The following is a 55,485-nucleotide window of genomic DNA, read 5'->3' as shown; positions in this document are numbered from 1 at the left end:
TTTACCGTGTTCGGCATCGCTTTGTCGCTGTTTCTCAGCTTTCGTAACAACGCGGCCTATGACCGCTGGTGGGAGGCCCGCAAGCTTTGGGGCGGCTTGCTTGCCGATCTGCGCAGCCTTGCACGCGAGGTTGAGATATTTCTGCCGGACCAAGGCCTGCGCCACCGTATCCTGCTGCAATCTCTGGCATTTTTGCACCTACATCGCCGCCAGCTGCGCAGGTTAAGCCATGATCTGGAAACCCAAACCCGTTCCCCAGAGCTGCTGGCAGACCCGCATCCGCCCTGCTCAGCGCTCAATCTGATCCATGCGGATTTGGCGCAAGCCTATGCCAAGGGCCAGATGGATGGCTTTGGTGCGCGCACCCTGACCGCCCGCTTTGGCAGCATCGCGCTGGCCCAAGCAGGGTGCGAGCGGATCGCAGCCACCCCGCTGCCCTTCGTTTATTCGCTGCTGATTTACCGCACCACTTACCTGTTTTGCCTGCTGCTGCCGATGGCTTTGGTCGGCACATCAGGCTGGCTGACGCCTTTGTTCGTCGGCATCGTGGCTTACGTTTTCCTTGGGCTGGCGGAAGTGACCGAGGAACTCAGTCACCCGTTCGGCAGCACATTGAATGCGCTGCCGCTGGATGCAATCTGTCGTGCCGCCGAGATCAGCCTCGCCCCGCATCTGGGCCAGCCTTCACCTCCGCCGCTGCAACCCGTTGATTTTCATCTCAGTTAAAGGTCGCCTTCACAGAGCGTGCAGCCAAGCCATCCGTTCCGCCAGATCGGGTGCGCCAAAGGCCAGCGAACCCATCACCACCGTCTCTGCCCCAGCCTCGCGCAACAGCGGCACCGTGGTGTCACGAATCCCGCCATCCGCCGCCAGGATCACCCGCTTGCCGCTGGCCGCAATCAGCGCACCCGCCTCGCCCAAACGTGCGCCCGCCGTCGGGTCCAGCCCCTGCCCTTTCACCCCAATCGCCGTGCCAAGCAGTGTCAGCATATCCAACTGCGCCACCCATTTGGCCGCTTTGTCGACCGGAGTTTCCACCCGCAGCACCATGCCCGCCTTCAGCCCATGCGCACCAATTCGCTGCAAGCCCTCGGCTGCATTGGCGTTTTCAACATGCACCGAAATCAGATCCGCGCCCGCTTCGGCAAATTGATCAATCTGCGCAATCAGCACCGCATCATCCACCATCAGATGCACATGGATCGGGATCGAGGTCAGCCCGCGCAGCCCCGCCACCAGATCGGGGAAAAACAACAAAGCAGGCGCAAAATGCCCATCCGCCACATCTATATGCAAAATATCGGCATGCGGCGAGATGCGCTCCAGATCATCGGCAAGCCGGATCAGATTGGCCGACCACATGGAATATTCGGCCAGCAAGCGGCTGCGCGGCAAGGCGTTGATCCAGTCAGACGGTGGACGGGGCATAGGTGATCTCCTTCAAAAACAATGTCATAGCTGCGGCGAGCGCCGCAAGATGCGCGACCTTATCCCGCGCTTTCGCGGGCAGTTCCACCAGCCGCGCATGCGGGATCAGCGCGGTCAAAGCCTGCGCATGCGCCATAGGATGCACCGCATCCTCGGCGCAGCCGCAGATCAGCGTGGGAACTTGCAACGACCGCAAATCCGCCGCCGTAATCCCCGGCCCATCGGCAGAAATCGTGGTCAACAACCGCGCGGTCTCCCGCTGCGGCGCACGGCTGAAAAAGCCCACAAGCGAGGCAAGATTATCAGGTGCCGCATCCCGCAGCCACCGCGCCGTCTCTCCGCCCGCAAAAATCGCTTGCGCCTGATCGGAGGGCAGCGTCGCAAGCAGCTCGCCGACTTCGGCATTGGGCGCCATGTTTTCGGGTGCCGCATCCACCACCCAAGCCGGGCGCACTAGGATCAGCGCCCGCACCAGATCGGGGCGCGTCACGGCAAGCCGCATCGCAATCGCCGCCCCCATTGAAATGCCTCCCAGCACAACGGGACCGCCCATCGCGTCGATCATCGCCGCCACGTCATCGGCAAATTTGGCTATGGAAACCGCATCCCCCAGCGGCGACGCACCATGGCCCCGGCACTCCAACCCTTGCCAGCGCTGACTGCCAAGCCCTTGCATCGCCTCGGCAATCTGCCCCGCCCCGCCGCAAAGCCCGTGCTGGAACACCAAGGCCGGGCCACTGTCACCCGCGCCATAAACCGCCAATTCCAAACCATCGCGCTGCAACCTGCCAATCCGCATCACAAATCGCCCAACACGCCCGACAGATAGCGCGCCACACCCGCCGCCTCATCTGCGGCCAAGCCATGCGTCACCAGATCGCCGTCAAACCCCGCCGCTTTCAAACGCCCCAGAAAATGCGGAAAATCCACCACACCCTTGCCCGCCGTGGCAAAACCTCCCGCGCCGTCGCGGTCTTTCGCATGCGCCATCGCAATCCGGTCGGCCAGCAGATCCACCGAGCGGGCCAGCAAATCGCGCTGTTCTTGCAGCGTCGCCACCTCAAAAAGGTTCGCCGGGTCCAGCACAATTGCCAGCGCGGAGCTTTGCAGCGTGTCGATCAACAGACGCGCGCGCGGCGCAGCATCGACAACATTGGCCAATTCTGGCTCGATCCCCAGTTTGATGCCATGGGCCTCGGCCAGCGCGCAAGCCTTGGCCATCTCATCCAGCAAATCGCGCCACGCCTCGGGCGATGCGTTGTCAGGATGATGCCGCCATTGATCCTCAGCATCGCGGGTGCCTGTGCACAACGTCACCATCCCCGTCCCCATCGCCCTCGCATGGGTCAGCAAAATCTCCAGCCGCGCCAATCCCTTGGCCCGCACCTTCGGATCGGGATGGATCATGTTATAGGTGCCGGACACTGCAGCAATCGCCACGCCCGTCGCAGCACTGGCCGCAGTAACTGCCGCCACATCGCCCGCGCTCAGGCTGTCCGGCATCGCGGCCAACCCCGAGCACGCCATATTATACTGCACGCAGGCAAACCCCGCCGCCTTTGACGCCGCCAAAACTGTTGCCGGATCACTGCCCGCGAATGTCTTGGCAAAAATCCCCAGCCGCATCACAACGCCCCCGACACATCCGCCAAGTTCACGGGCTGCCCCGTCCGCGCCGATTGCGCAATCGCCACCATCGCGCGCACTGACGCAATTCCGTCCTCGATATCCGCCCCAGATTGCGGCGTGCCGTTCAAGATCGTATCCGCGAACCCCTCCATTTGGCGGCGATAGAAATGCCCATCCGCGCCCAGAACCCGGTGCGTTGCGCCATCGGATTCCTTGAAGATATCGACTTCGGACGATTTGTAATACCACGGGTTATAGGTCTTGCCCAAGACCGAGCCTTGTTCGCCGTAAATCTGAAAGCCCTCGTGCCAATCCATCCGCACCGCCACCGTCAGATCAAGGTGCCCCAGCACCCCATTGGCAAATTCGACATCCACAAACCAGCAGCGGATGCCAGCGCGATTCAAAAGCCGCGCATCCACCGCCACGATTTCCCCCGCGAAATAGCGTGCCGTATCAACAAGATGGCTGCCATGCGCCAACATGTAATATCGGTCCAGATCGGCCTTTGGGTTCTCAGATGGCTTTCGCGCATTCTTTGATGTCACCATCAACGGCTGCACCGCATCGGTCATCGCATAGCGGTGCGTGTTGTCGCAATACCAAGCCTTCAGGGCCACCAATTGCCCCATTTCGCCGTCAATAAACGACTTCGCCGCCTGCAATCCGGCATCATAGCGCTTCATATGGCCAACCTGCAGGGTCAGCCCAGACCCCGCCACCACAGAACGCAATGACTCTGCTTCTTCAATGCTGACTGCCAGCGGTTTTTCGCACAACACATGCTTGCCCGCCTGCAACGCCATCAAAGCCGCTGGCACATGGAACGCGTCCGAGGTGGCGATCACCACTGCTTCCAAGTCAGGGTCGGCCAGCATCGCGGAATAATCATTGTAACTGCGGCGCGGCGCATGAGTGGCGGCCATACGGTCGCGCAGATCGTCCGCCACATCGCAAATCGCATATAGCTCGGCATTGCGCGCCTTGGTGCAGGACTCGAAATGCGCCGCCTGCGCAATCGGGCCGCAACCCAGCACGCCCACCCGCAGCAATCGGTTCTCTTTCGCGGGCATCACTTATCCTTTCAAAGCATCAATTTCAGCAAGGCCAGAGTTCCCCTCCATCGGCCCCAGTTTTTGCACCGCCAGCGCCCCCGCCGCATTGGCGCGCGCCAGTGCATCCGGCAAAGCCTGCCCGGCGGCAAGTAAAGTCACCAGAGTCGCACAAAAACAATCGCCCGCCCCGGTGGGGTCCAACACCGACACCCGGTGCGCAGCCAGATCGACAATGCCGCCTGCATCGCGCCCGATACAGCCCTGATCGCCGCGCTTCAAGACGACCACTTGCGCAGCCCCTGCCAGCAAACGCGCCGACCACGCGTCAAACGCCTGCTCCGGCCACAAAACATCCGCATCAGCATCGGACGGTAACACATAACCGGCCATCGCAATGATCCGCTGCAAAGCCCCGATATATCCCGCATCCGAGATCAACTCTGCCCGGATATTCGGATCAATCGAGATCGCAACCCCTTGATCCACCAGCCTTTCGCACAAAGCCAGCCCCGTCGCCCGCATCGCTACATCGCCCAGCATCGAGCCCGAGATATGCAGCACCGAAATCCCCGCCGCCAGAAACCCCGCTGCAATCTCGTCCAGCCCCGGCATCCGCGCCGCCGCCGAATGGCCGATGTTGAACACGAAATCCCGGCTGCCATCGTCGTTATAGCTGACGAAAGCCGACCCAGTCGGCACCCCCGGCACCACCCTGATCAGCCCCGGATCAACGCCATCCGCGACCAGCCGATCCAGCACCACCCGGCCAAAGGCATCATCGCCCACGGCGCCTGCAAACACCGCCCGACCGCCAAAACTGGCGGCAATCCGCGCCGCCTGATCAATGAAAATCCCCGGTGCACCTGACGGAAACGGCCCGATATAGGGTGCGGCCACCAGATTGCGCCCGCCCTTTTCGGCACAGACAAACTCCACCAGCAACTCGCCGATCGACCCGATCACCACGGGCGTTTCAGAAATCGGCGCCATGATTCAGCCGCCAACCATCAGCTTGACGACCTCATCATGCGTGGTCTCCGAAATCCGCCGCTCTCCGGCCTGCACGCCGCGCCGCAGCACCACGATGCGATCCGCCACTGCGAAAATATCCTGCAGGTTGTGGCTGATGAAAATCACCCCGCGCCCCTGCGCCTTCAACTGGTGGATCAACTGAATGACCTTGCGCTGCTCTGGCACACCCAAGGCCGCCGTCGGCTCATCCATGATCAGGATTTGCGCGTTCCAATACACTGCACGGCCAATCGCCACCGCCTGCCGCTGCCCGCCCGAGAAATTCGACACCGGCGCGTCCAGACGACTGACATGGAAATCCAGCAAAGCCATCGTCGATTTCGCGGCCTCGGCCATCTTGGCGCGGTCCAGCACTGGCAAAAAGCCAAACGCCTTCCGCATCGGTTCCCGCCCCAAAAAGATATTCGCGCCAATCGTCAGGTTATCGGCCAAGGCCAGATCCTGATAAATTGTCTCAATCCCGATGTCGCGCGCCTCTTGTGGCGAGTTGAAGCTAACCTTCTGACCTTTCAACAAAATCTCACCCGAGGATGGCTGATAAACCCCCGAAATCGCCTTGATCAGCGTGGTCTTGCCCGCGCCATTGTCGCCCGCAAGGGCCACAACTTCACCCGCCCGCACCATCATCGTCAGATCATTCAGCGCCTGCACCGGGCCGAAATTCTTCGACAGGTTGCGCACCTCCAACAGCGGCTCGCCGATCGGAGTTTGGCCGATTGGGGTCATATCACTCACTTTGCCGCCCTCCAGAAAACCGCCGTTGCGCTTGGTCAATCAGCACCGAAATGATGATCACCACGCCGACAGAGATAAACTGCCAGAACGGCTCGACATTGATAAACACCAGCCCGTATTGAATAACCGCAATCACGAAAGCGCCCGCAACCGTGCCCAGAATAGTGCCCGATCCGCCAAACAGGCTTGCGCCGCCGATCACCACCGCAGCCACCGCATCCAAAAGCAACGGCTCTCCGGCCTGCGCAGCACCAGCGCTGAACCGCGCCGCATACAAAACACCCGCCAGCCCTGCGCACATCCCCGACAAGATATACAGCCGCAAAAGGTGCCATTTCAGGTTGATCCCGGCCCGCCGTGCGGCTTGAGCATTGGCACCGATGGCATAGTTGTGTTGGCCGAACCGCGTCTGGCCCAGCAGGTAATGCATCAGCAGCACGAACACCGCTGTGACGATGATGATATAGGGCACGCCGTGAAACTTGCCGTTGCCCAGCGCCGCAAAAACCTCGTTCTTCACCGGAACCGTGGTGCCGCCCGCCAGCAGAAACGCCACGCCGCGCGCGACGCCAAACATGCCCAGCGTGCCGATGAACGGCGGCACTTTCAGAAAGGCCACCAGCAAACCATTGATAAATCCGGGAATTGCCGCCACCGCAACCGCGACCACCGCCCCCAGCAACACCGCAGGCAGGAACCCCATCCCCGGCGTCAGCCAGTTGATCACATGCGCGGCCACCACCGCCGCCAGCCCCATGATAAAGCCCAGCGACAGATCAATGCCGCCAGAGATGATCACGAATGTCTGCCCCGTCGCCAGCAGCAGTGGCGCCACCGCAAACACCGCAATCGACTGAATGTTGAACGGATTGAACAGGAAAGTGCCGCCAAAACTGATCCGCGACCAAACCTCGAACCCCAGGATCAGAAAGGCCAAAAACAACCAAGCCCGCAGATCGGCGACACGCTGCATAAAGGTGCGCGCCTTGTCGGCATGGTCGGCTTGTGGCGCCACATGGGGCGTGTAGGCCGGAGGGGCGGCAGGAGGCGATGTCATGTGAAATTCCTAAACTTGGGCAGGCGTAAACTGCCCGCGCAACAACTGGCGGCCCAACCAGAGGGGCCGTCGCAGATCGAGAGATGGTGGGGGATTGGGGGAGGGCGTCGCCCTCCCCCAAGATAAATCACTCAGCGTAGATGTATTTTGCGATTTCAGGATCGGCGATGTTCGACTTGTCCATGATGGTAAAGCCGGTGCCGATGCTGACCGGGATCGAGTTTCCAGTCAGATGAGCATAGGCCGACACCACGCCGTAATAGCCGATCTCTGCCGGGTGCTGCGCAATCGCCACGTCGACCAATCCGGTGCTGATGTTGTCCACGATCGAGCCCGGTGCATCAAACGCCACAACCTTGATATTGCCGGTCTGGCCCGCTTGCTGCACGCCCGTGCCCGCGCCCAAAGCCGAGAACAGGTTGGCCCCGAACACGCCTTTCAGATCGGCATCACGCGCGAAGACGCCCTGCAACTGTGACGCCGCCTTGTTGGCGTCATTGTCGTTGAACTGGGTTTCCAGCACGGTGACTTTCGGGAAATTCTCAGCCATTTCAGCCTTGAAGCCCGCTTCGCGCTGGTCGGTGGTGGAAATGCCGGGCTTGACGTTCGACACAAACACCTTGCCTTCGCCGCCGATCGCATTGGCCAAAGCCCGCGCTGCCATCCGGCCACCCAAGACGTTATCCGAAGCAATGTAAGCCAGCGGGAAATCCGCATCGCCAGCACCCGTTTGGTAAACGCCAGTGCCGATGAACGTATCGACAGTGATCACCGCGATGCCCGCATCATGCGCTTTGCGCAACGGCTCGATCAGCTGGGTGGTGTCGGTCGGCGCGATCAGGATGGCATCTGGCGCGCGTGCAATCACCGCGTCCAGCACCGGAACCTGCGTTACCGGGTTGAAATCGGGTGCGCCCTGGAACACCAGCTCGACGCCCAAAGCATCCGCCGCCGCCTGCGCGCCCTTTTGCATGGTGATGTAGAACGCATCCGTGGTCAGACCGGGGACCAGCGCGATGGTGTATTTCTTTTCCTGTGCAACCGCCGCAGTGGCGACCGAAAATGTCAGCGCCAATGCCGAAGCAGCGCCCAAAAAGCTACGACGTTTCATTCATATTCCTCCCTGAATACCCGCCGCACCACCTCCTCAAGTGGCAGGGCAGTTGGCTTGATCACCCGTCGCGGGTGCTGCCAGTAGAGGAATAACACGCCGCCGCGCGGCTCCCGTCAAGAGAAATATTTTGCTGCAAGTATTTTCTTTGGCTTGCAACAGCGCAAATTCAGCCGAATCGCCCGGCCATCTGCCGCGCCCTAACTCTGCCGCGCCAATTCATCCAGAACAGCCTCGGCGGTGCGCGTATCCGTCAGCAGGCCCGACACCAGCCCCGCCTTCGCAGCCCCGATGATCGACGGCACTTTCGCCTCGCCCACAGCAACGCCGATCACCAGCGGCGCGCGCCGCAACTGCGCCGCCGACACCGCGATCATCGCGCCCTCGCCGCGCCATTGCACGATCTGCCCCGCCGCATCGAAGTAATGCCGCACCACGTCGCCCGCAGCCTCGGCCAGATCCGGGTCCGCCGCCCCCATCGCCCCCTGCACCGGACGATCCAACCCATAGGGCAGCCCGATCCCCACCACCGCCAGATCAATCCGATCCCACAGCGCCACCGACTCCTGCACCGACGGCTCGGCGAGAAAGAAATCCAGCGCCTCGGGGGCGGGCAGATAGGGCGCGTGGATGAAATGCGGCACACCGCCCGTCACCTCGGCCGCCCGCCGCGAAAACTCGTTGCTTTGGAAATGCTGGGCGTGCTGGCTCATCCCGCCGGTCGAGGGCACCACATTCACCCCCGGCAAACTCGGCAAACCGCCGTCGATGATCGCCGAGACCGTCCGCCCCCAGCCGACCATCAGCACCGACCCCTGCCCCAGGCCCTGCGCCCCCACCATCCGCGAAAGCGGTGCTGCCAGCGCCTGCACCCCCGCCGCAACGGGCGCATCCACCGCCACCACCGCGCGCAATCCCAACCGTTCCGCCAACAATCCGCCCAACGCATCCGGCGCAAAAATATCCCGCACCTCGATTCGCACGATTCCCTCGGCCCGTGCCCGTTGCAACAGGCGCGAGATCGTGGCCGTCGACAGGCCCAACTGCTTGGCGATCTGCACCTGGCTCAGGTCAGATTCGTAATGCAGCTTGGCGACGGTGTGCAGCATGGCTCGGTTTTCACCGATGACGGCTCCGCTGGAAATTGACAGGTTGCAATTCCTTTCTGCAAGGTGTTACACGTTTCGCATAGCAAGCTTATCCCGCAATATCCGCGTTCAGGCAACTGGCATCTGAAACCGCCGCCCCGACGCGCCAATTTATCTGGAGATTTCCCATGGCTGCCTCGATGTCTAGCATGACAACCGCCGAACGCCGCGGCTACCAGCAAATCTGCGGCGATAACGGCGCGATGATGGTGATTGCCTGCGATCAGCGCGGCGGCATGCGCACGCTGCTGGCCAAAACCGCCGAGGAACAGGCCGCGATTTCCAACGCCACTTTGGGCGAAACCAAAATGGACATCACCGCCTATCTGGCCCGTGAAGCAGGTTGCGTGCTGGTCGATCCGCTCTGTGCTGTGCCTGCGATGGTCGATGAAGGCGCGATCCACCGCTCCACCGGGTTGCTGATCGGGCTGGATGCCTCGGGCTTTGATCTCACGCCCGAAGGCTACCGGATTTCCAATATGTGCGAAGGCATCACCGCCCGCCGGGTGCGCGAATTTGGCGGCACCGGGGCCAAGATCATGATCTACTTGCGCTCGGATACCCCCGCCGCGAATACCGTAAACATGGAAACCCTGCGCGCCTCCATCGCCGATTTCGCCGCCGAGGATCTGTTGCTGGTGGTCGAGTTTCTAACCTACGCCCTGCCCGGTGAGGCCCCCGAAGCTTATGCCGCCAAGATCCCCGAACTGATCGAAGGTGGCTCGAAACTCTGCCTTGATGCTGGCTCAAAAGTGCTGAAAATCCCCTATCCGGGCACGCCCGAGGCCTGCGCCAATATCACCGCGATGTGCGGCGATGTGCCTTGGGCGGTGCTGTCTGCAGGCGTTGATCATGCCACTTTCCTGGGTCAGGTTGAAACTTCGATGGCCAATGGCGCGTCCGGCGTCATCGCGGGCCGCTCGCTGTGGAAAGACTGTATCTCGCTTGATCGCAGCGTCACCAAGACCAAACTGCAAACCGTGGCCGTCCCGCGCCTGCGCGAAATTCAGGCGGTAATTTCCAAGTATTTCAAAGGCTAATCATGACAACGGGCACCGCCATTGGCATTGACATTGGCGGCACCCGCCTGCGCGCCGCCCGCATCACGGACGGCGTGATCGAGGCCCGCGCCTTTGCCCCAAGCGCCCGCGACCCTGCCGAAGTCACCGCCCGCGTGCTGGAACTGGTGGCACAGGTGCGCAACGCATCCGTGACCGCCCTTGGCATCGGTGTGCCCGGCCAAGTCCACGCCGCGACCCGGCAAGTGCTGTCGGGGGGCTATGTCAATTTGTCGGGTTTCGACTTTGCAGGTGCTATCGAATCCGCCACCGCTTTGCCCGTCACGCTGGAAAACGATGCCACGATGGCTCTGCTGGGCGAGGCCGCCTATGGTGCCGCGCAAGGCGAGAAAAACGTGGTGATGCTGACCATCGGCACCGGCATTGGCGGCGCAATCTTGGATCAGGGCCAAGTGCTGCGCGGGCGCGGTGCTGCGGGCCAATTGGGCCATGTCAGCATTGACCCAGCAGGCCGCAAATGCGTCTGCGGCAAGATCGGCTGCGTGGAAACCACCAGTTCCGGAACCGCCTTTGGCCTGCATCTGGCCGAGGCTGGCCTGCCCGCCGACACCCGCGCCGAAACCCTTCTTGCCAGTGCAGACCCCAATGCCCGCGCGGTGATCCACGCTTGGGCAAACCCGCTGCGGCTGGCAATCGACAGCTTGATTGCCACGCTCAACCCAGATTGCGTGCTGATCGGCGGCGGAGCCGGGGCCGCAGCCCATGCAGCGCTTGCGCAGTTCCCCGCCGCGCCTTCGTGGTTCACAGCCCCCGTCCTTGCCGCCACTTTGGGCGATGATGCGGGCGTGATCGGGGCCGCCAGCACGGCGCTGAAAAACCGTCCGCGCAAACGCGCGGTGTTCGTCAATGGCGTGCCCGCATCAGGCAAATCCGGCGTCGCGCGGGCGTTGTCAGACGCCACCGGCTGGCCGGTGCTGGCACTCGACACGGTGAAAAACCCGTTCCTCACCATCCTGCCGCCCGGTGACCGGCTGTTCAACCGCACCTTGGGCCGCGCCTCTTACGCCGCCATTTTCGATCTGATCGCAGCAGCACCCGCAGGCACCACCGTGATCATCGACGCTTGGTTCGGCTTTCAACCGATTGAGAGCTTGCAAGACCATCTGCAACGCGCCGGGCTGAGCGATCTTGCCGAAATCTGGTGCCACGCCCCGCCCGATGTTATCGGCGCGCGTTATGCCGCCCGGCTGGATCAACGCCCCGCAGGCCATCCCGGCGCGGATTACGTGCCAGAACTGATCCTGCTTGCCAAAACGGCCAAACCCACGGGCCTCGCGCCGCGCATGGATGTTGACACCACCACCCCGCTTGGGGTGCAAACCCTTACCGCTTGGCTGGACGAAATCTGGCGGTAAGTCCGTCTGAAACCGCTATCGCATTGCTCTTTTTGAAATACTCCCTGCGGAGCAGCCTTGATACGCCCGAAGCGCAAAGCTTAACAAATCCTAAATTTCAAAAATTAACCCACTGAAATATAACACTAAAAAATGGTCCCGAGTTGGGACCACTACAGATTCTCCCGGATGAAGATCTCAATCCTGATTTTCTCCTGCGAGGCCAGAATCTCGCGCCGATCACACCGCGCCCGCAAAATCCGCATCGCCGAGCGCACCAGATGCCCCGGATCCTGCGTGATCAAAGCATCAATCGCCCCCGCCTGAAGCGCGGCTTCAGTGAACGGCGTCCTCTCATGCGCGATGATCGTCGCGCCCGTCGCCAGCCCCGTCACGATCTCCAACGGCACCCGCGCCTCAGACCCCGGCACATAAACCCCGACAATCCCGCTGTGGCTGGCAAAACTGGCCCGAATAATCCGCGCGCTCCGCTCCGCATCGCCATAGGTTTCCAGCGACGGCAGCACCGTCAGATGCGGATAATCGGCGTGGATCACCTCATCAAACCCCAAGCGCCGCTCCAGACTGTCGCGGGCATGCATGGTCTCGGCAATCACCAGAATTTTGCCCGGTTGACGCGGTGCAAACCGCCCCATCAACCGCCCCGCCGTCGCCCCCGCCGCCCGGTTGTCGATGCCAACGAAATCATCAGAAGCGCTGCTGACCTGCCCCGAGATGAAACTGACGGTTGCAATCCCCCGCTCCGCCAACCGCGCCATCGCATCGCGCACCTGTGGAAACTCGGGCGCCATGATTGCCACTCCGTCCACAGTTTCAGGGTCCAGCCCCCCCAGCAGATTGGCAATCTGATGCGGGTCACTGTCATGGATATGGCGCACCTCGGCGCGCATCATCTCAGCCGCAAAGGCCAGATTGGCCTCATTGATTCGCGCCATCACTTCGGCCAGAAACTGATCGCCGCCGCGTGGCAGCAGAAACAAAAACCGATAGTCGCGGCCACGCGCCAGATTGGCCGCCACCATGTTTCGGATAAATCCCAGCTTTTCAATGGCTTGATTGACGCGATCCACAGTATCCTTGCGCACGCCCGTGCGGTCGTTCAGCACACGATCCACCGTGGCCAAACTGACCCCAGCGGCAATCGCCAGATCCTTTGTTGTCGGTCGCATCGCTAGATCTTCCTCCACCTTCCGTTTGTTTTCCCTGAAATCCCGTAGCTTGCAACCAATTTGAGGTACGCACCTCAAAAATCACTTGCCATGAGGTACGCACCTCAACTAGCCTTTCCACAGCAAAGAGTCGTGGCGAGGAGGCCGTGGCCTGCAACCGGGAGGATTAAAAATGAACGCAAGACTGATGGTAACGTCGGCAGCACTGGCGCTTGTGGCGGGGGCCGCGCAGGCCGAAGATCTCACGCTCTGCTGGGCCGCATGGGATCCGGCCAACGCCCTGATTGAATTGTCGAAAGAGTATGAAGCGCAATCCGGCAACACCATGCATTTTGAATTCGTGCCATGGACCAGCTTTGCCGACCGCATGCTGAACGAGTTGAACTCGGGGGGCAAACTGTGTGATCTGATGATCGGCGACAGCCAGTGGATCGGGGGCGCGGCTGAGAACGGTCAATATATCAAGCTGAACGATTTCTTCGACGCCAATGGCATCAAGATGGATGATTTCATCCCCGCCACCGTGACGGGCTATGCCGAATGGCCGAAAGGCACGCCAAACTACTGGGCTTTGCCCGCTTTCGGTGACGTGGTGGGCTGGACCTACCGCAAGGATTGGTTCGCGCGGCCTGAACTTCAGGCTGAATTCAAAGAGAAATACGCACGCGACCTCGCCCCGCCCGCGACCTTTGACGAGTTGAAGCAAATCGCCGAATTCTTCCAGAACCGCGACATCGACGGCAAAACCGTCTACGGTGCCTCAATCTATACCGAGCGTGGCTCGGAAGGCATCACCATGGGCGTGATGGACGTTTTGTATTCCTTCGGCTTCAAGTACGACAATCCCGAAAAACCCTATGATATGGAAGGCTTTGTGAATTCCGAAAGCGCCGTGAAGGGCCTTGAATTCTACAAATCGCTCTACGATTGTTGCGTACCGCCGGGGTCATCCAACGGCTACATGGGCGAAGGCGTCGACGCCTATAAATCCGGCCAAGTCGCCCTGCAAATGAACTTCGCCTTCACCTGGCCCGGCTTTAACACAGACGCCAATGTCGGCGGCGACAAGACCGGCTATTTCGCCAACCCGGCTGGCCCGAATGGCGATAAATTCGCCCAGCTTGGCGGCCAAGGCATCTCGGTGGTGGCAGCTTCCGACAAACAGGATGCGGCGCTGACCTATATCAAATGGTTCGCGCAGCCCGACGTGCAAGCGAAATGGTGGAAACTCGGCGGCTATTCTGCCCTGCGCGCCGTGGTCGAAGACCCCGGTTTCGCCACCAGCCAGCCCTATGCGCAGACCTTTCTCGATTCTATGGCAATCGTGAAGGATTTCTGGGCCGAACCCAGCTACGCCACCCTGATGCAGTCGTCGCAAAAGTGGTTCCACGATTACGTCGTGGCAGGCAATGGCACCGCGAAAGAAGCGCTGGATGGTCTGGTGGCCGACTGGCACGCGACCTTTGAGGAAGAAGGCAAATACTAAGCCAACCCCGCCGATAGGCGGCTCCGCGCGAGGCTCTTGAGGGCCAACAGAGCCTCGCGCATGATACCCAAATCGGCCCTCAGGAAAGCCAATCCCATGCCCGATCCCTTCCAGCGCGTCGCAGCCGCCACGCCGCCCAAACTTGCACACCAAATCCGCGGCCTGTCCGACCGCACCATCGCGTGGCTGTTCGTCGCCCCCACGATTTTCCTGCTGCTCGCCGTTAACATCTTCCCGCTGCTCTGGACGATCCGCCTGTCACTGACCAACTTCCGCACCAACCGCCCCAACAACGCAGTGGAATGGGTCGGCATCGAGAATTACCGCAAGATCCTGACCAACCCCGACACATGGGCGTCCTTGCAAGCCACCGCCCACTTCCTGATCTGGACCATCACCTTGCAGGTGCTGATCGGCTTTACCCTCGCTTACCTGATCAACAAAAAGTTCCGCAGCAATGATCTGTGGACGACCCTGATCGTGCTGCCGATGATGCTGTCGCCCGCCGTGGTCGGCAATTTCTGGACCTTCCTCTACCAGCCACAAATCGGATTGTTCAATTATTTCATCGCCTTCCTGACCGGCGCTGACCCTGCAAGCTTCAGCATGATCGGCGAAGTCGCCCTCGCCCCCTGGGCCATCATCATCGTCGACACCTGGATGTGGACGCCCTTCGTCATGCTGATCTGCCTCGCGGGCCTCCGCTCTATCCCGCCCTCAATCTACGAAGCTGCCGAATGTGACCGCGCCTCCAAATGGCGGCAATTCTGGACCATCACCCTGCCGATGGCCCTGCCCTTCCTGATGCTCGCCGTGCTGTTCCGGGGCATCGAAAACTTCAAAATGTTCGATCTTGTCGTGCAACTGACCGGCGGCGGCCCCGGTGCCACCACGCAACTGACCTCGATCGACCTCAAGCGCGAAGCCTTCGAGAAATGGCGCACCGGATACGCCAGCGCCTATGCGGTGATCCTGTTTGTCACCGTCTTCGGCCTCGCCTCGATCTACGTCAAAGCCCTGAACAAGGTGAAAGACAGATGAGCTATTCCATCACCGAACCCTCAAACCGTCAAAAATGGATAGCCGGTGGCTTAGTCATAGCCTACGCCATCCTCACCCTGCTGCCCCTCGCATGGATCATCGCAACCGGCTTCAAAACCCCCGCCGACGCCATCGCCTACCCGCCGAAAGTGCTGTTCACCCCGTCGCTCGAAGGCTACGTCAACCTGTTCACCAGCCGCTCTCGCGTCACGCCAGAAGACCTCGCCGCCCTCGGCCCACCCACCACTTGGTATGACGAAATCGTGCGCCAATATGGCATGGTGATCACCGGGGCCTCGCGTTATGGCGAGCGTTTCCTGAACTCAGTGATCATCGGTTTCGGGTCCACCTTCCTGTCAGTTTTCCTTGGCACCATCGCGGCTTACGCGTTTTCACGTTTCAAAGTGCCGCTAAAAGACGACCTGTTGTTCTTCATCCTCTCCACCCGGATGATGCCCCCCATTGCCGTCGCCATCCCGATTTTCCTGATGTATCGCCAACTTGGCCTGTCCGACACCCACCTCGGCATGATCCTGCTGTATACGGCGGTAAACCTGTCCCTATCCGTCTGGCTGCTGAAAGGCTTCATCGACGAAATCCCCATCGAATACGAAGAAGCCGCCCTGATCGACGGCTACACCCGCTTCCAGGCCTTCTACAAAGTTGTGTTGCCGCAAGCCGCCACCGGCATCGCCTCCACCGCGATCTTCTGCCTGATCTTCGCGTGGAACGAATACGCCTTCGCCGTCCTTCTCACCTCCGGCACCGCGCAAACCGCCCCGCCCTTCATCCCCACCATCATCGGCGCAGGCGGCAAAGACTGGCCCGCCGTCGCCGCAGGGGCCACGCTGTTCCTGCTGCCGATCATGGTCTTCACCATCCTTCTGCGCAAACACCTGCTGCGCGGCATCACCTTCGGAGCGGTGCGCAAATGACCCAGTTTATCAACGGCCTCCTCCGCTTCCGCCGTGGCCCGTGGGAGATGCTCGCCACCATCCTGATCGCCTTAGGCGTGTTCATGCTGATGCAACCCTTCGCCTTGATATTGTTCACCTATTCCTTCGTGGTGACGCTGATCGGCACGGTGATGTTCATCATCACCAGCCATTTCCCGGAGTAACCGATGGCCCAGATCGTCATCAAAAACCTGCGCAAAGAATTCGGTGCCTTTACCGCCGTGCAATCCTCCAGCTTCACCATTGAGGACGGTGAGTTTTTCATGCTGCTCGGCCCCTCTGGCTGCGGCAAAACCACCACCTTACGGATGATCGCAGGATTAGAACTGCCCACCGCTGGCGAAATCTATATCGACGGCGCCGAGGTCAGCCAAAAGCCCGCCAGCCAGCGCGATATTGCCTTCGTGTTCCAGATGTTCGCGCTTTACCCGCATATGAATGTTCGGAAAAACATTTCCTACCCGCTGGTCAGCCAAGGCATGAAGCGCGACCAAGTCCGCGCCAAGGTTAACGAGGTCGCCGAAATCCTTGGCATCACGTCGATCCTCGAAAAGCCCGTCGGCGGCCTCTCCGGCGGCGACCGTCAGCGTGTAGCCCTGGGCCGCGCCATCGTCCGCGACCCCGCCTGTTTCCTGATGGACGAACCTTTGGGCGCTTTAGATGCCGAATTCCGCGAGCATATGGCGCTTGAACTGCGCGCCCTGCACGACCGCATGCGCGCCACCACCGTCTATGTCACCCATGACCAGCTAGAGGCCATGCAAATGGGCGACAAAATTGTGGTGATGAACCACGGCGTGGTTGAGCAATTCGGTCGCCCGCAGGAAATCTACGACTGGCCCGCGACCACCTTCGTCGCCCGCTTCATCGGCTCGCCGGCAATGAACCTGCTGAATTTCGACGGCATGGTCGGAAACGGCAGCGCCGAAGTCACCCTTTCCGACGCCCCGATAAAAATCCCGCCGATGATCAGTGGCGCAAGCGGCCCCCTCACCCTCGGCGTGCGCCCCGAACACATCCGGCTGGACGACTCCGCCCCCCTGAAAGCCCGCATCAAAGCCGCCGAATACCTGGGCACGACCCAGATCATCACGCTCGACACCCCGCACGGCCCGGTCAAAGCCCGCATCGCTTCCGATCAGCCCGCAACCATCGGCGATACCACGGGTCTGGCCTTTGACGCGCGATCCATCACCCTGTTCGACTCCACAGGACACGCGTTGATCTCTGAGGCAAATCAAAAGGTTCTGTCCCATGGCTGAGGTGATCTTACACAACGTCACAAAATCCTACGGCCCGCAAACCGCCCTTTCGGGCGTCTCCATGACCATCGCAGACGGTGCGTTCGTGGTTCTGTTAGGCCCCACCGGAGCCGGCAAAACCACTACCCTGCGGATGGTGTCCGGCTTGGATACCCCCGACCAAGGCGATATCAGCATCAACGGCCAGTCCACAAAGGGCCTCACCCCCGCCCAGCGCAATGTCGCGATGGTGTTCCAGCAATACTCGCTGTACCCGCATCTCACCGTGCGCGAAAACATGGAATTCCCGCTGAAATCGCCGCTTCTGCGCACGCCGCGCGCTGAAATCACCCGCAAGGTCGCTGAAGTCGCGGAAATCCTGCAAATCTCGCACAAACTCGACAACAAGGCGACTGCCCTCTCCGGCGGCGAGATGCAGCGCGTCTCGATCGGTCGCGCGCTTGTCAGAAACCCCGCCGTTTATCTGATGGACGAACCTCTGTCGTCCCTAGACGCCAAGCTCCGCGCCGACCTGCGGGTCGAGCTGAAAAATATCCAGTCCAATCTCGGCGCCACCTTCCTCTATGTCACCCATGACCAGATCGAGGCGATGACCATGGCCACCCATGTCGGCGTGCTGGATCACGGCAAACTGGTACAATTCGGCACCCCGCGCGAGATCTATGAACAACCGGTCAGCATCTATGCCGCCGGTCGCCTTGGTCAGCCACATATCAACATCCTGCCCGCCGATCTGTTCGGCCCTGCCCCCAGCAACGCCACGCACATCGGCCTGCGCCCAGAACACATTCAGCAAGGCGAGGGTCAAGACGCGTTGGTGAAACGCATCGAACATCTCGGCGATCAAACTCGCCTGCATCTGTCGTTCAAAAACCACGACCTGACCACCGTGACAGATGCCCACACAGCCTTGCGCGCAGGCGATATTTTGAGAATCCAGCCGCAACGCCCGTTCTATTTCGACGCCAACGGCACCCGCATTTAAGGAACCCGCGATGACCCAATTCATGAACAAACGCGAAAACATCGTGACCGAGGCGATTGACGGATTGCTGATGGCCTCCGGCGGGCGGCTGATCCGGCTGGATGGCTACCCCCACATCCGCGTTGTGCTGCGCGCCGATTGGGACAAATCCCGTGTCGCCCTCGTCTCGGGCGGCGGCTCGGGGCACGAGCCTGCCCACGCCGGTTTCGTCGGCCCCGGCATGCTGACCGCTGCGGTCTGCGGCGATGTGTTCGCCAGCCCTTCCGTCGATGCCGTCCTCGCCGGGATCCTCGCCGTCACTGGCCCCGCAGGCTGCCTGTTGATCGTGAAAAACTACACCGGAGATCGCCTCAACTTCGGCCTCGCCGCCGAGCGCGCTCGCGCCTTTGGCCTGAAGGTCAGCATGGTGATCGTCGATGATGACATCGCTTTGCCCAACCTGCCGCAATCGCGCGGTCTGGCAGGCACCCTGTTCGTGCACAAGATCGCGGGCCATGTCGCTGAAAATGGCGGCGATCTGGCCGAAGTCACCCAAGCCGCCGAGCGTGTCATTGCGGGTGCGACCTCCATCGGGATGTCGCTGGATACCTGCACCGTCCCCGGTTCGGCCAAGGAAAGCCGCATCCGCCCCGGCATGGCCGAACTCGGCCTCGGTATCCACGGCGAACCCGGCGTCGAGCAAATCGCCTTCAGCGATGCAAGCCATGCCATAGCTGCCATGATCGACAAACTGAAACCCAGCGACGGCGCGTATGTTGCCTTGCTCAACAATCTTGGCGGCGCATCGGTGCTGGAAATGTCCGTTCTTGCGCATGACCTCTTGAATTCGGCTTTTGGAAAACAAATCAAATACATCATCGGCCCCAGCGCCATGATGACATCACTCGATATGCGCGGCGTTTCGATCTCACTTCTTCCGCTCACGCCAGCTGACGAGGCCGCGCTCACCGCAGCCGTCCCCCTCGCCGCTTGGCCCGGCTGCCAGCCCAATATTGCGATCAAAACCCAGACCCTCCCCGACGGGCTCAAGCCCATTCGCCCGCTGCCATCGCAACACAAAGCTACGAGAGATTTCCTAATCAACTGCTGCCAGATCATGATTTCTTTGGAATCCGATCTGAACGCGCTGGATGCCAAATCCGGAGATGGCGACACGGGCTCTACCCTCGCAGGTGCCGCCCATGCCCTGATTGACGCCATCGATCAGTTGCCGCTGTCAGATCACACCCAACTGTACCGCGCCATCGGGCTAGAGCTCAGTCAGACCATGGGCGGCTCGTCTGGGGTGCTGCTGGCGATCTTCTTCACTGCGGCGGGGGATGCCGCCTCCTCGGGGCTGACCATGCGCGATGCGCTCCGCCAAGGCCTTGAACGTATGCAACAGATAGGCGGGGCCAACCTCGGCGACCGCACGATGATTGATGCGTTGCAGCCAGCGCTCGACGCGCTGGATCACGGCCTCCCAGCTGCCGCCGCCGCCGCCCGCAAAGGCGCCAACCATACCGCAACCCTCAGCACCGCCAAGGCTGGGCGTGCGGCTTATGTCAGTGCAGATCATCTCACCGGCCATATTGATCCCGGTGCCGAAGCCGTCGCCCGCCTGTTTGAAGCCCTCTGCCCCACCGGCCAAACCCATTGAGATTTGCGCCAAGCCGATTTGCTCTTTTCCAAATACTCCCGCGCGAGGCGTTCCACCAACCAACCCCGCGCACCGCACTACCAACCGCGCGACCGCGCAGAACCTGCGATGGCAATGCCGCCGAGCGGGTGCTCGATGCACCCCGAGGCGGCGCCCTTCGCAGGCAAAAACCCGACAAGATGCCGCAGCTTGCGATGAATCAATGCCGCCGCGACCAAACTCTGCCAAACTGGGCCAAGATAAACCGCCAGCCCGGAAAGATTCCGCGATGAAACCGCTGCTTCTACTCGCCCTGCTCGCCCTCGCCACGCCCGCCCTCAGCACCTCTGCCCGCGCAGAAGGCGACGCCGCTAAGGGTGAAAAGCTGTTCAAACGCTGCCAAGCCTGCCATGCGATCATCGCGCCGGACGGCTCGGTTACACAAATGGGCGGCAAGACCGGCCCCAACCTTTATGGCGTCGTCGGTCGCCCGATCGGCAGCTACGCGGAGTTCAGCTATGGCAGCGGGCTCGCCGCCCTCAATGCCAAAGGCCAGATTTGGGATCAGGCGATGCTGGCCGATTACATCACCAACCCGACCGCTTGGGTGAAACAGCAAACCCAAGACCCCTCGGCTGCCGCAAAAATGAGCTTCAAAATGGCCAGCGGTGCGGCAGATATGGCCGCCTACCTTGCCACCATAAAGTAGACGCGCCACCAAAGCCGCAATCCCCAGCAATCATTGGCGCGACTCTTGCCGATCCGCCCTGATTGCGCGGCCTTATCGCTTGCAGAATCCCGCCATTCCGACTACAGACGCCAACGATTGCAAGGTCGGGCATAAACCCCGGCCCTGTCCTCATTGCCACAAGACCGGCGGAGCCAACCGCAAGGCCAGTGAAAAGACGTGAAAAGGACCAAACTTATATGAACTCGAAAGCTATGGACGAATTTGAAGCTCTTTTGAAAGAAAGCTTCGAAATTGACACCCCCGAAGAGGGAACGGTTGTCAAAGGCAAGGTTATCGCAATCGAAGCGGGCCAAGCCATCATCGACGTCGGCTACAAGATGGAAGGCCGCATCGATCTGAAAGAATTCGCGAACCCCGGCGAAGCCCCGAATATCAACGTCGGCGACACTGTTGAAGTGTATCTGGACCGCGTTGAGAATGCGCGTGGCGAAGCCCAGATCTCGCGCGAGAAAGCTCGCCGCGAAGAAGCATGGGATCGTCTGGAAAAAGCCTATGCGTCCGAAACCCGCGTCGATGGCGCGATCTTCGGCCGTGTCAAAGGCGGCTTCACCGTGGATCTGGGCGGCGCTGTTGCCTTCCTTCCCGGCAGCCAAGTCGATGTGCGCCCCGTGCGCGATGCCGGCCCGTTGATGGGCATGAAGCAGCCGTTCCAGATCCTGAAAATGGATCGCCGCCGTGGCAATATCGTGGTGTCGCGTCGCGCCATCCTCGAAGAGTCGCGTGCAGAACAGCGTGCTGAAGTCATCGGCAACCTGACCGAAGGTCAGACCATTGACGGCGTTGTGAAAAACATCACCGAATACGGTGCGTTCGTGGACTTGGGCGGCGTTGACGGCCTGCTGCACGTCACCGACATGGCGTGGCGTCGCGTCAACCACCCGTCCGAGATCCTCGCGATTGGTGAGACGATCAAGGTGCAAGTCATCAAGATCAACAAAGACACTCACCGCATTTCGCTGGGCATGAAGCAACTGCAATCCGATCCGTGGGATGCTGTTGAAAAACTCTACGCCTTGGGCACCGTGCACAAAGGCCGTGTCACCAACATCACCGATTACGGCGCATTTGTTGAGCTGGAAGCCGGTGTTGAAGGCCTCGTCCACGTCTCGGAAATGTCCTGGACCAAGAAAAACGTCCACCCCGGCAAAATCGTTTCGACGAGCCAGGAAGTGGAAGTCATGGTTCTGGAAATCGACAGCACCAAACGCCGCGTTTCTCTGGGCCTCAAGCAGACCCAGCGCAACCCGTGGGAAGTGTTTGCCGAAACCCATCCGATCGGCACCAACATCGAAGGCGAAGTCAAGAACATCACCGAATTCGGTCTGTTCGTTGGCCTCGACAACGACATCGACGGCATGGTTCACCTTTCTGACCTGTCGTGGGACCAGCGCGGCGAAGACGCGATTGCGAACTATCGCAAGGGCGACACCGTCACCGCTTCGGTTACCGAAGTTGACGTCGAGAAAGAGCGTATCTCGCTCTCGATCAAAGCCTTGGGCGAAGACACCTTCACCGATGCGGTTGATGGCGTGAAACGTGGCGGTATCATCACCGTCGTGGTGACCGCGATTGAAGAAGGCGGCGTTGAGGTTGAATACAACGGCGCGAAATCTTTCATCCGCCGTTCGGACCTCTCGCGTGAGCGGAACGATCAGCGCCCCGAGCGTTTCTCGGTTGGCGACAAGATCGACGTGCGCGTCACCAACATTGATCCGAAGACCCGCCGCATGGGTCTGTCGATCAAAGCGCGTGAGATCGCTGAAGAGAAAGAAGCTGTCGAGCAGTATGGTTCGTCCGATTCGGGCGCATCCTTGGGCGACATCCTCGGCGCCGCTCTGAAGGGCGACCGCAGCTAATCTTTGCGCAAGCGAATGACAAAAGGGGCCCCGCAGCAATGCGGGGCCCTTTGCTTTGGCACCTTTAGCTTGCAATTTTGTTTGTGCCTTTGGAAATTATGCCTATAGTCCAATGCGTAACAGGTTGGCACGGCCGAGAATCCCGTCAAGGGGCGCGGCACCACTAGGGGGATATCGCGGATGATCCGGTCTGAACTGATCCAAAAAATTGCGGATGAAAATTCGCATCTGACGCAGCGCCACGTTGAACGCATCGTCAACACCGTGTTTGAAGAAATCATCGAAGCCCTCGCCAAAGGCGATCGGGTCGAATTGCGTGGCTTCGGCGCCTTCTCGGTGAAATCGCGCGACGCGCGTGTGGGCCGCAACCCGCGCACTGGCGAAGCTGTCTCGGTTGAAGACAAGAAAGTTCCGTTCTTCAAAACCGGCAAACTGCTGCGCGACCGGCTCAACAGCAAATAAGCCGCATTGCGCATCGGCGCGTCTGGCCCAATATAGGGGCAGAACCTGCAAAAAGGCGGTCCGATGTTTCGTTACCTGCGCTATCTGATTTTGGCCGCTGTCGGCCTTGCCCTGCTGATCGTGGCCTTGGCCAACCGCACGCCGGTTCTGCTGAAAGCCATGCCCGACGATTTCGCGGCCTTCCTTGGCGTCTCATGGCAGATTGAACTGCCGGTGTTCGTGCTGTTGTTCAGCGGCATCGTGATCGGTGTGCTGGTGGGCTTTCTGTGGGAATGGGCGCGCGAGCATAAGCACCGCGCCACGGCCTCGACAAAAACCCGCGAAGTCAGCCGGCTGGAACGTGAACTTGCCACCATGCGCGATGCGACTTCCGTGCCGCAAGATGACGTCATCGCCCTGCTCGACCGCCCGAAGGCCAAGTAAAATGCCGAAACGCTTCCATGCCTGACATTCGCGTAAAAATCTGCGGCCTGCGCAGCCTTGATGACGTGGCGACCGTCGCCGCAACCAAAGCCGCCTATGCGGGCTTTGTGTTCTTCCCGAAATCGCCGCGCCATCTGACGATCCCGCAGGCCCGCGAGTTGACGCTGGCCGCCCCAGTTGGCCTTGCCAAAGTCGCCCTTGTGGTTGATGCCGATGATGCGCTGCTGGATGCCATAGTTGACGCGATGCCCTTGGATATGCTGCAACTTCACGGCCATGAGACGCCCGAGCGTGTCGCCGAAATCCGCGCCCGCTACGGGCTGCCGGTGATGAAAGCCATCGGCGTTGCAGATGAAGGCGATCTCGCGGCCCTGATGGAATATTCGCTTGTCGCCGATCAGATTCTGGTCGATGCCAAGCCGCCGAAAAACGCCGCCCTGCCCGGTGGCAATGGCCTCAGCTTTGATTGGCGTCTGGTCGCTCAACGCCGCTGGCTGAAGCCATGGATGCTTGCAGGCGGTCTGACCCCGCACAACGTCGCAGAAGCGATCCGGCTGACCAACGCGCGGCAAGTTGATGTCTCTTCCGGCGTCGAATCCAGTCATGGCGTCAAAGATCCGGCGAAAATCAAAGCCTTTGTCGAAGCCGCCACTCAGGACGGCCCGCCCATCCTGCGCTAAACACCTGCGCAGCACGTTCCGACCTCACTCCGCTCGCTGCCCTGCATCATTTCACACTGGCTCAAATATTCCCGCCGGAGGCTTCCGCAATGCCCGCCTACATCACGCTTGGCACCAATGACCCCGCCGCCGCCCATGCGTTCTACGACGCAGTGCTGAAAACCATCGGCTGGGCCGTGCAATCCGACTTTCCCGGCGGTTGGCGTGCCTATTCCGAAGCGGGGCGCAGTGATGGTTTCAAGTTCTGGGTCTGCCCGCCGTTCGATGGTGAAGCGGCGAGCACCGGTAACGGCATCATGCTTGGTCTGCCTGCCCGCAGCCGTGCCGAGGTCGATGCGTTCCATGCCACGGCCATGGCGATGGGGGCCACAGACGAAGGCGCGCCGGGGATCCGCGAAATCTACAGCCCGACGTGGTATGCGGCCTATCTGCGCGACCCCAGCGGCAACAAGATCGCGGTGTACTGCGAGGACGAGCAACAGGTTTGAAAGGGGCGCAATGGCCCCTTGCCCAGTCAACAGGTTTGGCGACAGGTTGGTATCAGAACGCCTTAAACGTCATCGTCGTCAAAGTCCGCACGATGCCCGGAATATCGAACAGCTTTTCCGACAAGTAATGCCCGACATCGGCATCATCGGGGATGTAGATTTTTCCCATCAGATCATATTCACCGCTGGTCGAGTACAGTTCAGACACCACCTCGCGGTCATAGATCGCGGTGGCGACCTCGTAAGTCTTGCCGGGGGTGCAGCGGAATTGAACGAAAACGCAGATCATGTGAGCCTCATCAAGTTTGCCTCACCCTAACCGACGCCCCGGCAGAGTCTAGTCGTCGCCCTGCACAGACAGCGTCAGTGGCACCGAAGCAGGCCGCAAATCCTCGACCGTCAGCCCCTCCAACGGCCGCGCCAGCCGGTTTCGCACCACCCACATCAAGCGTTTTTCAGCCCGCGTGATCGCCACATAAGCCAGCCGTTTCCAAAGCGGCACGCCCGCCTCAGATCGCCCCGCCGCCGCCGCCGCATAAAGATCCGGCGCAAAAACCTGCACCGTTTCCCATTGCGAGCCCTGCGCCTTGTGGATCGTCACCGCGGCCCCGTGCAGAAACGCCGCCCCCATCGTGGCCGCACTGGCAATAAACGGCTCATCCTCATCCGGGCGTTCAATCTTGATGATGGCGGCTGCGGAAACCTGCGGATCCTCGGCCCCCACCACATGAATCTTTGCAAACCCCGCGCGATTGCCGGGGCCAAGGTAGATCACCTGCGCGCCCTTGATCAGCCCGCGCGCCTCTAGATCAATGCGCTTTTTGCGGTGTTTCAAGGGCAACTCGATCCCGTCGCAAATCAAAGGCTCGCCCGGCAACAGTTGATCATCTGGCGCTCCATGCGCCGCCCTGAACGCGGTGATCAACCGGATCCGCGTCGCGTTGCGCCACACGAGCACCGGGCTGCGCGCCATCAGATCAGCATCGACCCGCTCGGCCCAGACCACGCGCTCATCTTTCTTGGACGCCGCCTCGACCATCCGCTCAAACTCGTCAAAGCCAAGGTCAGGATCGCCCAAAGCATGCGCAAGGTCCAAGATCGGATTGTCTTGCGCCTGACGGTGGATGCGCGACAGCACCAGCTTGCGACCCTCGCCCAAGCGGTCAAACACCATCTCGCCCGACAACCCCACCGGAGCCAACTGGGCAGGATCGCCGAACAGCACGAGGGTCGAGAAAATCTCGCGCAGATCGGTCAGCGCGCGTTCGTCCAACATCGAGGATTCGTCGACAAAGCCGATATCAAGCGGCTCTTCCCGCCGCTTCCAGCCCTTGATGAAATCACTGCCGCGCAACCCGGCCGCAGCCAAGGCACCGGGGATTGAGGCCACGGTTTGATAAAACGCATGCGCGCGGTCCAGCGCGAGATCGGTCAACCCTTCAACCACAGGGCGCGGGCCTTGGCCGGTCAGCCATTCGGCGATCTTTTCGTATTGCGGATCATAAACCGGAGTATACAGAATCCGGTGGATCGTCGTCGCGGGCACCCCGCGCATCCGCAGCACGGAAGCCGCCTTGTTGGTCGGGGCCAAAATCGCCAATGAGCGACGATCTTTGCGCTTTTTCGGTTCGTAATCGCCCGAGACCAGATCAACCCCTGCCGCCAGCAAAGCTTTGTAGAGGCTGGCGAGCAGCATGGTTTTGCCCGAACCGGCCTTGCCGACCACCGCCAGCACGCTTGACTTATCCTCGGGGCGTGGCTCTAGGCCGCCATTGTCCAGATCGACGCCCATGCTGAACAATTCCGCCGAAACGCGGTCGTAGGCTTCGGCCTGATCGTCGGAAAAGGTCAGTTTTACGGGGGCAAGTTCGGTCATGGCGCGACCATATCCAAGGTTGCCGCCAAGGGCCAGACCCGAAGCCCTGCGCGCAAACCAAGTGCCGTCGCGCGGGGCATCGAGCCCCTTGCAACGGCGCTGCCGGGGATCGGATTGGGCGCATGATATTGGTGGGTGGTTGGGGAGGGGGCCAGCCCCCCGCTGAGCGCCCCCCGGAGTATTTGAGCCAATGTGAATTGCTATAGGGCAGCATTATGCGCTGTGAGATTCTGTCCCAGCGGGGACAGACTTGTGGAAAATGACTAGAGATAGGGTCATTTTCCACAAGATATAGTGGTTTTTGTCACATCACGCCAAATCCGCTGCACTGAATCAGCGGTTCAGACTGGCATCCAGCGTGTCTTCAAAGGTGCGCAGGCCGGTGCGTGTGGCTTGCACCAGCACCGCCATATTGCCGGGTTTGTGCTTGTTGCTGCGCATCAGCATATGTGCGGCGGGGATTTCCGACCATGGGAAGACTTCGGACATGCAAGGATCAAGGCGGCGTTCGACCATCAGCTTGTTGGCAGCTGCCGCCTGTTTCAGATGCGCGAAATGGCTGCCTTGCAGGCGCTTTTGGTGCATCCACATGTAGCGCACGTCGAAGGTGCAGTTGAAGCCAGACGTGCCTGCACAAATCACCACCATGCCGCCTTTTTTGCACACCAGCGAGCTGACCGGGAAGGTCGCCTCGCCCGGATGTTCAAACACCATATCGACGCTGACGCCTTTGCCGGTGATGTCCCAGATTGCCTTGCCAAAACGGCGCGCTTCTTTCAGCCAGTCGTTGTATTCGGGCGTGTTCACGGTGGGCAACTGGCCCCAGCATTTGAAATCCTTGCGGTTGATCACGCCTTTGGCGCCAAGGCCCATCACGAAATCGCGCTTGTCTTCTTCGGAAATCACCCCGATCGCATTGGCGCCTGCGGTGTTGATCAACTGGATCGCGTAAGAGCCAAGCCCGCCCGAGGCGCCCCAGACCAGCACATTCTGCCCCGGTTTCAGATCATGCGGTTCGTGACCGAACAGCATGCGGTAGGCGGTGGCGAGCGTGAGGGTGTAGCAGGCGGATTCTTCCCAAGTGAGATGCTTGGGGCGTGGCATCAACTGCTGGGCCTGCACGCGGGTGAATTGCGAAAAGCTGCCGTCAGGAGTCTCGTAGCCCCAAATGCGCTGGCTGGGCGAGAACATTGGATCGCCGCCGTTACATTCTTCGTCGTCGCCGTCGTCTTGGTTGCAATGCACGACAACCTCGTCGCCGACCTTCCAGCGTTTGACCTTATCGCCCACCGCCCAGACGATGCCCGACGCATCCGAGCCTGCGATATGGAACGGCTGTTTATGGCCATCAAACGGGCTGATCGGCACGCCCAACGCCGCCCATACGCCATTGTAGTTCACGCCCGCCGCCATCACCAAGACCAGCACTTCATTGCTGTCGAGCGCCCAGGTATCGACCACCTCGACCTGCATCGCGGTATCGGGTTCGCCATGGCGTTCGCGCCGGATCGACCAGGCATACATTTTCGCCGGAACATGGCCGAGCGGGGGCATTTCGCCAATCTCATACAGCTCTTTTACCGGAGCCTCGTAAGGGGTGATCGCCAAGCTTGTATCCAAAGCCATACTTGCCTCCAACAAATGCCGCGCCGCAGAATCGATGCGGGTTTCGCTATTGATAGCGAGGCATTGCGCAACTTTGCAATAGTCTTGCCGCTAATTATTGTAATTTTATGTCTGCCGCATCGCAGCGACGTCGCCAGACGGTTCAAGTCGTTGCAGCACGGGGGCCGCGTAGAAAGCGATAAGCGCCGCAGAGCCCGCCGTGATCTGCAGGTTTTCATTCACCAAGCCGCGCTTTTGGAGCGGTTTCAGCCCTTCATCCAAAGTCACCTCTGCGCCCTGCGGCGGCAATTTCTGCACCGCACCTTGCGCCGACAACCGCGCTTGCAGCGCTTGCACTTCGGCATGCAGGGCCGCGCGATCTGCGGGATTTGTCATCAAGGCGGCGGCGATCAAAGGCACGGGCAGCACAGGCACAACCTTGGTGATTTCGGCCATCAGATGCGCGCCCAATTCCTCTGTCGGGGTTTCGGGAGCCTCTGCCAGAAAGCGACGCAGCGAAACCGGCGGGCCGAAACCCGCCGCAGTCGTGCCAAAGCCGGTGAAGCGACCGCGCAGCTTGCGCCACAGGTTGCGCAGTAGAAAAGCCATAATCGCCAAAGGTTTGCCGCGAAATCTTCGCGTGCCTTGTGCGGCCGCTTCGGTCAAGATCCGGTCTTCCAGCACCCGATCATAGGCCAGCCCCACCGGCACAAACACCACATCGCGCCCGCCGGGCTGATAGGCCGAAACGATGTAGGACAAAAGCCCCATCTTTGCTGGCCCGACACGGCCATCGAGGGAAAGCCCGCCCTCGGGGAAAATCGCCTGCGTCGTGCCCTCGGCCGTCGCCATTTGCACATAGCGCGCCAGCACCCGCCGATACAGCGTGTTGCGGCTGCCGCGCCGGATGAAATAGGCCCCCATCGAGCGGATCAGCGCACTCAGCGGCCAGATCCGCGCCCATTCCCCCACCGCATAAGAGATCGCCGAGCGGTTCGCCACAAGCCAGGTGATCAGCACGTAATCCATGTTAGAGCGATGATTCATCACGAAAATCACCGTGGCTTTCGGGTCGATATGCGCCAAGGCCGCATCAACTTTGCCGATACGCACCCGGTAGGCCAAACGCGACAGCCCGCGCGCCAGCCGGATCGCAAAGCCGAAATACAGCGTCGCCGAAAAGCCCGGCACAATCTCGCGGGCGTAGCGGCGGGCCTCTTCAAACGCCACCGAGCCGGGTATGCCGGTTTCCGCTGCGTGATCGGCCACTGCCTCTAACACGCGGGGATCGTAGGATAATCGCACGATCATATCCTGACGCCGTGCCAGTTTGAAAAATTCTATCGGGCGATCAAGACGGCGGTTCAGCCGCGCCAAAGCCTTTTCCGCACGTTTGCGGAAAAACCAGCGCACCGAGGGGAACAGGAAATGCGAGGCGAATGTGATCGCCGCAAAGGCCACGATCAACACCAATAACCAAAAGGGCACCGCGACGGGGTCTGTCATGCCACAATATTGGCAGCCCGTCGCGCCGTTTCAAAGCCTTGATTTGATCGAAATTCACCGGGGTCGTGGCAAAGTCATTCGGTGTAATAGTAATCGCCGGTTTCGCAGACATTGACATTTGCCTTTTGCAGCACGGTGCCATCGGCGAACACCGCCTTGAAATCAAACACACAATAGCCGTAAGCGTTGTCGAAATGCAGCTTCATCGCGCCACCGCTCGCCAACGTCGATGCCCCCATCACATCGCGGCCCCACCGGGATGCGCCTGAATTGGTGGATTGAAACTTTACCAACGTAAGACCGGTATCGTTGTGGATACGCACGGTGCGGTCATAGGCGGCGGCCTGCAAAGTGGTCGCAACCAAAGCGACGGCGGCAAGGCTCAGGCGCAGGGGAGAGTTCAGCATGTTATCCTCGTTTCATGGGTTGGCCGGGTTGGCATGGCCTGACATTCGCCGAACGGCGGCTGCAATTCCAATGACAAGGGCTGTCATGTTGGGTTGGGGCGAAATTCGCGCAAAATTTGCCGCAACGCAGCGAATTGACACTGGCGATAAATTACGATTACTTCGCGCCTGACGCAATAATATTGCCGACACGATTCAGGAGGCCGAGATGGCGACGAAAGAAACCCCGTGGTTGTTCCGCACCTATGCAGGCCATTCGACCGCTGCCGCCTCGAACGCGCTCTATCGCAGCAATCTCGCCAAAGGGCAGACCGGGCTGTCGGTCGCCTTCGATCTGCCCACGCAAACTGGCTATGATTCCGATCATGAACTGGCGCGGGGCGAGGTTGGCAAAGTCGGCGTTCCGGTCAACCATCTGGGCGACATGCGGGCGCTGTTCCGGGATATCCCCTTGGAACAAATGAATACTTCCATGACGATCAACGCCACGGCGCCTTGGCTGCTGGCGCTTTACATCGCCGTGGCCGAGGAACAGGGGGCCAAGGTCGCCGCCCTGCAAGGCACCGTGCAGAACGACATCATCAAGGAATATTTGTCGCGTGGCACCTATATCGCGCCACCTGCGCCCAGCCTGCGGATGATCACCGATGTCGCGGCCTACACCCAAAAACACCTGCCGAAATGGAACCCGATGAACGTCTGTTCCTATCATCTGCAAGAGGCGGGGGCGACGCCGGAGCAGGAACTCGCCTTTGCACTGGCCACCGCCTGCGCCGTGCTGGATGATCTAAAAGGTAAAGTTTCAGCGGCTGATTTCCCGAATATGGTCGGCAGAATATCGTTTTTTGTCAACGCCGGCATCCGCTTTGTAACCGAGCTGTGCAAGATGCGCGCCTTTGTCGATCTGTGGGATGAGCTGTGCGAGACCCGCTATGGCATCACCGAGGCCAAATATCGCCGCTTTCGCTACGGCGTTCAGGTCAACTCTTTGGGCCTGACCGAGCAGCAGCCCGAAAACAACGTCTACCGCATCCTGATCGAGATGCTGGCTGTGACCTTGTCGAAAAAGGCCCGCGCCCGTGCCGTGCAACTGCCCGCCTGGAATGAGGCTTTGGGCCTGCCGCGACCTTGGGATCAGCAATGGTCTTTGCGCATGCAGCAAATCCTCGCCTACGAAACCGACCTCTTGGAATATGACGATCTGTTCGACGGAAATCCTGCGATTGATCGAAAGGTGGCGGCGCTTAAAGACGGCGCGCGGGCCGAGCTTGCGCAAATCGACGCGATGGGCGGTGCTGTCGCGGCCATCGACTACATGAAGGGCCGTCTGGTTGAGGCCAATGCCGAGCGGATTGCCAAAATTGAAAGCAAAGAAACCACCGTCGTCGGCGTCAACGCTTGGGTTGAAACCACGCAAAGCCCGCTGACTTCGGGCGATGGCGCGATCATGACCTCGGACCCGCATGCCGAGGCTGATCAGATTGACCGTCTGACCACATGGCGCGCCGCCCGCGACAAGGCGGCGGTGCAAACCGCGCTGACCGCGCTGCGCGAGGCGGCAAAGTCGGGCCAAAACATCATGCCCGCGTCGATTGCGGCGGCAAAAGCTGGGGTCACAACCGGCGAATGGGGGCAGATGCTGCGCAGCGCTTTCGGCGAATACCGCGCGCCAACCGGCGTTTCCCGCAACCCCTCGAACCGCACTGAAGGGTTGGAGCCGATCCGCGAAGCCGTGCAAACTCTATCCGCCAAACTTGGTCGCCCCTTGAAGTTTCTTGTTGGAAAACCGGGGCTTGATGGCCATTCCAACGGTGCCGAGCAAATAGCCGCCCGCGCCCGCGACTGCGGTATGGACATCCATTACGAGGGCATCCGCCTGACCCCGATTGAGATTGTCACCGCCGCCGTCGCCCAAAATGCTCATGTCATCGGCCTGTCGATCTTGTCCGGCAGCCACCTGCCCCTGATCCGCGACACGCTGGCGCAGATGCGCGAAGCCGGGCTGTCGCAGACCCCGCTGATCGTCGGCGGCATCATTCCCGAAGACGATGCGCAGGCCCTGCGTGCCATGGGGGTCGCCGCCGTCTATACCCCGAAGGATTTCGAGCTCAATCGCATCATGATGGATATTGTCACCCTCGTGGACACCCGCGCCACCGCCGCCTAAGGCTTTCCATGGCCACCAAAACAGCATAGCCTGCCGCAAAAGCGGAGCATGCCATGACCCATCATATCGGAGCCAAACCCGGCGAGATTGCCGAAACCGTGCTGCTGCCGGGCGATCCCTACCGCGCCCGCTGGGCTGCGCAGAAATATCTCGAAAACCCGGTGTTGGTGAACGAGGTGCGTGGCATGCTGGGCTATACTGGCACTTGGCGCGGCCACCGTGTGACCATCCATGGCTCGGGCATGGGGATGCCATCGCTTTCGATCTATGCCAATGAATTGATAAAGGATTATGGGGCGCAAACCCTGATCCGCATAGGCTCGGCGGGGGCCTTGCAGACCGATGTGAATGTGCGCGACGTGGTTTTGGCGCAGACCGCCAGCACCTGCGGCAGCCCGTCGCAAAGCCTGTTCCGCGAGCTGAATTTCGCCCCCTGTGCCGACTTTGGCCTGCTGACCGCCGCCCATAAAGCCGCGCTGAAAATTGGCGTGCCTGTGCATGTCGGCGGCATTTTCTCGTCTGATACCTTTTATGACGAGCGCCCCGATCTGAACGCGCAGCTGCAGCGCCACGGGACGCTTTGCGTCGAGATGGAGGCCGCGGAACTTTACATGCTCGCCGCCCGCTACAACCGCCGCGCGCTGGCGGTGCTGACGATTTCCGACCACATCCTGACGCAGGAAGCCCTGCCCGCAGACCAACGCGAAACCAGTTTCGGGGCGATGGTCGAGGTGGCGCTAGAGGCCGCTTTCGCTTAGATCCGCGCGGCCGCCATTTCAAGAAAGCGCGCGGCGCGCTGCACCGCCGAGCCTGCCCGCATCGGCCGCGCCGACCACAACCGCAAGCCGCGCGGCAGGGTTACGCGCTGCTGAAACGGCGCGACCAACGCTCCGGCGGCAAGATGCGTGGCGACCAAAGCCCGATGCGCCATCAGCACGCCCGCCCCACCCGCGGCCTCTTCCAGCGCCAGCGCATAAAGCGAAAACACCGGCCCGCGTGGGCTGAAATGCACCCCCGGCATCGCGGCATCGGCCCAGATCTGCCAATCTTGCGCCCAGCTTGCATCGGTCAGACATGTCACCGCTGACAGATCCTCGGGGCGGTGCAGTTTCGCAGCAAGTGCCGGGGAACACACAGGAAAAATCTCATCCGTTGCGATCATCTGACCGGTTTCGCCGTAGAACAGGCTAAGATCATAGGGCGTGCGCTTGAGGTTTGGCGGCGCTTCCATCGCGGTGATTGAAATTTCAATCTCGGGGGCAGCGGCGCGCAAAGCCGGCAGACGGGGCGACAGCCAAAGCTGCGCCAAAGCTGGCAAAGTCGCGATATGAACCACGCGCGGGGCGGCCTCGGCGCGCAGGATTTGCACCGCAGCCCCCAGCGCATCAAAGGCAGTGCTGAACTCTGGCACCGCCCGCGCTGCTGCTGCGGTCAGGCGCACGCCGCGCCCGTCGCGCTCAAACAAAGTAGCACCCAGAGCGGCCTCAAGTGTGCGTACATGCGCCGTCACTGCCCCCGGTGTTACCCCCAATTCAGCGGCGGCCAAAGCAAAGCTGCCCAACCGACCCGCTGCTTCAAAGGCGCGCAACGCAGACAGGGCAAGGTCTTTCGGGCGGGGGGGTGAAACAGCCATAATACCTCAGATTTTCTAGGCATATAATTTCTACGCTTATTTTTTATAACCCTAGTTTTCCGCAATTCTGATTTGCCCGCAACCCCTGTCTCTGGTCTGTTGTCCCAAAAGGAGAACATCATGCCCCATCTTTCCCACCGTCCTTGGGTTCCCGCGCAATGCGAGACCTTGATTCAACGCCTTGCCCAAGATGCGAACGCGCCCTCTGCACAGGTTGCGGACCGCATCGAAGCGCTGGTGCAGGCCAATGCCCAGATCCACGACCGCGATTGCTTCAACCTGAACCCCGCCACCAACATCATGAACCCCAAAGCCGAAGCGGTGCTGGCGCGCGGTCTCGGCAGCCGCCCTTCCTTGGGCTATCCGGGTGATAAATATGAGATGGGGCTGGAGGCGATTGAAGAAATCGAGGTCATCGCAGCAGAGCTTGCAGCGGAGATCTTCCAAGCGAAATACGCAGAAATCCGCGTCGGCTCGGGGGCTTTGGCCAACCTCTACGGCTTTATGGCGCTGACCAAACCGGGGGATGTGATCATCGCACCGCCTGCCACCATCGGCGGCCATGTCACCCATCACGCCGCCGGATGTGCTGGACTTTACGGGCTGATCACGCACCCTGCCCCGGTCAATGCTGACGGCTATACCATTGATCTGGTTGAACTTCGCACCCTTGCGCATCGGGTTAAGCCCAAGCTGATCACCGTCGGCGGCAGCCTTAATCTGTTCCCGCATCCTGTGGCTGAAATCCGTGCCATCGCTGACGAGGTCGGTGCGAAAGTGCTGTTTGATGCCGCGCATCAATGTGGCATCATTGCGGGCGGGCTTTGGGCCAACCCGCTGCATGAAGGCGCGCATCTGATGACGATGAGCACCTATAAATCGCTTGGCGGCCCGGCGGGTGGCTTGATCGTCACCAACGACGCCACGATTGCCGAGCGGCTGGATCACATCGCCTATCCCGGCATGACCGCGAATTTTGATGCCGCCAAATCCGCAGCCCTCGCACTGTCTCTGCTGGATTGGCGCGATTTTGGCGCAGATTACGCGCGGGCCATGGTCGATCTGGCGCAAGCCTTGGCGCAGGAACTGAACAAACTTGGCTTGCCGATCTTTGCGTTGAACAACGGCGGCACCAAAAGCCATCAGTTCGCCATCGAGGCGGCGGGTTTTGGCGGCGGCCAGACCGCATCGAAAACCCTGCGCAAGGCGGGCTTTCTTGCCTGTGGCATCGGCCTGCCGATTGCCGAAGTTGCCAATGATCTGAACGGCTTGCGCATTGGAACGCCCGAGTTGGTGCGCCGTGGCGTCACGCCCAAAGACGCCCCCGCCCTTGCGGCCTTGATTGCCGAGGCCCTGCGATCCAACGCGCCCGAAACACTTGCCGCGCGCACCAAAGCCCTGCGCGCGCAATTCCAGGGACTGCACTATATGCGGCCTTGACCTAACCGATTCGTGGGCGTCTATTGCGATCCCCCAAGCAGGAGACGCCCATGAAAACCCGCAATCTTGGCCAAAATGGCCCCAAAGTCTCGGCCATTGGCCTTGGTGCCATGTCTTTCGGCGGCATTTTTGGCGACACGACTGAGGCAGAAAGCCTGCAATGTCTGGATGCGATGCTGGATCACGGCATCGACTTTATCGACACTGCCAATATTTACGGCATGGGCGTTTCCGAGACCATCATCGGCAAATGGCTGGCGACGCGCCGACCGAACGTCACCATCGCCACCAAGGCCAGTTTTGTGGCTGTGCCGCAGCGCCACATCGACAACTCGGAATCGCATCTGCGCACCGCGCTGGAAGCCTCGCTGAAACGGCTTGGCCGCGATCATGTCGAACTGTTCTATATCCACCGCCGCGAACACGCCCGCCCCTTGGCCGAGGTGATCGGCACGCTGCAGCGCCTGATCGAGGAAGGCAAGATCGGCGGCTATGGCATGTCGGAAATCGCGCCCGACACCCTGCGCGCTGCCCATAAAATTCATCCCTGCATGGCGGTGCAGAATGAATATTCGCTGTGGAGCCGTCAGCCAGAATTGGGGGTGATCCAAGCCTGCAAAGCCTTGGGCGTGGCCTTCATCCCGTTTTCACCGCTGGCGCGCGGCATGCTGGGCGATACGCCACTTGCGCAACCGACTGATGGTTTTCGCGCGCAAAACCCACGTTTTACGGGTGAGAACTTTGTCGAAAACACCAAGACGATCAACGCTTTCCGTGCCTTTTGCGCCGCACGGGGCTGGAGAACCGCCGCCACAGCGCTTGCTTGGATCTTGGCGAAGGGCGAGCATCTGATTCCAATCCCCGGCACCCGCAAGGCGGAAAATCTTGCACATTGGGCGCAGGCGACCGAGATCACCCTGACCGCCGAAGACCATGCCGAAATCGACCGCATCCTGCCGCCGGGCTTTGCTGCGGGCGACCGCTACGGCGATCATCAACTGCTGGCGGTGGAGCGTTATTGTTAAGCCCGCCCCTGCACCCAAGCCACATCAGCTAGGGGGCGCGGCCCCGATCCCGCGCTTGGGATCGGCGGCTGCGATCAGAACCACGCGCCAGTGCCGGGCATCATCCAGCGGGCGATTTGGCTTTGGGTTAGCGACATCCCGCCCACCCTTAGGTCACGCGCAAGCACTGTCGGGGCAGCTTTCCCACGCCCGGATCACACAGCGCACCGCAGGCGGCGCATTTGTAGCTGCTGGGACCCAAGCGGCGATCCAAGCGCCAGCGGCAGGCGCGCGTCAGGGTTGAATTGCGGCGTGCCAGCCAGCCGTAGACGAACACTGACACGCCCAGAAGCAGCAAAAGCAAAGGCATGCGGCCTCCATTCTTTCATCTTGCCCAGCATGGCCTAAGCCGTCGCGCCCTGCAACAAGGCCGGCTCGGTCCGGATGCGATGGCTGGGGAACGGGATCGGCGCCACCCGGTTTTGCCGCGCGCGCGAATATTCCGCAGGCATCCGCAACACCGCATATTGCCGGCCGTCTTCGTCGTTGCGGTAGGTTTCGCCCAGCCGCGAGACTTCGTAGCCGATCTGACGCAACGCCCGCATCAGAGCCAGCGACGACAGGCAGATCAGCTCTTCGCCGCCCTGCGCTTGGGTGATGTCAACCAAGCCATCCACGATGGCCGTCAGACATTCGCTGCGCTCGGCCGCTGTGGTCAGCGCATCCGAAACCACCAGCCGCGTACATTCCCAGACATGCGGCGTCGCGATTTCAACCGACATCACATGCGATGGAATATGCGGAAGCTTGCCGGAATAGGCATCGCGCAGCATGTAGGTATGGCTGCCCCAAGTCGCGGTTGTCGGCATCGCCCGCGCGCCGCCCACAACCTGGCCGTGTTTCAGAACCAATGAGTAATGCGCCACTGGCGTATCATACTGGTCCATCTCAACCTTGGAATTATGCGGCACGTCCCAACCGAGTTGATCGACGAAGACTTGTTTTCGCAGCGCGAGAAAGTCGTAGAAAGCTGGGCCGTAGCGGTGAAAATCGGAAAAGTCGAAGCGGATATTGTCCATGGCAGTCCCCAAATCTTGCTGAATTGTTTCAGATATGGAGACAATATCCTGTAAGTTGCATTTAATCACGGCCCGCAAACGCAAGGCGACTAAATCTAATGTTAAAATTGTCGAAAAGAACAACAGCAGCCTAGAGAATCCGCCGTGCCGCCGCGATCGAGGCCGCTTGGGATTGCGTCCGCGCGCCCAGCTTACGCTTTACGTTGTTCAGGCGGGCCTTGACGGCGCTTTCCGAAATTCCCAGCCGCGCGGCAATTTGTTTCAGGCGCAGCCCCTCGGATTGCAGCTTGAGCGCCTCAACTTCGGCATTTGTCAGACTTTTCTCGTCCTCGGGGCCTGTGTGCAGCTGCTGCATGATTCGCACCAGCCCGCCGATTTCGGCATCTTCAAAGTCGCGGTCATCGCGGAAGAAAAGCCCGTAACTGCGGCGGCCCTTGTCTTGCGGTGCCATCACCGACACCGCGGCGCCGTGGCCCAGGCCGAACACCGCAGCATGCGCCCGCACCTGATGCGGGTCGCTGATCGTCATTTCTGAAAAGCGGATTCCGCCAACATTTCCATAGACCCAGCGCATTGCAGGGTCTTGCACAACTAGACCTTGGGTTGTGTAAAACTCCACCCAGATTTCGGGTAAGTTGTTCAACTCTTCCTCGGGGAAAGAAAAGCCAACCCGCAATGCCACATAAGAGCCTGCTGGCGCGATATGTTGTATCTGCTCTCTCATTGCCTGTAGAAGTGTCATATGCTCAAAACAGTTGCCGAACGCTTTACCAACTCATACCCTGATCGCGTAACTATTGCCCGGATAAATTGTATTGCGCAACAGATAGCATCCAAGGGGTGAGTTAACGTGCAGGATTTGACGAAAGTGGCTGCAGTTACTGGCTTACTCAACCAGTTGAGAGAGATTTGTGACAGCGGTTTTGCGCTGGCCATCCATATCCGCTACACGCGCCCGACGATTCTGTATAGGACTTACCAGCAGGCTTGGATTGACCATTACAGCGAGCGCGGCTTTATGCTTAGCGATCCGGTTGTGCACTGGGGGCTGACGCATGTTGGCGGAATCAAATGGGCCGAATTGAGTGATCAGGACGAGCAAGGCGTGCTGCCTGCCGCCATCGCGCATGGCCTGCACAATGGCTGGACCTATGCGGTCGGGCCGCAGACATCGCGCACCATTGCAGGCGTCACCAAATCCGGCGCTGATTTCACCGAAGCGCAGCGCGCCGAGATCATCAGGATCGTAGACGAGTTGCACGCGCTGACAGACGGCTTTGAAGCTTTTGCGCCCGAAACGCAGGCGGCATTGCTGGCGCTGACAGCGCACTGAGGGCAGCGCCCCATGCAAAAAGCGCGCCACAGCGACGCGCTTTTTCAGAGCTCTGCGGTTTCATAGCCGCGCGGTTTGGCGGTTAAACCACCCGCTCGACCATCATCTTTTTGATCTCGGCAATCGCTTTGGCCGGGTTCAGCCCCTTTGGGCAGGTCTTGGTGCAGTTCATGATCGTGTGGCAACGATACAATTTGAACGGGTCTTCCAGATCATCCAACCGCTCGCCCGTCGCCTCATCGCGGCTGTCGATGATCCAGCGATAAGCATGCAGCAAAGCCGCTGGCCCCAGATATTTATCGCTGTTCCACCAATAGCTTGGGCAAGAGGTGCTGCAACTTGCGCACATCACACATTCATAAAGCCCGTCGAGTTTCGAGCGATCCTCGATCGACTGCCGCCATTCTTTCGCGGGGCGGTTGGTCTTGGTTTCCAGCCACGGCATGATGCTGGCGTGCTGGGCGTAGAAATGCGTGAGGTCGGGGATCAGATCTTTCACCACCGGCATGTGCGGCAGCGGGTAGATTTTCACATCGCCGCGCACCTCGTCCAAGCCGTAAATACAGGCGAGCGTATTGATGCCGCCAATGTTCATCGCGCAAGATCCGCAAATCCCCTCGCGGCAGGACCGCCGAAAGGTCAGCGTCGGGTCGATCTCATTCTTGATCTTGATCAGCGCGTCCAGCACCATCGGGCCGCATTTGTCCATATCAAGGAAATAGGTGTCTACGCGGGGATTTTCGCCGTCATCTGGGCTCCAGCGATAGATGTGGAACTTGCGCACGTTTTTGCCATCCGGCTTTGGCCAAGTCTTGCCAGTGCGGATCTTCGAGTTTTTCGGCAGGGTGAACTGAACCATATCTCAGACTTTCCTTAACTTCCGCATCATCTATCTGGCGGGAATGCTGGTAAACGGACGCGATGGCATCTCACCCGAGCGGTGATAGACGCAATTCTGGTAAACTTGGTCAGGGTCTTTGCCCTGAATGTAGTCGCTGCTTATGGTGATTTCGCCAAAGCCATGCCTGCGGCCATCCGATCCGATGCCAACGCCCAGCTCGCCCCGTGGCTGCTGCGCCAGACGCGCGCGCTCAAAACAAGCGCGCTCGGCCTCTTCGCGGCTGATCGGCCCGCAGGCGATCATCGGCAAAAGCGCAAGCAAGGCAATGGCTTGGCGCATCGCTTAGCCTTTCAACGGCGGCACGCCATTGCGTGCAAAGCAGTCAGAAGCAACCGGACGTGTCGCCAGATTGCGGATGTTCTGCACCGTCAACGTGCCCGCTTCCACGCCGACATCGCGCGCCAAGGCCCGGGTTTCTTCGGGGTCGGCGGCATCCAGCACGCATTGCGTTGCGGCCTCGGCCACCGATCCCGGCAACTCGCGTGCCAGAACCGGGCGCACCACGGATTCCGCCGTGCGCCGCATCGCCTTATCGGCCAAAACCTGCGGATCGCAGGCCGCCAGTGCCATGATCATCAATGCCGCCCAAACCCGCATCAGAACTTCCTTTCAGCCGGTGCGATTTTCTTCAGCGAGATCCCACCATCGGCTTCCGCCGTCAGGGGTGCTGTATGCACCGGGCGATAGTCCAACCGAACCTGATTTCCGTCAACCCAAGCCAAAGTGTGCTTGCGCCAATCGGCGTCATTGCGCGTGGCGTAATCTTCATGCGCATGCGCACCCCGGCTTTCGGTGCGGGCATGCGCGCCCACGATCGTCGCCAGTGCGTTCGGCATAAGGTTCTGAAGTTCCAGCGTTTCCATCAAATCGCTGTTCCAGATCAACGAGCGGTCCGTGACCTTCACGTCGCCCATCCTGCCCGCAATCGCCGTCATCTTCTGCACGCCCTCGCCCAGCGTCTTGTCGGTGCGGAACACCGCTGCATCGGCCTGCATGGTCTTTTGCATTTCCAGACGCAGATCAGCCGTCGGCACCGATCCATTGGCGTGGCGGGTCGCGTCAAAGCGATCCAAGGCGCGGTCCACTTCGGCCTTGTTGACCTCTGCTGCGCGGTCTTTCGGGTTCACGATCTCGCCCGCGCGGATCGCGGCGGCGCGACCAAACACCACCAGATCAATCAGGCTGTTGGAGCCAAGACGGTTCGCGCCATGCACCGAGGCACAGCCCGCCTCGCCCACCGCCATCAGGCCCGGCACGGTGGCATCGGGGTTTTCATGCGTCGGATTCAGCACTTCGCCAAAGTAGTTGGTCGGAATCCCGCCCATGTTGTAATGCACCGTCGGCAGCACCGGGATGGGTTCTTTGTGCAGATCAACGCCCGCGAAAATCCGTGCGCTTTCCGAAATCCCCGGCAGCCGCAGCGCCAGCGTTTCGGGCGGCAGGTGGTTCAGGTGCAAATGGATGTGGTCCTTATGCTCGCCCACGCCACGGCCTTCCCGAATTTCCATCGTCATGCAGCGGCTGACATAATCGCGCGGGGCCAAGTCTTTGTAATGGGGCGCATAACGCTCCATAAACCGCTCACCTTCCGAGTTGGTCAGATAGCCGCCCTCGCCGCGCGCGCCTTCCGTGATCAGACAGCCAGAGCCGTAGATCCCGGTCGGGTGAAACTGCACAAACTCCATATCCTGCAACGGCAGCCCAGCGCGGGCCACCATGCCGCCGCCATCACCGGTGCAGGTGTGGGCCGAAGTCGCGCTGAAATACGCCCGACCATAGCCGCCCGTCGCCAGCACCGTCATCTTGGCGTTGAACACATGGATGGTGCCATCGTCCAGCTTCCACGCCACTACTCCGGTGCATTTGCCATCGGTCATGATCAGATCAATGGCGAAATATTCGATAAAGAATTCGGCATTATTCTTCAGGGATTGCCCGTAAAGCGTGTGCAAAATCGCGTGGCCGGTGCGGTCGGCTGCCGCACAGGTGCGCTGCACTGGCGGACCTTCTCCGTATTCGGTGGTATGGCCACCGAACGGGCGCTGGTAGATCTTGCCCTCTTCGGTGCGGCTGAAGGGAACACCGTAATGCTCCAGCTCGTAGACCGCTTTCGGGGCCTCGCGCGCAAGGTATTCCATCGCATCGGTGTCGCCCAGCCAGTCCGAGCCCTTCACCGTGTCATACATATGCCACTGCCAGCTGTCGGGGCCCATATTGCCCAAAGACGCGGCAATACCGCCCTGCGCGGCAACCGTGTGGCTGCGCGTCGGGAACACTTTGGTCACGCACGCGGTGCGCAAACCCTGTTCGGCCATGCCCAAGGTCGCGCGCAAACCAGCACCGCCAGCCCCCACCACAACCACATCATAGTCATGCACTTCATACGGATAAGCAGTCATGTCAGCCCCTTAAAGCGCGATGCGGATCAAGGCATAAAGCCCGGTCGCAGCGATCACGGTGGTCAGAGAAATTACAAATATGATCAAAGCCTTACGCATGGTGCCATGGGTATAATCCTCGATCATCATGGTGGCCCCCATTGCGAAATGCCGCATGCCGATCACAAGGATCAGCGCGGTCAGGATCGCCGGGAAAGGATGCGCAAAAGTCGCCCGCACCACCTCATAGTCTTGGCCCAACGCATGGCCAAAGATATAGACCCAAGTCGGCACCATGAAGGCCAGCGCCACCGCCGACATCGTCATCGACCAGTGATGCGCCGTGCCGGTATGAGCAGAGCCCTTGCCAATCGCGCGCTTGCGCGCCGTAAGATAACGCATGAGATCAGCCCCTTACACGATCAAAATGGTGAGAATGGTCAGCACGACCGAACCTATCACGCAGACCCAGCCCAGCTTTTCCGCCGTGGCAATCTCTAGCCCGTGGCCCGCGTCGAAATACAGATGCCGCAGCCCTGCCAGATAGTGATACCAGATCGCCCAAGCCGAGCCTGTGAACACCAGATCGCCAAACCAGCTGGTGCAAACCGCATTGGCGAAGGCGAAATGCGCGGGCGAGGTCGCCGCAGCCAGCAGCCACCACACCGCCAAAATCACGCCAACGATCAGCGCATTGCCGGTAATCCGGGTCAGGATCGAGCTTACCATGGTCATCTGCACGCGATAAATCTGCAAATGCGGCGACAGAGGGCGCTCCACCCGCTTCACTTCGGCCATAACACATCCCTTCCTCTGGATCCGGGTCTTCGATAGCGGCCGGCCAGGAAGTCCTGCCTGGCGGCTGCGCGGCGTTCACTTCTCAATAGCGCTTATCTCGCGCATGTCACCCCAAACCATGCTGCATCTGCGCAATGTTCTCGCTATCAGTTGCAGTTTTTTGAATTTGTGATCACACAAAAAAACCATGTGATCACAATAATCCTCAATCTGGCGAGGCTTCCCACATCTCCTTCAGATTCTGCGCGTATTCGTTACAAATCGTAATCTTCTGCGCGCTGCGGCTGTAAAAGGCATTGGCCTCACCGCAATCTGCCACCAGAACCGTGACCGGGACAGGCAGGCCAAAGCGGTCGTTTATGGCCTGCACCTCTTCCGCGATCAGATCGGCCAGCGGCTGCCCCTGCTGCCCGGCGACCATTTCCAGGCCGACATTATCCCCGCCCGGCGTCGCCCCTTCCAGCACCTGAGCCCAAGAGCGCGACGCCTCTTCCCATTCGGAAGGACAGCGCTCTGCGCGTTCTGGCGGCAAGCCCAGATCATCGGCCAAGCCCTGACGCGCCTCTGGATTGGCCCCGTAAAACAGGCACACCACGGTGTAATAGCGTTGCATATCAAGGCTATGCTCGTCGGAATAGACAGGTTCCGCGCCGCCTGCATCACGCTGTTCGGCCAGCAGTGCATAAGCCGTGGCATCGCTGGCAAGGATGTTCGCCGCCGCTTCCTCTTCCCAGATGTCATTCATCAGGATCACCGACAGATGGTCCGCCGCATCTTCTTGCTTGCCCAGAACCGGCAATTGCAGCACGTCGATCAGCGCATGGCCCAGTTCGTGATAAAAGGTGGCCACCACCTCATTGGCGACAAAAGCCGCCGCCGCCTCGTCCGCGGGAAAGTCAAAGCCGGTTTGCGCCGGGGCCGCCGTCGCAAAACCCAGAGCTGCCGCCGCCCACAGAAATTGCCGCATCAACACCCCCCGCTTTGGGCCAGCCTGACACGCCAGACCAAACGAGGCAACGTTTAGCGCGCGATTGTTAAACTGGTATAAACGCCCAATAATCCAGATCGAGCAGCACCTCGGGCAGATATTTGCCATCCGCCCCGCGCAAATCCCCCGCCGCCCCCCGCGTGGCCACCAGCCGCAGCCGGATCGCGCCGACACCCGGCGCATCCAGCTCTGCCATCTCCAACACCTCGGACCACGCCCGCACCGTATCGTCCGCAAAGCACGGATTGGCATGCGCGCCCGCGTTCAGCGCCGCCAGCATCTGCGCATTGGCCAGCCCGTTGAACGACAAAGCCCGCGCAAGACTGATCACATGCCCGCCATAGATCAGCCGTTTGCCATCTGCCCGCTGCGTCGCATCGAAATGCACTTTCGCGGTGTTCTGCCAGAGGCGCGTTGCCAGCATATGCTCGGCTTCCTCAATGGTGACGCCATCAACATGGTCGATCACCTCGCCCACAGCATAGTCGCGCATCCGGTGCGGCTCGCCCGCCAGTGCGAAGTTATAGCGTGAGAAATCAAGCCCCTGCGGGATCACCAGTGCAGAGGGCTCCACCACCTTAGCCAGCGCTGGCACCACCGCCACCGAGGCCGCCGCGCCAAAATCGCGCTTCTTCACCATCACCCAGCGCACATATTCCAGCACCGCCTCGTCATGCTGGTTCAGCCCCACGGTGCGCACATAAACCACGCCCGATTGCCCATTCGAGTTCTCTTTGACCCCGATCACCGTGCTTTGCGCGCGCAACGTATCCCCCGGCCAGACCGGACACAGCCAGCGCCCCTCGGCATAGCCCAGATTGGCCACCGCGTTCAAAGACACATCCGGCACGGTCTTGCCGAACACCACATGAAACGCCACCAGATCATCCAAAGGGCTGAACGGCAGCCCGCAGTCTTGCGCAAAAATATCCGAGGAATACAGGGCATGCCGCGCCGGATAGAGTGCGTGATAAAGCGCGCGCTCACCCATTTTCACCGTGCGCGGGCTGGCATGGATGATCACATCGCCCAAGCGGTAATCCTCAAAAAACCGCCCCGCGTTGGTTTTCTTCCCGCTCATGCTATTCCCCCGAAACGGCAGGGTGGGTTCTATCCCACCCCCGCCTTATGCCTCACCCAGTTTGATATCCGGGTGATATTGCCCCGGCACTTCCTTCACGACCGCCTGCCCGCAGCGCATGACGCCGCGCGCAGCGTCAAAGCCATAAGTTGGCCCGCCATGCAGCACCCACCCTTTGCTCAGCGCCAAACTGACCTTGTGGCAAAACGCGCTGGTGTCGTCGTCCGATAAAAACCGATACAGCTGCATCAGGAATACGTCCCCATAAACACTGGATGCCCAAGCCATTGGTGGATCATCGCAATCACGCCCAGCAACACCAAGGTGCCGACCAGATTCATCATATCGCCCTTCAGCCCACGCCCGCCCAGCGGCGCCAGCCAAACCTCGGACCGGTTGATCAGCAGCATGGAGATCAGCGCCCACAGCCCCAAGCCGCCAAACAGCACCACAGACGCCAGATCGCCATTCACCAGCAGATGCGCGACCGCCCAGACCACCACGCCCCACAGCATCGGATGCCGGATCTTGGGATACAGCGTGCCCTTGGTGCCGCCGACGCCAAACAGGAACAAAGACACCAACATCAAGGTGTTATTGGCGTGCCCCATCCCCGGCAGCGGCGTGTAAAGCGGCGTGAAATCTGCGGCGCGGTAGCCTATGACCATCAACACCACCGCCAACAGCGACAGCACCGTGACCAGCAGCTTGCCACGCGCGCCCATCGCCGCCCGCGCTTGCGGCGCCACTCGTTTGAAAAAATGCGCGCCACTCCAAAGCGCCAGTCCCAAAATCAGCCAGCTCATCGCCAAATCCTACTGTGACAGCGCGGCTATCATCTGGGCCTTCCCTAGAACCGCCTGTGCGGTGACGATATGCAGGTTTTCGACGATCTTTCCATCCACAACCGCCACGCCCTGCCCCGCCGCCAGTGCCGCACGATGCGCCGCGATCTGGCGCTTGGCCAAATCCATCTCGGCCTCTGACGGCGCAAAGGCCGCATTGGCAATCTCAAGCTGGCTCGGATGGATCAGGGTTTTGCCATCAAAGCCCATATCGCGCCCCTGCCCACATTCGACCTCTAGCCCGGCTGCATCCTTGAACGCATTATAGACGCCGTCCACGATGACCCGGCCATGGGCCTTGGCCGCCAGCACACACAGCCCCAAACCCGCCTGCAAGGCCAAGCGATCCGCCCGATGTCGGCTACCAAGCTCTTTGGCCAGATCATTGGTGCCCACCACAAGGCCCTCAAGGCTTGGATGCGCTGCAATCTCGCCCGCGTTCAGCATGCCCAGCGCGGTTTCCATCATCGCCCACAACGGCTTTGCCGTCTGCACCGTCACCGCATCCAGATCCGCCACGCGGTTGACCTTGGGGATCAGCACCGCCTCGACTGCCGGGTCTGATCCAAACACCGCCAGATCATCTGCCCCCCATGGGGTATCCAAGCCGTTGATCCTGACGATACGTGCGCGCTTGCCATAACCGCCCGCCGCCAGCGCCGCCCGCAGCACATCGCGCGCCGCAGCCTTTTCATCCGGTGCCACCGCATCTTCCAGATCAAAGATGATCGCATCCGCCGCCAAGCCCCGCGCCTTGTCCAACGCCCGCGCATTAGAGCCCGGAATATACAGCACAGAACGATAGGGGCGCGCGGTCATGATTCTCTCCAGCAACAATATTGCGCCAAACGACCGCATTTCGCCACTTTCGGCAAGCTCAATTTTGCTGCATCGCAGAAAAATCCCCCGCCGCACAGCCTAAGCACAGCCCCCGCGCGCGAGCTGTTAACGCTTTGCTTGCATCTTCTGCCCAAGCTGGCTGCATCTCACAAACGCAGAGGCCAAGATGCAAAACTCCCTGTTCGCCCTGTCGCTAGGTTTTGCCGGGCTGATCCTTGCCGCGCATGCCTTGCAAGCCGCGCCCCACAACACCCTAGCCTTCCTAAAACCCGCGATAGCCGTCCCAGATCAGCTTGAGTGACACCAGCAGCAAGGCCCATGTCACCAGCTCGAAAAACAGCTTCTCTGGCAGCCACTTCACCAGCCTGACCCCGACAAAAACCGACACCGCCGCAATCGGCATCAACACCAACACCTTCTCAAGGCTTAACAAATTGACTTGCCCCAGCATGTAATACGGGATCAGCTTGATCGCGTTGATATAGGCAAAGGCGATGGTCGAAGTGCCGGCAAACACCGCTTTGTTCATCCCCAAGGGCATGGTGTAAACCTGATAGGGCGGCCCACCCGAATGGCTGACAAAGCTGGTAAATCCGGTGACCGCGCCCCAGAACACGCCGGGCGCGATCTTTGGCTCGGCGGGGGCCACAACAATCTTGCGGCGGATCAACAGGTTCAACGCAAACACCACGCCGATCACCCCGATCAGCACCGTCACCCAAGCCTCTGACACCGCCTCAGCGGTGACATAGCCCAAGATCACCCCAAGCGTCGCCGCAGGCACGATGATCGCCAGCACCCGACGATCAAACGCATGGCGATAGGCGTAAAGCCCGAACATATCCGACACCACATACAGCGGCAACAACAGCCCAGCCGCCGTCACAGGATGCATCCCCGGCACCAAAGCCAGCACCGGCACCGACAGCATCCCGACCACCGGCATGCCGCCTTTGCCCATGCCGACCAGCACCGCCGCAAAACTGGCCAGCGCCCAAAACGCAAATCCGTCCATCATGGCTCTTTCCCCTGCCAGCGGAATCACCCATGATCACCGCGTTGCCGACCCGACCGGCTTTCGGAATCGCCCAGCCCCAGTTGCTTGCGCCCGTTTAGCGCAAACACTGTAGCCGGGCCAGTGACTTGCCTTGCCGCACTGCAGCAGGCTTGCGTCCAAAGCCGGGTGGGTTTAGCATACCACAGTATACAAACCTTACCAGAACCCTCTCGGAGGCCCACATGGCACGCCCAAAAATCGCGCTGATCGGCGCAGGTCAGATCGGTGGCACGCTCGCCCATCTTGCCGCCATCAAAGAACTTGGCGACATCATCCTGTTTGATATTGCCGAGGGCACGCCGCAGGGCAAAGCGCTCGACATCGCGCAATCCGGTCCTTCGGCGGGCTTTGATGCCAGCCTCAAGGGGGCCAATTCCTACGCCGATATCGCGGGCGCCGATGTGTGCATCGTCACCGCAGGTGTGCCGCGCAAACCGGGGATGAGCCGCGATGACCTGCTCGGGATCAACCTCAAAGTGATGAAAGCCGTGGGTGAGGGCCTGAAAGCCCACGCGCCGAATGCGTTCGTGATCTGCATCACCAACCCGCTGGATGCGATGGTCTGGGCATTGCGCGAGTTCTCTGGCCTGCCGCATCACATGGTTGTCGGCATGGCTGGCGTCTTGGACTCTGCCCGCTTCCGTCATTTCCTGTCGGTCGAATTCAACGTCTCGATGCGCGATGTCACGGCTTTCGTGCTGGGTGGCCACGGCGACACCATGGTGCCTTTGGCGCGTTATTCGACCGTTGGCGGCATCCCGCTGCCCGATCTGGTGGCGATGGGCTGGACCACACAGGAAAAACTCGACGGTATCATCCAGCGCACCCGCGATGGCGGGGCCGAGATCGTGGGCCTGCTGAAAACCGGCTCGGCCTTCTACGCGCCTGCACAATCGGCGATCGAGATGGCCGAAGCTTTCCTCAAAGACCAAAAGCGCCTGCTGCCCTGCGCGGCCTATGTTGATGGCGCACTTGGCCTGAACGGCATGTATGTGGGCGTCCCCACCATCATCGGTGCAGGCGGGATTGAGCGTATCGTCGACATCAAGATGAACGCGGACGAGCAGGCGATGTTCACCAAATCGGTCGAGGCCGTGAACGGCCTTGTCGCCGCTTGCAAAGCGATTGATCCGTCGCTGGCATAAGCGCCATGGGGTGAAACCCCGCCCTACACCCATGATGCATAATGCGCGCCGCACCCCGGCGCGCATTTTTCACAGCTTGATTGGGTTTGCGACCCAACGCTTTCCCCGAAATCCACTCCGCAAGACGCTTTGGCCATCGACGCCACCCGCGCAGCCGCATTTTTCGCAGCACCCAGACCTTCGCAAACCTACGCCACAGGTCCCGCAGATGGCTAAACCGGCAAACACCCTCATTTGACAATTTGTCCGCGATGTATCTGCGCTTTATACGCCCCGGAAAACTCGGCCCCACCAGCCAACCGCGACAAAGAAGCTTACTCGCGCCCATGTCCTCGCCACCTTGCTGATCGAAAAGCCCATGTGACTGAAATTCTGCGCGCAAACCGCTGCGGCGACGTCATTCATGACGATTGACAACAAGTCGTGGCCGAACGCCGCAGCGATACCCCGGCATAACACCAGCCCCTGCATAAACCGTCCGCCACGCTTTCACATCGGCCCAGATATTCCACGGGGCAGGGTTTGGCACGCCAAACCCGTGGGGGTGTGAAACCCCCATCCACCGCGCAAATCTTAACAAGACCTTAAATCTGCCACCCCAACCCCTTGATTTCAAACACATCTAAATGGTCCCGCGTTGGGACCGCAGCCCAATCCCCCTTGACAGCCCGCCGATCAGCGCCCCAACTCCCGCAAAACATCGGAGGCCAGAATGTCTGATTTTCACGCTGAACTCGAATCCCGCCTGATCCGCTACGCCAGCATCGACAGCCAATCCAATGACGACGGGACCTCCTCGCCCTCCACCGAAATCCAACTGAACATCCTGCGCCTGCTGGAAGCCGAGCTGCGCGACATCGGCGCCTCAGATGTGCAACTCACCCCCTATGGCACCGTGATCGCCACCATCCCCGGCACCGCAGCGGGCCCCACCGTGGCCCTACTCGCCCATGTCGACACCGCCCCGCAATTCAACGCAACCGGCGTCAAACCCCGCGTGATCCGAGGCTACAATGGCGGCGCGATCTCTTTCCCCGACAACCCCGCCCTCTCGCTTACCCCCGAGCACAACCCCTACCTCGGCACCAAACAGGGCCACGACATCATCACCGCCTCGGGACTCACCCTGCTGGGCGCGGATGACAAAGCAGGCGTCGCCATCCTGATGACCACCGCCCGCCACCTGCTGCAAAACCCCGAGATCGCCCACCCGACCTTGCGCGTAGCCTTCACCCCGGATGAGGAAATCGGTCGCGGCGTCCATTCCAGCCTGCCCAAAGACCTGAACACCGATTTCGCCTACACCTTCGACGGCGGAGCGGTGGGCGAGATCGAATACGAAAGTTTCTCGGCCGATGGCGCGGTTGTCACCATCAAAGGCGTCTCGATCCACCCCGGCCTTGCGAAAGACAAACTCGTCAACGCCATCCACCTTGCCGCCAAAATCATCCAGACCCTGCCGCAAGCCACCCTCACCCCCGAAACCACCGACGACCGCGAAGGTTTCATCCACGCCACCGACATGACAGGCGGCGCATCCGAGATGACCCTGAAATTCATCCTGCGCGACTTTGAACGCGACGGCCTCGCCGCCAAAGGCGCGCTGCTGCAACAGGTCTGCGCCGCCGTCGCCGCGACCGAACCCCGCGCCGAAATCACCTGCACCATTACGCCGCAATACCGCAACATGCGCTACTGGCTAGAAAAGGATATGACCCCGGTAGAGCTTGCCCGCCAAGCTGCCCGCAGCCTTGGGATCGAGCCAGTGTCCGTGCCGATCCGCGGCGGCACCGATGGATCACGGCTGACCGAGATGGGTGTCCCCTGCCCCAACCTTTTCACCGGGATGCAAAATATCCACGGCCCGCTGGAATGGGTCTCGGTGCAGGACATGGCGCAGGCGACCGAATTCTGCCTCGCCCTCGTCCAACACGCCGCCAAGCCCTAAGAGCCAGTTGTTTCCCTGTTTCTAGATATCCCACGGGGTGCGAAGGAGCGAAGAAGCGTCGGAGCGGGGGGTGTGAAATACCCGGCCTTTGTGCCATAGACCGCCATGGCCCAGCATATCTCGCCCTATCACGCCCCGGATTTCTTCACCGATGCCCTCGCCAAGGGCCGTCACCGCGATATCGTCGGCGGACGGTGGGAGGAAACCGGCAATTTCCAGATGGAACTGCTGATCGAGGCTGGGCTGATGCCGCGCCACCATCTGCTCGACATTGGTGCGGGGTCGCTGCGGCTGGGCTGCCTCGCCGCGCCTTATCTTGATCCCGGCCACTACTGGGCGACCGATCTGTCCGGCGCGCTGATGCAACGCGGCTATCAGGCGGAAATCGCAGATAAATCACATCTCAGCCCCAAACAACTGATCGAGGATGCCAATTTCAACTTCCCCGGCATCCCCGACACAATCACCCATGCGATCTGCTTTGCGGTGTTCACCCATCTGCCCGCCAACCATCTGCGCCGCGCGCTGATCCAAGCCCGCGCCCGCTTCCCCAGCTTGCAGAAATTCCTGTTCACCTGCTTTCTTGCCCCAGATGCCGCCCAAAGCCTGCAGCCGTTCCGGCAAGTTGATGGCGTGGTCACGCATGACACCCGCGCGCCCTATCACATGCTGGCCGAGGATATCCTGCATCTCAGCCGCGCCTCGGGCTTTGCTGTCACCCAGCATCAGATGTGGTTGCCGCGTGGGCAGGTGCTGTTCACCGCCACTCCTGCGTAAAGGTCTGGAATCCCGCAGTTGCATCACAGCTTCGCGCGGCGCACCCTGCAGCCAAGCTTACTGGAGATGACCATGCGCATCCTGCCCACTCTGCTGTGCACTGCAGCCCTTGCCGCGTCCTTGCACGCCGAAATAGCCAAGGCCGAAAGCCTGAGCACCGAAATCGGCACCCGCGGCCTTGCCGCCACCGAGGCCCGGCTTGCGGCCCTTGAGACCCCGACCGATGCCGACCGCTTTGCGCTTGCAGGCACCCGCTTTCTTGGCGCAGTCGAGGCGGCTTTGCAGCTGCGCTACGCCGCCGGAATGACCGATCGTACCGGCATGCTGCCCTTCCTGCGCCTGCCGCTGCCCGACAATCCCACGCCCGCAGCGTTTCAGCCTGCAATGATCGCGGATCTGTTCCGTCAGGTGGATGCCAAGATGCAGCAAGCCCGCGCACCACTGGCCGAGATCCCGCAAACCTCTGATTTCACGCTGGAAGTGAATTTTGCTGACCTGTGGTTTGACATCAACGCCAACCAGAGCCGCGATGCCGGCGAGGATGCGCTGTCCACGCTTGGCCCGATGCTGCTGGGTTGGCAATGGGACAGCCGCGACCCTGCGACGCCCGCCCCGGTGGTGAAATTTGACGCAGCCGACGCGGCTTGGCTTTCGGCCTATACGCACCTGCTGCAAGGCCTAAGCCAGATCGTGCTGGCCTATGATCCGACCGAACCGATCACCCGCATCCGCGAGGCCCGCGCCAAGATCGAAAGCCTTGGTGGCAGCGCCCCAAGCTTCTTCTCTGGCGGCAGCGATGGCATGGATGAGGTCGATGTGATCGCCATTGTCATCGCCGCGCTGCAACAAACCCCCGATGCACCGCGCATGGCGGCGGCGCATCAGCACCTTTTGGCGATGATTGCCGACAACCGCCGGTTCTGGGCCGCCGTAACCCTGGAAACCGACAATGCCGCCGAATGGTTGCCCAACGATAAGCAACAATCCGCGCTTGGCGTCACCCTGCCCCCCGGCACTGGCGCGACGTGGATGGCCGTGCTGCAGGATGCCGAGGCGCTGCTGAACGGCACCAAACTCGCGCCCTATTGGCGGCAGGAAGGCGGCGCTGGCATCAATATCGCCAAAGTCTTCAACGAGCCGCGCCCCGCCGATCTGGCAGGCTGGATCCAAGGCTGGGCAGCCGCGCCCTATCTGGAACAGGGCACGCTTGTCAGCGGCCAAAACTGGAGCGCATTTGAACAAATGGTCGGGGGTGAGGCGATGATGCTGTCGTTTTACCTCAACTGATCAGGCTGAAATGATCAGGTTTAAATGATTGGGCAGACCTGATCAGGCCAAATCGGGTGCATGCTGTCGCAAAAACGCGGCGTGGCGCTGCCGCAAGCTGGCATCAAACGCCGCAACCGACAAATCCGGCGCAAGCCCGGCTGCGGCCAGCACCGCGTGCGGATCAAACCCCACCTCGTCCAGACAACCCAGCCGCCGCAACTGCCGCAGCTGCTGGCGGTCCAGATTTTTCAGCACAGACACCAATTCCTCGCGCAACGCCACCTCTGCCACCGCCTCGCGCAGTGACTGAAATTGCAGACTGCGCGCCTCGCCATGCCGATTGCTGCCACCATGCGGCGGCTCGGCCGCGCGGCGCAGCAGTTTCAAGGTGAAATGCAGCCGGGTCAGCCCGTCGAAATGCAACAGCCGCGTGGTCTGGATCACCCGATGCACCGGCTTGAGATTGGGCGCGTGCAACCCGATCTGCAGCCCCGCCCCCACACGCGACAGCGCTTTGCCCGCCTTATGCCCGGTCAGGCCAAAATGGAAAAACTCGGCCATCTCGCCGTAAACATCCGGGCCGTTGCGCGGGTAATCCGGCAAGGCATGGCGGAAGATGCCTGCGAAAATATCCGCGCCGATCTCACCCTTTGGATAGGCGCGCTCGGCCACCAAAAGCCGCATATACATCGCCTCTGCCGGGGCCTCGGCAAGAGCTTGGACCATCGCCGCCCCGTCGCGCACATATTCATCACCGTCGCAATGCAGCAGCCAGTCGGCATCGGTCTGGGCGTAAACCTGCCGCGCATTATGCAATTGGCGCGCGGTATGGATCAGGGGCCGTTTGCCTTTTTCGCTGGCTGCCCAATAGGCATCATCGCACACCGTCACCACGCAACGCGGCAATTTCGCCAACATCGCCTGCGCATCCAAATCGGGCTGATCCAGAAAAACATGCACCGCCCGCGCGCCTTGGGCCAGATGATGCGTCGCGAAAGTCGCCACCAATGCGGCAGGCTCGTCCACCGTTGTTACAACCGCCCAACTTGGTTTCATCGAACTGTTGCCATCCCGTTTTAGAACCTTGTGCAACCATGCCCAGCGTTAGCGCCAACGGCAAGCCCGAAGCCCGGCAGCCATAAACTTAAGGAAACCCTTCATGTGATCACAATTTTTTTGCGTGTGATCACAAATGTCGGTTTTCCGCCGAGACCCCTAAATTCGGGTTTTCCTAATGCCCAAAATTATGCCACACCGCCTGCAAATCCAAGCTGATGGGACACATCCATGAATATCCATGAATACCAGGCCAAGGCCCTGCTGCGCAGCTACGGCATACCGGTATCCGATGGCCGCGCCGTCACCAAGGCCGAAGAAGCCAAGACCGCCGCGGGCGAACTTGATGGCCCGCTTTGGGTGGTCAAAGCGCAAATCCACGCCGGTGGTCGCGGCAAAGGCCATTTCCTTGAGGCTGAGGCCGGCGAAAAAGGCGGCGTGCGTCTGGCCCGCTCGGTCGGTGAGGCCGCTGAATTCGCACGGCAAATGCTGGGCCGCACCTTGGTCACCGTGCAGACCGGTCCGGCGGGCAAGCAGGTCAACCGCATCTACATCGAAGACGGCAGCGACATTGAGCGGGAACTTTACCTCGCCCTGCTGATCGACCGTCAAACCAGCCGCATCTCGATCGTGTGTTCCACCGAAGGCGGCATGTCGATTGAAGATGTGGCCCACGACACCCCGGAAAAGATCCTGTCGTTCAGCGTCGATCCGGCCTCGGGCTATTCGGATTTCCACGGCCGCCGCGTCGCCTTCTCGCTGGGTCTGACCGGCAATCAGGTCAAGCAATGCGTCGGCATCGTGAAGAACCTGTATAAACTCTTCGTCGAAAAAGACATGGATATGCTGGAAATCAACCCGCTTGTGGTGATGAAAGACGGCAACATGAAGCTGCTCGACGCCAAGATGAGCTTTGACGGCAACGCGATGTATCGCCACCCCGACATTGCCGCGCTTCGGGATGAGACGGAAGAAGACCCGAAAGAGCTTGCCGCGTCGAAATTCGATCTGAACTATATCGCTTTGGATGGCGAAATCGGCTGCATGGTCAATGGCGCAGGTCTGGCGATGGCCACGATGGACATCATCAAACTGTACGGGGCCGAGCCTGCGAACTTCCTTGACGTCGGCGGCGGTGCCACCAAGGAAAAGGTCACCGAGGCGTTCAAGATCATCACCTCTGACCCCAACGTCAAAGGCATCCTCGTCAACATCTTCGGCGGCATCATGCGCTGCGACATCATAGCCGAGGGCGTGATCGCGGCGGTGAAAGAGGTCGGCCTGAAAGTGCCGCTGGTGGTGCGGTTGGAAGGCACCAACGTTGAGTTGGGCAAGGAAATCATCCGCAACTCGGGCCTGAACGTGATCGCTGCTGACGATCTGAAAGACGGCGCCGAGAAGATCGTTAAAGCGGTGAAGGGATAATATCATGGCTGTTCTTGTAAACCAAAACACCAAAGTCATCTGCCAAGGCTTCACTGGCAGCCAAGGCACGTTCCACTCGGAGCAGGCCATCGCTTACGGCACCAAAATGGTCGGCGGCGTG

General features: G+C 60.6%; 59 protein-coding genes (2 of these 59 running past the window's edge). 27 read left to right on the top strand and 32 right to left on the bottom strand.

The genetic code is table 11. The annotated features are described in order from the left end of the window. Positions 1-726, top strand: partial view of a bestrophin family protein gene (locus QQJ98_RS15890; RefSeq protein ID WP_284326342.1) — the 3' portion only. It extends 165 nt beyond the left edge of the window; 726 of the gene's 891 nt are visible here — the last part of the coding sequence; the start codon falls outside the window, past its left edge; the stop codon is at positions 724-726. 9 nt (positions 727-735) lie between these two features. Here the strand turns inward: QQJ98_RS15890 and QQJ98_RS15885 are convergent, their stop codons facing one another. The 9 genes from QQJ98_RS15885 to QQJ98_RS15845 form a co-directional block, all read right to left on the bottom strand. Continuing rightward, positions 736-1,428 (bottom strand): ribulose-phosphate 3-epimerase, encoded by a 693-nt coding sequence (locus QQJ98_RS15885; protein WP_284326341.1) that lies wholly within the window; start codon positions 1,426-1,428, stop codon positions 736-738. Then, a complete protein-coding gene (locus QQJ98_RS15880) occupies positions 1,409-2,227 on the bottom strand; it encodes an alpha/beta fold hydrolase (RefSeq protein ID WP_284326340.1) in 819 nt (272 codons plus the stop codon). The genes QQJ98_RS15885 and QQJ98_RS15880 overlap by 20 nt, the downstream gene beginning before the upstream one ends. Further along, positions 2,227-3,054, bottom strand: coding sequence for a sugar phosphate isomerase/epimerase family protein (locus tag QQJ98_RS15875; RefSeq protein ID WP_284326339.1), 828 nt, complete (start codon positions 3,052-3,054; stop codon positions 2,227-2,229). The genes QQJ98_RS15880 and QQJ98_RS15875 overlap by 1 nt, the downstream gene beginning before the upstream one ends. After that, the gene (locus QQJ98_RS15870; RefSeq protein WP_284326338.1) at positions 3,054-4,130 is read right to left on the bottom strand and encodes a Gfo/Idh/MocA family protein; all 1,077 of its coding nucleotides are present in this window, start codon (positions 4,128-4,130) and stop codon (positions 3,054-3,056) included. Before QQJ98_RS15870 ends, QQJ98_RS15875 begins: the two co-directional genes overlap by 1 nt. 3 nt (positions 4,131-4,133) lie before the next feature. Continuing rightward, entirely contained in the window at positions 4,134-5,102 is a 969-nt protein-coding gene (locus tag QQJ98_RS15865; RefSeq protein ID WP_284326337.1) for a sugar kinase, read from the bottom strand. A gap of 3 nt (positions 5,103-5,105) precedes the next feature. Beyond that, positions 5,106-5,870: an ATP-binding cassette domain-containing protein gene (locus tag QQJ98_RS15860; protein WP_284326336.1), complete on the bottom strand. Its 765-nt coding sequence runs from the start codon at positions 5,868-5,870 to the stop codon at positions 5,106-5,108. 1 nt (position 5,871) lies between these two features. Beyond that, a complete protein-coding gene (locus QQJ98_RS15855; RefSeq protein ID WP_284326335.1) occupies positions 5,872-6,936 on the bottom strand; it encodes an ABC transporter permease subunit in 1,065 nt (354 codons plus the stop codon). Between the two features lie 127 nt (positions 6,937-7,063). Beyond that, complete coding sequence (locus QQJ98_RS15850; RefSeq protein ID WP_284326334.1) at positions 7,064-8,047, bottom strand: ABC transporter substrate-binding protein; 984 nt, start codon at positions 8,045-8,047, stop codon at positions 7,064-7,066. Positions 8,048-8,247: 200 nt separating this feature from the next. Further along, positions 8,248-9,156, bottom strand: coding sequence for a sugar-binding transcriptional regulator (locus tag QQJ98_RS15845; RefSeq protein ID WP_284326333.1), 909 nt, complete (start codon positions 9,154-9,156; stop codon positions 8,248-8,250). Positions 9,157-9,323: 167 nt separating this feature from the next. On the opposite strand from QQJ98_RS15845, the gene QQJ98_RS15840 reads away from it, so the two are divergent. Both QQJ98_RS15840 and QQJ98_RS15835 read left to right on the top strand, forming a co-directional pair. After that, positions 9,324-10,235: a tagatose-bisphosphate aldolase gene (locus QQJ98_RS15840; RefSeq protein WP_284326332.1), complete on the top strand. Its 912-nt coding sequence runs from the start codon at positions 9,324-9,326 to the stop codon at positions 10,233-10,235. A 2-nt stretch (positions 10,236-10,237) separates the two neighbouring features. Further along, positions 10,238-11,629 (top strand): ROK family protein, encoded by a 1,392-nt coding sequence (locus QQJ98_RS15835; protein WP_284326331.1) that lies wholly within the window; start codon positions 10,238-10,240, stop codon positions 11,627-11,629. 152 nt (positions 11,630-11,781) lie between these two features. Here QQJ98_RS15835 and QQJ98_RS15830 read toward each other — a convergent pair whose 3' ends face one another. Then, complete coding sequence (locus QQJ98_RS15830) at positions 11,782-12,798, bottom strand: LacI family DNA-binding transcriptional regulator (RefSeq protein ID WP_284326330.1); 1,017 nt, start codon at positions 12,796-12,798, stop codon at positions 11,782-11,784. Positions 12,799-12,970: 172 nt separating this feature from the next. Here QQJ98_RS15830 and QQJ98_RS15825 point away from each other — a divergent pair, with 172 nt between their 5' ends. The 13 genes from QQJ98_RS15825 to QQJ98_RS15765 all read left to right on the top strand — a co-directional run bounded on the left by QQJ98_RS15825 (position 12,971) and on the right by QQJ98_RS15765 (position 24,806). Beyond that, on the top strand, positions 12,971-14,284 hold the full coding sequence (locus tag QQJ98_RS15825; protein WP_284326329.1) for an ABC transporter substrate-binding protein: 1,314 nt from the start codon (positions 12,971-12,973) through the stop codon (positions 14,282-14,284). A gap of 96 nt (positions 14,285-14,380) precedes the next feature. Next, positions 14,381-15,325: a carbohydrate ABC transporter permease gene (locus QQJ98_RS15820; protein WP_284326328.1), complete on the top strand. Its 945-nt coding sequence runs from the start codon at positions 14,381-14,383 to the stop codon at positions 15,323-15,325. Next, positions 15,322-16,260 carry a carbohydrate ABC transporter permease gene (locus QQJ98_RS15815; protein ID WP_284326327.1) on the top strand — a complete coding sequence of 313 codons (939 nt, stop codon included), beginning with the start codon at positions 15,322-15,324 and terminating at the stop codon, positions 16,258-16,260. Before QQJ98_RS15820 ends, QQJ98_RS15815 begins: the two co-directional genes overlap by 4 nt. Further along, positions 16,257-16,445, top strand: a complete 189-nt coding sequence (locus tag QQJ98_RS15810) for a hypothetical protein (protein WP_284326326.1) — start codon at positions 16,257-16,259, stop codon at positions 16,443-16,445. The genes QQJ98_RS15815 and QQJ98_RS15810 overlap by 4 nt, the downstream gene beginning before the upstream one ends. Before the next feature lie 3 nt (positions 16,446-16,448). Next, positions 16,449-17,543 carry an ABC transporter ATP-binding protein gene (locus QQJ98_RS15805; RefSeq protein WP_284326325.1) on the top strand — a complete coding sequence of 365 codons (1,095 nt, stop codon included), beginning with the start codon at positions 16,449-16,451 and terminating at the stop codon, positions 17,541-17,543. Further along, the gene (locus QQJ98_RS15800) at positions 17,536-18,528 is read left to right on the top strand and encodes an ABC transporter ATP-binding protein (protein ID WP_284326324.1); all 993 of its coding nucleotides are present in this window, start codon (positions 17,536-17,538) and stop codon (positions 18,526-18,528) included. The genes QQJ98_RS15805 and QQJ98_RS15800 overlap by 8 nt, the downstream gene beginning before the upstream one ends. Before the next feature lie 10 nt (positions 18,529-18,538). Beyond that, positions 18,539-20,167: a dihydroxyacetone kinase subunit DhaK gene (locus QQJ98_RS15795; RefSeq protein ID WP_284326323.1), complete on the top strand. Its 1,629-nt coding sequence runs from the start codon at positions 18,539-18,541 to the stop codon at positions 20,165-20,167. Positions 20,168-20,435: 268 nt separating this feature from the next. Beyond that, positions 20,436-20,855 (top strand): c-type cytochrome, encoded by a 420-nt coding sequence (locus QQJ98_RS15790; RefSeq protein WP_284326322.1) that lies wholly within the window; start codon positions 20,436-20,438, stop codon positions 20,853-20,855. Between the two features lie 188 nt (positions 20,856-21,043). Continuing rightward, positions 21,044-22,753 (top strand): 30S ribosomal protein S1, encoded by a 1,710-nt coding sequence (gene rpsA, locus QQJ98_RS15785; RefSeq protein WP_284326321.1) that lies wholly within the window; start codon positions 21,044-21,046, stop codon positions 22,751-22,753. 180 nt (positions 22,754-22,933) lie between these two features. Continuing rightward, on the top strand, positions 22,934-23,215 hold the full coding sequence (gene ihfB, locus QQJ98_RS15780; RefSeq protein WP_284326320.1) for an integration host factor subunit beta: 282 nt from the start codon (positions 22,934-22,936) through the stop codon (positions 23,213-23,215). A gap of 63 nt (positions 23,216-23,278) precedes the next feature. Then, positions 23,279-23,638, top strand: a complete 360-nt coding sequence (locus QQJ98_RS15775; protein WP_284326319.1) for a lipopolysaccharide assembly protein LapA domain-containing protein — start codon at positions 23,279-23,281, stop codon at positions 23,636-23,638. A gap of 17 nt (positions 23,639-23,655) precedes the next feature. Continuing rightward, on the top strand, positions 23,656-24,318 hold the full coding sequence (locus QQJ98_RS15770; RefSeq protein ID WP_284326318.1) for a phosphoribosylanthranilate isomerase: 663 nt from the start codon (positions 23,656-23,658) through the stop codon (positions 24,316-24,318). Between the two features lie 89 nt (positions 24,319-24,407). Further along, positions 24,408-24,806, top strand: coding sequence for a VOC family protein (locus QQJ98_RS15765; RefSeq protein WP_284326317.1), 399 nt, complete (start codon positions 24,408-24,410; stop codon positions 24,804-24,806). Positions 24,807-24,858: 52 nt separating this feature from the next. On the opposite strand, the gene QQJ98_RS15760 is transcribed toward QQJ98_RS15765, so the two are convergent. From QQJ98_RS15760 to QQJ98_RS15740, 5 genes are all read right to left on the bottom strand, one after another. Beyond that, positions 24,859-25,095, bottom strand: a complete 237-nt coding sequence (locus tag QQJ98_RS15760; protein WP_284326316.1) for an Lrp/AsnC family transcriptional regulator — start codon at positions 25,093-25,095, stop codon at positions 24,859-24,861. 48 nt (positions 25,096-25,143) lie between these two features. Further along, positions 25,144-26,682 (bottom strand): ATP-dependent DNA helicase, encoded by a 1,539-nt coding sequence (locus tag QQJ98_RS15755; protein WP_284326315.1) that lies wholly within the window; start codon positions 26,680-26,682, stop codon positions 25,144-25,146. 333 nt (positions 26,683-27,015) lie between these two features. Then, on the bottom strand, positions 27,016-28,308 hold the full coding sequence (gene ccrA / locus QQJ98_RS15750; protein WP_284326314.1) for a crotonyl-CoA carboxylase/reductase: 1,293 nt from the start codon (positions 28,306-28,308) through the stop codon (positions 27,016-27,018). A gap of 105 nt (positions 28,309-28,413) precedes the next feature. Beyond that, positions 28,414-29,793, bottom strand: a complete 1,380-nt coding sequence (locus QQJ98_RS15745) for a 1-acyl-sn-glycerol-3-phosphate acyltransferase (RefSeq protein WP_284326313.1) — start codon at positions 29,791-29,793, stop codon at positions 28,414-28,416. Positions 29,794-29,867: 74 nt separating this feature from the next. Next, a complete protein-coding gene (locus QQJ98_RS15740; protein ID WP_284326312.1) occupies positions 29,868-30,200 on the bottom strand; it encodes a hypothetical protein in 333 nt (110 codons plus the stop codon). A 208-nt stretch (positions 30,201-30,408) separates the two neighbouring features. Here QQJ98_RS15740 and QQJ98_RS15735 point away from each other — a divergent pair, with 208 nt between their 5' ends. Both QQJ98_RS15735 and deoD read left to right on the top strand, forming a co-directional pair. After that, positions 30,409-32,367, top strand: a complete 1,959-nt coding sequence (locus QQJ98_RS15735) for a protein meaA (protein ID WP_284326311.1) — start codon at positions 30,409-30,411, stop codon at positions 32,365-32,367. 53 nt (positions 32,368-32,420) lie between these two features. Then, positions 32,421-33,125 (top strand): purine-nucleoside phosphorylase, encoded by a 705-nt coding sequence (deoD, locus tag QQJ98_RS15730; protein WP_284326310.1) that lies wholly within the window; start codon positions 32,421-32,423, stop codon positions 33,123-33,125. Here the strand turns inward: deoD and QQJ98_RS15725 are convergent. Beyond that, positions 33,122-34,000, bottom strand: coding sequence for a LysR family transcriptional regulator (locus QQJ98_RS15725; RefSeq protein ID WP_284326309.1), 879 nt, complete (start codon positions 33,998-34,000; stop codon positions 33,122-33,124). The two genes, deoD and QQJ98_RS15725, sit on opposite strands and share 4 nt — an antisense overlap. Before the next feature lie 120 nt (positions 34,001-34,120). Here QQJ98_RS15725 and glyA point away from each other — a divergent pair, with 120 nt between their 5' ends. Then, positions 34,121-35,440, top strand: a complete 1,320-nt coding sequence (gene glyA, locus QQJ98_RS15720) for a serine hydroxymethyltransferase (RefSeq protein WP_284326308.1) — start codon at positions 34,121-34,123, stop codon at positions 35,438-35,440. Positions 35,441-35,490: 50 nt separating this feature from the next. Continuing rightward, the gene (locus QQJ98_RS15715) at positions 35,491-36,465 is read left to right on the top strand and encodes an aldo/keto reductase (RefSeq protein ID WP_284326307.1); all 975 of its coding nucleotides are present in this window, start codon (positions 35,491-35,493) and stop codon (positions 36,463-36,465) included. Between the two features lie 148 nt (positions 36,466-36,613). Here the strand turns inward: QQJ98_RS15715 and QQJ98_RS15710 are convergent, their stop codons facing one another. The 3 genes from QQJ98_RS15710 to QQJ98_RS15700 all read right to left on the bottom strand — a co-directional run bounded on the left by QQJ98_RS15710 (position 36,614) and on the right by QQJ98_RS15700 (position 38,247). After that, positions 36,614-36,814 (bottom strand): hypothetical protein, encoded by a 201-nt coding sequence (locus tag QQJ98_RS15710; protein ID WP_284326306.1) that lies wholly within the window; start codon positions 36,812-36,814, stop codon positions 36,614-36,616. Positions 36,815-36,848: 34 nt separating this feature from the next. Continuing rightward, on the bottom strand, positions 36,849-37,523 hold the full coding sequence (locus tag QQJ98_RS15705) for an acyl-homoserine-lactone synthase (protein ID WP_284326305.1): 675 nt from the start codon (positions 37,521-37,523) through the stop codon (positions 36,849-36,851). A 130-nt stretch (positions 37,524-37,653) separates the two neighbouring features. Beyond that, complete coding sequence (locus tag QQJ98_RS15700; protein ID WP_284326304.1) at positions 37,654-38,247, bottom strand: helix-turn-helix transcriptional regulator; 594 nt, start codon at positions 38,245-38,247, stop codon at positions 37,654-37,656. A 126-nt stretch (positions 38,248-38,373) separates the two neighbouring features. On the opposite strand from QQJ98_RS15700, the gene QQJ98_RS15695 reads away from it, so the two are divergent. Then, entirely contained in the window at positions 38,374-38,856 is a 483-nt protein-coding gene (locus QQJ98_RS15695) for an autoinducer binding domain-containing protein (protein WP_284326303.1), read from the top strand. Between the two features lie 82 nt (positions 38,857-38,938). Here QQJ98_RS15695 and QQJ98_RS15690 read toward each other — a convergent pair whose 3' ends face one another. The 12 genes from QQJ98_RS15690 to QQJ98_RS15635 all read right to left on the bottom strand — a co-directional run bounded on the left by QQJ98_RS15690 (position 38,939) and on the right by QQJ98_RS15635 (position 47,702). Then, on the bottom strand, positions 38,939-39,715 hold the full coding sequence (locus QQJ98_RS15690) for a succinate dehydrogenase iron-sulfur subunit (RefSeq protein ID WP_284326302.1): 777 nt from the start codon (positions 39,713-39,715) through the stop codon (positions 38,939-38,941). A 30-nt stretch (positions 39,716-39,745) separates the two neighbouring features. Then, a complete protein-coding gene (locus QQJ98_RS15685) occupies positions 39,746-40,036 on the bottom strand; it encodes a hypothetical protein (protein ID WP_284326301.1) in 291 nt (96 codons plus the stop codon). Positions 40,037-40,039: 3 nt separating this feature from the next. Next, positions 40,040-40,354 (bottom strand): hypothetical protein, encoded by a 315-nt coding sequence (locus QQJ98_RS15680; protein ID WP_284326300.1) that lies wholly within the window; start codon positions 40,352-40,354, stop codon positions 40,040-40,042. Further along, the gene (gene sdhA, locus QQJ98_RS15675; protein ID WP_284326299.1) at positions 40,354-42,156 is read right to left on the bottom strand and encodes a succinate dehydrogenase flavoprotein subunit; all 1,803 of its coding nucleotides are present in this window, start codon (positions 42,154-42,156) and stop codon (positions 40,354-40,356) included. The genes QQJ98_RS15680 and sdhA overlap by 1 nt, the downstream gene beginning before the upstream one ends. A gap of 9 nt (positions 42,157-42,165) precedes the next feature. Beyond that, positions 42,166-42,537, bottom strand: coding sequence for a succinate dehydrogenase, hydrophobic membrane anchor protein (gene sdhD / locus QQJ98_RS15670; RefSeq protein WP_284326298.1), 372 nt, complete (start codon positions 42,535-42,537; stop codon positions 42,166-42,168). A 12-nt stretch (positions 42,538-42,549) separates the two neighbouring features. Then, positions 42,550-42,933, bottom strand: a complete 384-nt coding sequence (sdhC, locus tag QQJ98_RS15665) for a succinate dehydrogenase, cytochrome b556 subunit (protein WP_284326297.1) — start codon at positions 42,931-42,933, stop codon at positions 42,550-42,552. A 205-nt stretch (positions 42,934-43,138) separates the two neighbouring features. After that, positions 43,139-43,900: a DUF4344 domain-containing metallopeptidase gene (locus QQJ98_RS15660; protein ID WP_284326296.1), complete on the bottom strand. Its 762-nt coding sequence runs from the start codon at positions 43,898-43,900 to the stop codon at positions 43,139-43,141. Positions 43,901-43,967: 67 nt separating this feature from the next. Continuing rightward, on the bottom strand, positions 43,968-45,002 hold the full coding sequence (locus QQJ98_RS15655; RefSeq protein WP_284326295.1) for a MaoC family dehydratase: 1,035 nt from the start codon (positions 45,000-45,002) through the stop codon (positions 43,968-43,970). Between the two features lie 45 nt (positions 45,003-45,047). Further along, positions 45,048-45,251 (bottom strand): DUF1737 domain-containing protein, encoded by a 204-nt coding sequence (locus QQJ98_RS15650; protein ID WP_284326294.1) that lies wholly within the window; start codon positions 45,249-45,251, stop codon positions 45,048-45,050. Further along, complete coding sequence (locus QQJ98_RS15645; protein ID WP_284326293.1) at positions 45,251-45,808, bottom strand: NnrU family protein; 558 nt, start codon at positions 45,806-45,808, stop codon at positions 45,251-45,253. The genes QQJ98_RS15650 and QQJ98_RS15645 overlap by 1 nt, the downstream gene beginning before the upstream one ends. A 9-nt stretch (positions 45,809-45,817) precedes the next feature. Then, complete coding sequence (locus QQJ98_RS15640; protein ID WP_284326292.1) at positions 45,818-46,666, bottom strand: HpcH/HpaI aldolase/citrate lyase family protein; 849 nt, start codon at positions 46,664-46,666, stop codon at positions 45,818-45,820. A 283-nt stretch (positions 46,667-46,949) separates the two neighbouring features. After that, entirely contained in the window at positions 46,950-47,702 is a 753-nt protein-coding gene (locus tag QQJ98_RS15635) for a sulfite exporter TauE/SafE family protein (RefSeq protein ID WP_284326594.1), read from the bottom strand. Positions 47,703-47,926: 224 nt separating this feature from the next. Here QQJ98_RS15635 and mdh point away from each other — a divergent pair, with 224 nt between their 5' ends. The 4 genes from mdh (at position 47,927) to QQJ98_RS15615 (ending at position 52,901) form a co-directional block, all read left to right on the top strand. Next, positions 47,927-48,889 (top strand): malate dehydrogenase, encoded by a 963-nt coding sequence (gene mdh, locus QQJ98_RS15630; protein ID WP_284326291.1) that lies wholly within the window; start codon positions 47,927-47,929, stop codon positions 48,887-48,889. 712 nt (positions 48,890-49,601) lie between these two features. Next, complete coding sequence (pepT, locus tag QQJ98_RS15625; RefSeq protein WP_284326290.1) at positions 49,602-50,837, top strand: peptidase T; 1,236 nt, start codon at positions 49,602-49,604, stop codon at positions 50,835-50,837. A 105-nt stretch (positions 50,838-50,942) separates the two neighbouring features. Continuing rightward, the gene (locus tag QQJ98_RS15620; RefSeq protein WP_284326289.1) at positions 50,943-51,614 is read left to right on the top strand and encodes a class I SAM-dependent methyltransferase; all 672 of its coding nucleotides are present in this window, start codon (positions 50,943-50,945) and stop codon (positions 51,612-51,614) included. A 72-nt stretch (positions 51,615-51,686) separates the two neighbouring features. Then, entirely contained in the window at positions 51,687-52,901 is a 1,215-nt protein-coding gene (locus QQJ98_RS15615) for a hypothetical protein (protein ID WP_284326288.1), read from the top strand. Between the two features lie 42 nt (positions 52,902-52,943). Here QQJ98_RS15615 and QQJ98_RS15610 read toward each other — a convergent pair whose 3' ends face one another. Further along, the gene (locus QQJ98_RS15610) at positions 52,944-53,939 is read right to left on the bottom strand and encodes a glycosyltransferase family 2 protein (protein ID WP_284326287.1); all 996 of its coding nucleotides are present in this window, start codon (positions 53,937-53,939) and stop codon (positions 52,944-52,946) included. A gap of 231 nt (positions 53,940-54,170) precedes the next feature. Between QQJ98_RS15610 and sucC the strand changes: the two genes are divergently transcribed. Both sucC and sucD read left to right on the top strand, forming a co-directional pair. After that, entirely contained in the window at positions 54,171-55,364 is a 1,194-nt protein-coding gene (gene sucC, locus QQJ98_RS15605) for an ADP-forming succinate--CoA ligase subunit beta (protein WP_284326286.1), read from the top strand. A 4-nt stretch (positions 55,365-55,368) separates the two neighbouring features. Further along, positions 55,369-55,485, top strand: the 5' end (the start) of a protein-coding gene (gene sucD / locus QQJ98_RS15600) for a succinate--CoA ligase subunit alpha (RefSeq protein ID WP_284326285.1). 768 nt of this gene lie beyond the right edge of the window; only the first 117 of its 885 coding nucleotides appear in the window; its start codon is at positions 55,369-55,371; its stop codon lies beyond the right edge, outside the window.

The sequence above is a fragment of the Cypionkella aquatica genome (genome assembly GCF_030161095.1).
In the GTDB taxonomy this organism is placed as follows: Bacteria; Pseudomonadota; Alphaproteobacteria; order Rhodobacterales; family Rhodobacteraceae; genus Cypionkella; species Cypionkella aquatica.
The sequence above is the reverse complement of the archived record's forward strand: the minus strand, read 5'-3'. Positions and strand labels throughout refer to the sequence as shown.

Coding starts and splice junctions, on each gene's coding strand:
- QQJ98_RS15885 (WP_284326341.1), bottom strand. CDS start 1,428: ATGCCCCGTCCACCGTCTGACTGGATCAACGCCTTGCCGCGCAGCCGC.
- QQJ98_RS15880 (WP_284326340.1), bottom strand. CDS start 2,227: ATGCGGATTGGCAGGTTGCAGCGCGATGGTTTGGAATTGGCGGTTTAT.
- QQJ98_RS15875 (WP_284326339.1), bottom strand. CDS start 3,054: ATGCGGCTGGGGATTTTTGCCAAGACATTCGCGGGCAGTGATCCGGCA.
- QQJ98_RS15870 (WP_284326338.1), bottom strand. CDS start 4,130: ATGCCCGCGAAAGAGAACCGATTGCTGCGGGTGGGCGTGCTGGGTTGC.
- QQJ98_RS15865 (WP_284326337.1), bottom strand. CDS start 5,102: ATGGCGCCGATTTCTGAAACGCCCGTGGTGATCGGGTCGATCGGCGAG.
- QQJ98_RS15860 (WP_284326336.1), bottom strand. CDS start 5,870: ATGACCCCAATCGGCCAAACTCCGATCGGCGAGCCGCTGTTGGAGGTG.
- QQJ98_RS15855 (WP_284326335.1), bottom strand. CDS start 6,936: ATGACATCGCCTCCTGCCGCCCCTCCGGCCTACACGCCCCATGTGGCG.
- QQJ98_RS15850 (WP_284326334.1), bottom strand. CDS start 8,047: ATGAAACGTCGTAGCTTTTTGGGCGCTGCTTCGGCATTGGCGCTGACA.
- QQJ98_RS15845 (WP_284326333.1), bottom strand. CDS start 9,156: ATGCTGCACACCGTCGCCAAGCTGCATTACGAATCTGACCTGAGCCAG.
- QQJ98_RS15840 (WP_284326332.1), top strand. CDS start 9,324: ATGGCTGCCTCGATGTCTAGCATGACAACCGCCGAACGCCGCGGCTAC.
- QQJ98_RS15835 (WP_284326331.1), top strand. CDS start 10,238: ATGACAACGGGCACCGCCATTGGCATTGACATTGGCGGCACCCGCCTG.
- QQJ98_RS15830 (WP_284326330.1), bottom strand. CDS start 12,798: ATGCGACCGACAACAAAGGATCTGGCGATTGCCGCTGGGGTCAGTTTG.
- QQJ98_RS15825 (WP_284326329.1), top strand. CDS start 12,971: ATGAACGCAAGACTGATGGTAACGTCGGCAGCACTGGCGCTTGTGGCG.
- QQJ98_RS15820 (WP_284326328.1), top strand. CDS start 14,381: ATGCCCGATCCCTTCCAGCGCGTCGCAGCCGCCACGCCGCCCAAACTT.
- QQJ98_RS15815 (WP_284326327.1), top strand. CDS start 15,322: ATGAGCTATTCCATCACCGAACCCTCAAACCGTCAAAAATGGATAGCC.
- QQJ98_RS15810 (WP_284326326.1), top strand. CDS start 16,257: ATGACCCAGTTTATCAACGGCCTCCTCCGCTTCCGCCGTGGCCCGTGG.
- QQJ98_RS15805 (WP_284326325.1), top strand. CDS start 16,449: ATGGCCCAGATCGTCATCAAAAACCTGCGCAAAGAATTCGGTGCCTTT.
- QQJ98_RS15800 (WP_284326324.1), top strand. CDS start 17,536: ATGGCTGAGGTGATCTTACACAACGTCACAAAATCCTACGGCCCGCAA.
- QQJ98_RS15795 (WP_284326323.1), top strand. CDS start 18,539: ATGACCCAATTCATGAACAAACGCGAAAACATCGTGACCGAGGCGATT.
- QQJ98_RS15790 (WP_284326322.1), top strand. CDS start 20,436: ATGAAACCGCTGCTTCTACTCGCCCTGCTCGCCCTCGCCACGCCCGCC.
- ihfB (WP_284326320.1), top strand. CDS start 22,934: ATGATCCGGTCTGAACTGATCCAAAAAATTGCGGATGAAAATTCGCAT.
- QQJ98_RS15775 (WP_284326319.1), top strand. CDS start 23,279: ATGTTTCGTTACCTGCGCTATCTGATTTTGGCCGCTGTCGGCCTTGCC.
- QQJ98_RS15770 (WP_284326318.1), top strand. CDS start 23,656: ATGCCTGACATTCGCGTAAAAATCTGCGGCCTGCGCAGCCTTGATGAC.
- QQJ98_RS15765 (WP_284326317.1), top strand. CDS start 24,408: ATGCCCGCCTACATCACGCTTGGCACCAATGACCCCGCCGCCGCCCAT.
- QQJ98_RS15760 (WP_284326316.1), bottom strand. CDS start 25,095: ATGATCTGCGTTTTCGTTCAATTCCGCTGCACCCCCGGCAAGACTTAC.
- QQJ98_RS15755 (WP_284326315.1), bottom strand. CDS start 26,682: ATGACCGAACTTGCCCCCGTAAAACTGACCTTTTCCGACGATCAGGCC.
- ccrA (WP_284326314.1), bottom strand. CDS start 28,308: ATGGCTTTGGATACAAGCTTGGCGATCACCCCTTACGAGGCTCCGGTA.
- QQJ98_RS15745 (WP_284326313.1), bottom strand. CDS start 29,793: ATGACAGACCCCGTCGCGGTGCCCTTTTGGTTATTGGTGTTGATCGTG.
- QQJ98_RS15740 (WP_284326312.1), bottom strand. CDS start 30,200: ATGCTGAACTCTCCCCTGCGCCTGAGCCTTGCCGCCGTCGCTTTGGTT.
- QQJ98_RS15735 (WP_284326311.1), top strand. CDS start 30,409: ATGGCGACGAAAGAAACCCCGTGGTTGTTCCGCACCTATGCAGGCCAT.
- deoD (WP_284326310.1), top strand. CDS start 32,421: ATGACCCATCATATCGGAGCCAAACCCGGCGAGATTGCCGAAACCGTG.
- QQJ98_RS15725 (WP_284326309.1), bottom strand. CDS start 34,000: ATGGCTGTTTCACCCCCCCGCCCGAAAGACCTTGCCCTGTCTGCGTTG.
- glyA (WP_284326308.1), top strand. CDS start 34,121: ATGCCCCATCTTTCCCACCGTCCTTGGGTTCCCGCGCAATGCGAGACC.
- QQJ98_RS15715 (WP_284326307.1), top strand. CDS start 35,491: ATGAAAACCCGCAATCTTGGCCAAAATGGCCCCAAAGTCTCGGCCATT.
- QQJ98_RS15710 (WP_284326306.1), bottom strand. CDS start 36,814: ATGCCTTTGCTTTTGCTGCTTCTGGGCGTGTCAGTGTTCGTCTACGGC.
- QQJ98_RS15705 (WP_284326305.1), bottom strand. CDS start 37,523: ATGGACAATATCCGCTTCGACTTTTCCGATTTTCACCGCTACGGCCCA.
- QQJ98_RS15700 (WP_284326304.1), bottom strand. CDS start 38,247: ATGAGAGAGCAGATACAACATATCGCGCCAGCAGGCTCTTATGTGGCA.
- QQJ98_RS15690 (WP_284326302.1), bottom strand. CDS start 39,715: ATGGTTCAGTTCACCCTGCCGAAAAACTCGAAGATCCGCACTGGCAAG.
- QQJ98_RS15685 (WP_284326301.1), bottom strand. CDS start 40,036: ATGCGCCAAGCCATTGCCTTGCTTGCGCTTTTGCCGATGATCGCCTGC.
- QQJ98_RS15680 (WP_284326300.1), bottom strand. CDS start 40,354: ATGCGGGTTTGGGCGGCATTGATGATCATGGCACTGGCGGCCTGCGAT.
- sdhA (WP_284326299.1), bottom strand. CDS start 42,156: ATGACTGCTTATCCGTATGAAGTGCATGACTATGATGTGGTTGTGGTG.
- sdhD (WP_284326298.1), bottom strand. CDS start 42,537: ATGCGTTATCTTACGGCGCGCAAGCGCGCGATTGGCAAGGGCTCTGCT.
- sdhC (WP_284326297.1), bottom strand. CDS start 42,933: ATGGCCGAAGTGAAGCGGGTGGAGCGCCCTCTGTCGCCGCATTTGCAG.
- QQJ98_RS15660 (WP_284326296.1), bottom strand. CDS start 43,900: ATGCGGCAATTTCTGTGGGCGGCGGCAGCTCTGGGTTTTGCGACGGCG.
- QQJ98_RS15655 (WP_284326295.1), bottom strand. CDS start 45,002: ATGAGCGGGAAGAAAACCAACGCGGGGCGGTTTTTTGAGGATTACCGC.
- QQJ98_RS15650 (WP_284326294.1), bottom strand. CDS start 45,251: ATGCAGCTGTATCGGTTTTTATCGGACGACGACACCAGCGCGTTTTGC.
- QQJ98_RS15645 (WP_284326293.1), bottom strand. CDS start 45,808: ATGAGCTGGCTGATTTTGGGACTGGCGCTTTGGAGTGGCGCGCATTTT.
- QQJ98_RS15640 (WP_284326292.1), bottom strand. CDS start 46,666: ATGACCGCGCGCCCCTATCGTTCTGTGCTGTATATTCCGGGCTCTAAT.
- QQJ98_RS15635 (WP_284326594.1), bottom strand. CDS start 47,702: ATGGACGGATTTGCGTTTTGGGCGCTGGCCAGTTTTGCGGCGGTGCTG.
- mdh (WP_284326291.1), top strand. CDS start 47,927: ATGGCACGCCCAAAAATCGCGCTGATCGGCGCAGGTCAGATCGGTGGC.
- pepT (WP_284326290.1), top strand. CDS start 49,602: ATGTCTGATTTTCACGCTGAACTCGAATCCCGCCTGATCCGCTACGCC.
- QQJ98_RS15620 (WP_284326289.1), top strand. CDS start 50,943: ATGGCCCAGCATATCTCGCCCTATCACGCCCCGGATTTCTTCACCGAT.
- QQJ98_RS15615 (WP_284326288.1), top strand. CDS start 51,687: ATGCGCATCCTGCCCACTCTGCTGTGCACTGCAGCCCTTGCCGCGTCC.
- QQJ98_RS15610 (WP_284326287.1), bottom strand. CDS start 53,939: ATGAAACCAAGTTGGGCGGTTGTAACAACGGTGGACGAGCCTGCCGCA.
- sucC (WP_284326286.1), top strand. CDS start 54,171: ATGAATATCCATGAATACCAGGCCAAGGCCCTGCTGCGCAGCTACGGC.